This is a genomic window from Methylobacterium sp. Gmos1 (assembly GCF_053764715.1).
In genome coordinates, this window is the sequence record NZ_JBSNCC010000014.1 from 108,838 (window position 1) to 166,508 (window position 57,671).

The following is a 57,671-nucleotide window of genomic DNA, read 5'->3' on the forward strand; positions in this document are numbered from 1 at the left end:
TGAAGAGCAGGTCCGTCTCGGTGTCGCGGACGAATTCGGTGATCGCCTTGGCGAGGGCCGTATCGGGAATGGCGGCCTCGGACGGGATGGTCATGGCGCGTCTCCTTTGCGCTGAGCCTCCCGATGAGGTATCGGGCACCCAACATGGCATCAATCGCCGTGGCACGATGATTTCTGCCATCGTGCGCGCATCGTCAGCCACGGAATCCGCATGGCCCCCCGATCCGTCGCCGTTCTCGCCCTTCCTGGCGTCCAGCTCCTCGACGTGGCCGGGCCGCTCGACGTCTTCGCCGAGGCGAACGCCCAGAGCGGCCGGAACGTCTACGACCTGGCGGTCGTCGGGACGGAGCCCGGCCCCATCATCACGTCGTCCGGGCGTGGCCTTGTCGCGGATCTGGTCGCGCCCCGGACCGAACCGACGTGCTTCGACACGCTCCTCGTCGCGGGCGCGCCCCGGATCCAGGACCTTGAGGTCCGGACCGAGCTCCTGGATTGGCTCGTCCGGGCCGCGGCGCGTTGCCGGCGCTACGGTTCGATCTGCAGCGGCGCCTTCCTCCTCGGTCAGGCCGGCCTCTTGCGCCGCCGCCGGGTCACGACGCATTGGGCCGTGGCGAAGGCGCTGGCCGAGCGGGCCGGGATGAGCCCGCGCCATTTCGCGCGCCTGTTCCGGGCCGAGACGGGCCTCACGCCCGCCGCTTACGTGGAGACCGTCCGGATCGAGTCTGTCCGCCGCCTTCTCGAAACCGGGGATGCCGCCCTGAAGCAGGTCGCGGGCGCCTGCGGCTTCCGCGATGCGGACACGCTGCGGCGCGCGTTCATGCGCCGGGTCGGCACGACGCCGGCCGAGTACCGGCGCCGGCACGTACGGCCCTGACCTGGATTTCACCGGTCATCCGCAACGCACCTGTCGGCCAACACCTGTCGGCCAACACCTGTCGGCCAAGTCGCGCCACGCGTCCGAAGCAGCGTTCAGCCGTGCTCATCGTCGCGGACGGGCTCCCGGCGAAAGCCGTCGCGAGCCACGCCGCACCGGTGATCCAGCGCGCAAGCGCCTCGGAGCCCGCCCCAGCGTGGTGCTGATCGGCGAGCGTCCGGGCCTCGGCGTAGCCGACAGCCTTCGGCATCGACGTGACCTATGCGCCCCGTCGCTGACGGCGTGGTTCGTACGAGAGGCCCTGCGGCGCGGCCCCACCGGCGTCGGCCTGAAGGATGGGATCGAGGTAGCCGCCCCGGAGGGAATGCGGTGAAGACGGGGGGCTTTTGGCGTCGAACCCTCCCGTAGCCATCGCAACCGGTTCTCGCCTCAATCGCGCCGCTTGGGCTCCGCGGACGCGACGACCAGGAATGCGAGACCCGCCGCGGTCGCGTCCTCGGCAAAACCCCGTATGCGACCTGCCGCCGAACCCGAGTCTCCGCCCCGTGCGGCGCGCCCGATGAGAGTACCGGCGATCGCTCCCGCAACCCCGGCGAGGGCACCGTATTCGGGCGTGGCACGTCGCCCGGCCAAGGACCAACCACCCGCCGCGCCGACGGCCAGCCGAAAAGCGAAGGAGGGCGGGATGCGCCGATCAGGTGCGAACGGCATTTTGTCGCCGGCCATCTCGGCCGCCGCGGCTGCCGTCGCCAGGGCCCGAGCGGTCGTTCCGGCGGGGATGAGATCACCACGCGTTTTGCCCTGCGAGGCGGCCCAGGTCAGCGCAGCGCAGGCGGACATGCTGCGCATCCCGGCCACGAACCCAAGTCCGAAGGAGGCTCCGTATCCCTGCATGCTCGCCGCCTATCACCCGCGGACCTCGAACCCCTTGGCAAAGCGGCGCCACCTGCTCGTGTTCCCTGCGAGGTGATGTCGGGGAAGGGTCCAGCCGCGGAACATGCCCGGGCTGCGCACGGAAGCCAAAACGATTTCGAGCTACTAAATTGTGTCAAACTGATATACGTGGCCGCGTCCCGTCGTTCTCCCCCGTTCGGCGAGACGGCGGGTTGGGCCCCTTCCCCCGTAGGGGTTCAGCCCGCCACTTTCGTTCCCCTGCCCATCAGATCCCGTCCTGGCGCTCAACTCGGCCATCACCTCGTCCGCGAGCGGCCTCTTGAACCGTGCCGCCTCCTCCACCGGCGTCTCGAGCCACGTGCGCCACTCCGCGGCAGCGGTGAGCATCGCCTCGGGTGCACCGGCCCTGCCACGCCGTTTGCCTCGGTCGCCAGGAACGACGATGATCGGTGCTCCTCCGGCGCGGGCTTGTCTCTCTCAAGGCCGTGCACGCCGGTCCAGGGCCGCCAGCAGGGCGAAGCGACGTCGCGCACATCGGTGACCGGCGGCATGCCGAGTTTCGGCGGCGGGAAGCCCCGGCGCATCATCGTCAGCTCCCGCTCGCCCTCGGCGGTGTGGACGACGGGCGCCGGCTGGTCGGGGAAGATCCCGGGCAATTGCGGCAGGTTACCGGCTTCGTCGCGATCGAGCGCGAGAGTCGACCCGGCTCAGTTCCAGACCGCTCGACCTCACCTGCGTCGAATGTCACGTCCACGACGAATTTCCCACCCGAGACGGCTCGCCCGTTCCACCGGAGGCTCGCGCCGGCGCTCAGGATCTGACAAGCTCGGCGAAGGCTCTGTGCAGGTCTCCAGGATGCCGACGCGCGACACCCGTTCCTTTCCACTGCAGTCTGAGACACGCTTCGAGATCAGCTTCGCGGCTCACCTCGCGGTGGCGACGCGCTCCGCGCGGCTCCTGGGCCCGGCGATGTCGGCGGTCACGGCCGCTTGCCTGCGGTCGCTGCGCGGCGGCGGCAAGCTCCTGCTGTTCGGAAATGGCGGCAGCGCGGCGGATGCCCAGCACATCGCGAGCGAGCTGACGATCGGGTTCGAGCGTCCCCGGGGTGGGATCTCGGCCCTGGCACTCACGACCGACGCCTCGGCCCTGACGGCCGCCGGCAACGATCTCGGCTTCGAACAGGTCTTCGCCCGGCAGATCGAGGCGCTCGGGCGGGCCGGCGACATCGCCCTCGGGCTCACCACCTCGGGTCGAAGCCCCAACGTCCTCGCCGCTCTGCGAGCAGCCCGACGCGGCGGCCTGGCGACGATCGGCTGGACTGGGGAGACCGAGACCGAGCTGCACGACGTGTGCGACGTCGTCGTGGCGGTGCCGAGCCGCGAGACAGCGCGCATCCAGGAGGTCCACCTGCTCCTCGGCCACATCCTGTGCTCGGCGATCGAGCAAGAGCTCGACGCCGACCAGCCGCACTGAGGCGAGTTCGACGATGTCTGGTCCTTTGGTCTTTCTGGACCGCGACGGCACGCTGATCGTCGAGCGGCACTATCTCGGCGATCCGGCGGGCGTGAGGCTCGAGACCGGCGTGGTCGAAGGCCTGCACCACCTGCGCGGGGCCGGCGCCCGAATGGCCGTGCTCACGAACCAGTCCGGCGTTGCGCGGGGGTACTTCAGCCGGGCCGACGTCGCCGCGGTCAACGCCGAGATCGACCGGCAGCTCGCCCGTGAGGGCCTGTATCTCGATGGCTGGTACGTCTGCCCGCATGGGCCGCAGGATCGCTGCCGGTGCCGCAAGCCGGCCCCGGGCCTGATCGAGGCGGCCTGTCGCGATTTCGCGGCGCGCAATCTCGCCTGCGAGCCGGCGGGCTGTTTCGTCATCGGCGACAAGGCCTCGGACGTCGACCTCGCGACCTGCGTCGGCGGCACCGGCATTCTCGTGTCGGACACGGCCGAGGCCGCGCGGTCCGGCGGCCGCGTGGTGTCGTCCTTCCTGGACGCCGCCCGCACGGTAACGCGGCTCTGGCGGGAGCAGCGACACGCTGGCGGCGAGGTCGGGAGGCGCTGCACGTGAACCGTGAATCCGGAAACGCCGGCGACGGGCTCGCCGCGCTCCTCGGACGCCTGGCGGGCCGGCGCGTCGTCGTGCTCGGCGACGCGATGCTCGACCACCTCGTCGGCGGCGACGTCGCGCGGCTCTCGCCGGAGGCGCCGGTGCCGGTGCTCGCCGTACGCCGGACCCAGTCGGCCCTCGGCGGCGCCGCCAACGTAGCCCGCAACGTCGCGAGTCTCGGCGGCCAGGCCGTGCTGGTGAGCGTCATCGGCGACGACGCGGCCGGGCGGATGCTCGCCGAGTGCGTGCAGCGCGAGATCGGGACGGACAGCGCGCTGATGGTCGATCGCGGGCGCCGCACCACCGAGAAGACCCGCTTCGTCGCCGGGGCCCAGCACCTCCTGCGCGTCGACGCCGAGGACGCGCACCCGCTGCCGGATACGGTCGCGGCCGCACTCCTCGAGCGGCTCGACGCCGCGCTGTCGCGCGCCGACGTCCTGGTGCTCAGCGACTACGCCAAGGGCGTTCTGATCCCGGCCGTGATCCGCGGGGCCTGCGCCCTCGCCCGCCGCTGCGGCGTCGCGGTCCTCGCCGATCCCAAGCCTGCCACCCTCGCGCTCTATGCCGGCGTCGACCTGATCACCCCGAACGTGGCCGAGGCCGCGGCCGTCACCGGCCTGCCGATTAATAGCGACGCGGAGGTCGAGGCGGCGGCACGCGCGCTCGCGCGGCTCACCGGGGGGGCGGCGGTCGTGCTGACCCGCGGCGCGGCAGGCATGACGGTGCTCGACCGCTCCGGCCGCGCGACGCACCTGCCGACCGAGGCCCGTGAGGTCTACGACGTGTCGGGGGCCGGCGACACGGTGGTGGCCGTGCTGGCGCTCGCCGGAGACGACGACCTCGTCGTGGCGGCGCGCCTCGCCAACCAGGCAGCGGGCCTCGCGGTCTCACGGGTCGGAACGACGGCGGTCGGCGCGAACGCCCTGCGGCGGGCTCTTGCTCCGCGGTCCGCCACGGGAGGGCGGGTGATGGGGCTCGCCGAGGCCGCCGCCGCCGCGGAGGACTGGCGGGACGAAGGGGCGCGGGTCGTCCTGACCAACGGCTGCTTCGATCTCCTGCATCCCGGCCACCTGCACCTGATCGCGCAGGCGCGGGCACGGGGCGACCGACTGGTCGTGGCGGTGAACGACGACGCTTCGGTGCGCCGCCTCAAGGGCCCGGCGCGCCCGGTCCAGCCCGAGGCCGACCGGGCGCGCCTGCTCGCGGGCCTCGCAGGCGTCGACGCCGTCGTGCTGTTTCCCGAGGACACACCGCTCGCCGTGGTCGAGGCGATCCGGCCCGACATCTTGGTCAAGGGAGCCGATTACCGCCTCGAAGCCGTGGTCGGCGGCGACCTCGTGCGCGCCCGCGGCGGCGACGTCGTGCTGGTTCCGCTCCTCGAAGGCTTTTCGACGACGGCGACGCTCGGGCGGCTCGCCGGCCGGACCGGACCGGCGTGATCGCGATGCCGGACGACGCCGAGGCTTGGCTGCGCCGCGGCGTCGGCCTCGTCCGGGCCGGACGGCCTGGGGAGGCGGAAGACTGCTTTCGCTCCGCCCTGGCGCTCGCGCCCGGCCACGGGCGGGCGAGCGCGGCCCTCGCCGGGGCCCTCGCGGCGACCGGGCGCTTCGACGCGGCCGAGCCCCTGTTGCGTGCCGCTATCGCCCAGGCGCCCCTTGCGGCGCCGCTGCACGCGGAACTCGGTGCACTCCTCGTCCGGCTCGGGCGCCCGGACGAGGCGGCGCGCGCATTGCGGGAGGCCGTTCGGCTGCAACCGGACGTCGGCCGCACTCACGGGCAGCTCGGCGCCGCGCTGCAGGCGTGCGGGCGCAAGCCGGCTGCCGAGCGCAGCTACCGCCGGGCCCTCGCCCTCGCCCCGGGCGATCTCACCGCCCTCCTCGGCCTCGGCGGGCTGCTGATCGAGACGGGCCAGTTCGCGCCGGCCGCCGCGTGCTTTCGCGCGGCGATCGCGACAGCGCCCGCCGCCTCGGGGGCGCAGAGCGGGCTCGGGCTCGCGCTCTCGGGCCTCGGCGCGCGGGAAGAGGCTGTGCGACACCTCGAAGAGGCATTGCGCCTCGACCCTGCGGATGGGCGCGCCGCGCTCGAACTCGGCAGCCTGCACGCCGCCGGCGGCTCCCACGAGGCTGCCCTGGCGGCCTACGAGCGTGCGCGGGAAGCGGCGCCGGAGGCGCCCGAGGCGCGTCTCGGCGTCGGGATCGCTTGCGCGCTCCTCGGCCGGTTCGACGCCGCCGAAGCGGCCCTGCGCGAGGCCTTGCAGCTGCGGCCGGCCTTCGTCGAGGCGCTCTCCTCTCTCGGCGACGTGCTGCGCAACCGCGGCCGGCTCGCCGAGGCGGAAGCGACCTTGCGGTCGGCACTCGCGCTGCGGCCGCACGACGCCGACGCGGCGGTCCATCTCGGCTTCGTGCTGCTTCAGGCGGGCCGCTATGCCGAGGGCTGGCGCTACCACGAGGCACGCTGGGCCGCGAGCGCCTGGCGCGGCCGCCGACGCCCTCTCGTCTGCCCGCCCTGGCGCGGCGAGCCCCTGGCCGGGCGCCGGCTCCTGCTCCACGCCGAGCAGGGGCTCGGCGACACCATCCAGTTCGCCCGCTTCGCCCCGCTTCTCGCCGGCGCTGCCCGGGTCCGGCTGGCCGTGCCGGCGGCCCTGGCCGAACTCCTGCGCGGCTCGAACCTCGCGCAGCAGGGCCTTGAGGTGATCGGCCCCGACGCCGACGGGGCGACGGACGACGTCGCGCTTCCGCTCATGAGCCTGCCGGAACGCCTCGGCATCACCGAGACGACGATCCCGTCCGCCCCCTATCTGAGAGCCGACCCGGAGAAGACCGAGGCGTGGCGGCAGCGCCTTTCGGGCCCGGACGGCCTGCGGGTCGGACTGGTCTGGGCGGGCGATCCGGCAATGGCGGCGGATCCCCGCCGCTCGCTGCCCCTCGCGCGTCTCCGCCCCCTCGCCGCGGTGCCGGGCGTGCGCTTCGTGTCGCTGCAGATCGGGCCGGCAGCCCGGCAGATTGCGCAAGCCGGCATGCCGATTCTCGATATCGCCCCCGACCTCGCCGACCTCTCGGACACCGCCGCCGTGATCGCCGCCCTCGATCTTGTCATCGGGGTCGATACCGCCGTCATCCACCTCGCCGGAGCCCTCGGTCGCCCGACCTGGCTCCTCAACCGGTTCGACACCTGCTGGCGCTGGGGCGGCACCGAGGCGGCAACACCGTGGTACCCGTCGATGCGGATCTTCCGCCAGCCGGAGCCGGGCGATTGGGACTCGGTCATCACGGGGGTCGCCGCGGAACTCGAAAAGGTCGCCGCGGAGATGTGACGGCCGGTCGGTTTCCCGCCCGGCCGCCGGTCTCAGGTCACGCGGACAGGGTGTAGGACTGCTCGATCGCCCCGGCGAGATGCAGGGACGCCTCCGTGCTCTCGGCAATACCGATCGCGACATCGGCGCGCGAGGTCCCGCCGGCGAGCGCGAGGTTCCAGCCGACGGCGCCCGCCGTTTCCGGCGCGCGGCCGAGGGCGTCGTGGTAGAGCGCGTCGACGAAGGCACCGTTGCTCAGGCCCGGGGAGCGGGCTTGGTACTCTTCCGAGACCAGGAACCTGGCTGCGACGTCGGTAATCGAAGCGCCGCCCTCGACGTAGGAGGTCCAGCTTTCCAGCCCGCCCGCATCCGGCGCGCGGCCGAGCAGCCCATGATAGAGGCGCGCCACCGCGGCGGCATTCGCATCTGGCACGAACACCCCGGCGGCGAGCTCGGGCGCCAGCTGCGCTGCGTTCTCCGGCGAAACCGCAAAGCCTACTACAACGTCGCCGCGCGAGCCGCCGGCATCGAGGAACGCGACCCAGCCCGCCGCTCCCGCCGCCTCGGCCTCCCGGCCGAGACCGGTCTGGTAGAGCTTGTTCACGAAGGCGGCGTTGTCGAGCCCGCCGTAGAGCGTCTGGCCCTCTGGCGAGGCCAGAAGCGTGCTCGCCAGCGCCGCGAGCGAGGTGCCGCTACCGAGGGCGGCGGCGGCGCGCTCGAGCTCGAGGCCCGTCGCATCGCGGCCGAACAGGGCGTCGTAGGCCGCATAGGCCTGCCCGCCGGCACCCGAGAGGTCGCGCACGACGTCGCCGAAGGCCGCGGTGGACGACGCGAAGCGGATCGTCGATACGCCGTCCGCCTTGGCGGTGACCGATATCGGCACCGGGGCCGCCCCGTCGATCGTCATCCGGCGGGTCACGCCGTCGACGACGAAGCTGAGGGTGTTGCCGTCGAGGCTCGCGGAAGTCACCAGGCCCTGGACCTCGACCGTGTCGGTCCGGTCGAATTCCAGGATGGTGTCGCCGTCGAGGTCGGTCGCGGTGCCCCGATAGACGTCTGCCCCGGCTCCACCCGACAGGCGGTCTGCGCCGGCTCCGCCGACCAGCGTGTCGTTGCCGCCCCGGCCCAGCAGCAGGTTAGCGACCGCGTTGCCGGTGATGAGGTCGTCGCCGCCGCCGCCGGTGGCGTTCTCGATGACGACGCCGTTGGCGATGGTGTAGCCGCCGCCGATGAACGCTGCGTAGCTCAGGACGCCATAGCCGGTCGCACTCTGGTCGAGGGTCGCCGCGGTCAGGTCGAGGATGGCATTTCGGGTACCGTCATAGCGCATCTCATCGGTACCGCCGGTGTCCCAGATGCAGGACCAGAACGCCGTGTCGGGCTGGTAGACGATCGATTCAGGGACTCCCGCCTCGTTGGGCTCGCCCCGTACGAACGGCGCCGGGTCGTTGCTGTCGGGCAGGATGTAGACGTTGTCGCCGTTGGCGTAGGTGGTGTTGGCGCCATACAGGTACTGGATCGCCGCGATGTCGTAAGCCATCGGCGTGGCGGCGAAGCCGTGCTCCAGGAAGTAGTCGTCCGCGACCGGGCGCTGGCGGGTCGGCTGGACGTCGATATGGCCCTCGTCGTCGAACTCGTAGCCGTGCAGGTACGACATCACCGAGCCGAACATGTGGTTCAACTCGAGCACGCCGAGGCTGCGCTGGCGCTCGGCCGAGGTGTCGCTCGGATCGATACCCGGAAAGTAGTTGGGCGAGAACGCGCCCGAGCCGGAATCGTGCGGGTGTTTCAGGCCGAGGCCGTGCCCGGTCTCATGGATGAAGGTGCGGTAGAAGTTGCCGCCGGGCTCCAGGGTGTCTGGCGTCCATTGCCGAATATTGACCGCCTCGAAGTTGTAGGTGCCGAGGCTCTGCGCGGTGGTGCTGGCGCTCGGCAGGCTGTGCGAGGCCGAGACTGTGCCGCCGGCCGTAGCCTGGTTCTCCAGACGCTCGACGAACAGCGCGTTGCTCTGCGCCGAGACCTCGTTGAACTTGACGTTGGCGACGTGCTCCCAGCCCTGCACCGCCTCGCGATACGCGTCCTTTTCAATCGGCCGCCACGTATAACCGTAATTGCGGCCGTCGATTTCAGTGCCGGTCAGCTCACCAAAATAGTAATTTATATTAAATGGTCCGGTAACTCCCGCATTGTTGACGTAATGTCGTCCATTGTTAATGAAAGAGTCGACGAACTCGTTGCCGCTCTCGGGCGAAACAGCCGTCAGTGCCATTCGCGTTCTCCCGTGACGCCAGAACAGGACGCCGATGACTGTCGACGAGCCTCTGGCAAGCTTTCAAGGTAGTGGAATGCAAACGAGAATGTCCAGAATAATTGTCTAACGCCAGTTGTTATTTTTTGCAACGACACCGCGTGTATTATAAGAATAGCCTATAAATCATAATTTTTAGCCTCAAGCTCATCGGATATTGCTTCGCGCGCCTGCCGGAGCGTGATTTTGCGAAACAGTAAGTGTACGAGCTTCACTCCGTCCCCGAACGGGCAGCCCTCTGCTCGTGCCCTGCCGGCGGACTAGTTCATTGCCGCCAAGAACTACTCCTTATGGACTATGCCATTTGGACAGTGCCCGGCTCCCGAACGCCTCGGCGTGCGAGACTTGGACATATCGCGACGTCTCCCGCCGACTGAAGCGCAACGATTGAGAAATATTCTATCGTGAGAGCGCCGCCACCGGACGTTTATTGAGGGACGGTCGGTTACAAGGATTCGTGTCTCATCGTTGTCTGATTTTTTCCGGCAAGGCAGAGCTTTTCGCGGGCATGCGGGAGCTGCGACCGACCGGAGCGGGACAGCCGACAGCGGTGTGGACGTAGCGAGACCGACTTAGCCCTCGCCGAGGCCCTGCTCGATGATGGGCCCGCCAGCAATCGCCGGCTGTCTCTGGCACGCTACGGCGCATCAACGTGAACCTCCGTTGGATCGGGAGGGAGGAAAGGCTCGGGCAGGGAGCGGCTGCCCACGGTCCTGATCTCGGGCCGGTGCCGCTCGCCGATGCTTCGCGGTGCCTTCGAGGCATCGACGAGCAGGTGGCGGCGAGCCGCAACCTGCCTCGCCATCCACGACCCGGCCGCAGCTTGCCCCCTCGACCGCGTCGACCGTCAGTTCAAGGCTCCCCGGCCGAATGCCTTGCGAGTGAGCGACGTCACCGACGTGGCGACGTGGTCGGGCTTCGCCTCTGTGGCGTTCGTCATCGATGTTTTCGCCCGGCGCATCCCCCGGGTCCGGCTTCGCCGGCCCGAGGCCAGGCTCTGGCTGGCGGTCTCACAGAACGCCTCGGCTGGAAAAGTCTTGGTCGGATCCAAGCCCCTCAGCGCAGCGTGATGGCGGAGAGATCGATGGACACCACGAGCGGCTCGGGCATCGGCCAGCCGTCGGGCCGCCGCGGGAAGATCCGCCGCCTCGTCGGGACCTTGATCCCGGAGACGTCGACGTAATCCGAGACAAAATGCGCGCCCGGCGTGCTGCCGGCGATCTCGACGTCGTAGTCGTGCCGGGCGATCAGGTTGTCGGCATCGACGTAGAGCGTCTGGATCCGGCTGTGCGTCGCGATGCCGGGCGCGAAGGTCGCCCGCAATCGACGCCAGACCGTGTCCCCGTCGCGCCAGGGCTCGATCTCTCGCGTCTCCACGCCCGGATAGGCGAGCAGGAACGGCATGTTCAGGTAGGTCCACATCGCACAGCCGGCGAAGTAGGCGAGTTGCGGATCGCTCCAGGGCGTCTCCAGGGCGTGAGCCTGGAACGACGCGCGCGGATCGACGAGTTCCTCGATCGTCGACCCGGCCGCATTCTCGATCGAGACCCGATCGGGCGTGAAGCGGGAGCGGCGTCCGTCGCTCCCGAACGGCGCGTGGGACGCCCATTCGTCGCGAAGGCCCACCGTCACGTCGACCTCGTCGAGCAGCCCCGCCTTCCCCTTCAGGGCCCAGAGCGCGCCGCCTTGCGCGAGATGCGCCGTCATCGTCGAGAATTGGTTCCAGCGTGCGAGGCCGCCATGGGCGTCGAGCACGGTCGCGAGCAAGGTCGTCATGTCGTCAATCCGCTGTCTGGTGGTCGGCGAGGAGGCGGCCGATCCCGGCCGTGACGTCCGCCCTGCGTCCGGGGATCGAAGCTGGGCCCGAGACCGCGTCGAGGAGGGAGAACAGCCGCTGGTTCATGGAAGAGCCTCCGTCGCGTCCGGGATCAGGCTTCGGCCGAGGCCGCGAAGGCGTCGAGGGCGCGGGTGCCGTACACGATGGCCGCTCCCGCCCCGAGGCTCGCGGCGACCCCGAGCGCCTCGGCCAGCTCTGCTTGCGTCGCGGCGAGCTTGCGGGCCGCGTCGGCGTGGACGGTGATGCAGCCGTCGCAGCGCAGCGTCACCGCGACGGCGGCCGCGATCAGCTCGCGCACCCTGGCGTCGAGGTGATCGGTCTTCTGCCCCGCCGCGCTCAGTGCGCCGCTGCCCCTGATCGTCTCCGGGCTGAGCTTGGCGAACCCGCCGAAGCCGGCCGTCACCTGCTGCCTGTAGAGGCTCCAATCCATCACGTGCATATCGCTGTCCTCCCGGAGCGGAGCCGGCGGCTCCTCTATCGCCATCAGGGCTAAGCGGTCCGGCGGCTCCGGTCGTGAGAGGCGTCGTGAGACGTCGTGAGGGTGTGCGCGGCACGACTTCTTGCGCCTCACGAGCGCTCGCAGGTTCGAGGAATGCGGGGCGGATTCGATATCGGCGATCGGCCGGAAGGCCGCGTATCGGCGAGGACGGATCCAGCGGAGCTGCGACGTGGCAATCGTACTGGGCAGGCCGCCGCGTGCCGGCGCAGCCTCGTTGCGTCGCTGCTCCACGATGCGGCGTGTGTCGGGCGCAGGCCGGGCTGCGGCGCCCTCGTGCTACGGCCGGCGCGAGAGCATCGGCCGTGACGCCGACGGCAGGGATTCTTGCCGTCGGCGTATCGCCCGGGCGTCAGGTCCCGCTGTCGCTCAGGCGCCGGCGAGCTTGGTGTTGGCGACCGGCAGCGACCGGATCCGCTGCCCGGTCAGCGCCGCGATGGCGTTGAGGATCGCCGGTGGTACGCCCGGCAGGCCCGGCTCGCCGACGCCGCCCATCGGGGCGCCGCTCTCGACGATGCGGACATGGACCGCCGGCATGTGCTCGCGGCGCAGGATCGGGTAGGTGTCGAAGTTCTGCGACTGGCGCAGACCGTCGCGGTAGACGATCTGCTCGAACAGCACCGAGGAGGTGCCGAGCGCGGCCGCCGATTCGACCTGCGCCTTCACGATCGCCGGGTTGACGATCGAGCCCGGATCGAAGGCGATCCAGAGATTGTGCACCCGGGCCTCGCCGCCCTCGACCGAGACTTCCGCGATCGTCGCGGTCTCCGAGCCGAACGGCGAGGCGAGCGAGACGCCGCGCGCCCTCCGTCCGGCGCCGGCCGCGTAGGGGCCGCGCCGCCAGCCGCCGGCGAGGTCGGCGACCTCGCGCAGGAGCCGCTGGTGGCGCGGCTTGTCCTTCAGGAGCCTCATGCGGAGCTCGAACGGATCGTGCCCGCCGGCCTGCGCCACCTCGTCGAGGAAGCTCTCGTAGAAGGCGTCGTTCATCGAGTGGCCGACCGAGCGCCAGAACGCGATCGTCACCGGATGGGCGACTTTGGTGAAGGTCATCCGGCGGTTCGCGATCGCGTAGGGCTTCTCGACGATGCCCTCGACGGCGGAGGGGTCGATCGTCGTCTTCATCAGGGCGCCGAAATAGCGGCCGATCGGCCCCTCCCCGACCGTGCGCACCTCGATCGCCGTCGGGTTGCCGGCCGCATCGAGGGCGGCGCGAAAGCGGCTGAAGCTCAAGGGCCGGAGGCCGTCGCGGGCGAATTCCTCCTCGCGCGACCACAGCACCTTCACCGGCCGGCCGGTCGCCTTCGCGAGCAGGATCGCCTGCGGGAACGGGTTGCCGGACTCGTAGGGGAAGTGCCGGCCGAAGAAACCGCCGAGCATCGGCGAGTGGATGCGGACCTTGTCGGGCTCCACCCCCGCGATCTTGGCCGAGATGCCCTGGAACAGCTCCGGCATCTGGTTCGGCAGCCAGACGTCGAGGGTGCCGTCGGGGTTGAAGCGGGCGATCGACGAGGGCGGCTCGAGCTGGGCGTGAGCCAGGTAGGGCGCGGCGTACTCCGCCTCGACCACCTTGGCGGCACGGGCGAAGGCACCGGCGACGTCGCCCTCCGCTTCCGCCGCGTGGCCGGCCTCCGCCGAGCCTTTCAGCGCCGCGAGCAGCCCGTCGGAGGAGAAGTCGGCCGCGACCGTGTCGAGGCCGGTCGCCTTCGGGGCGCTCCAGCGCACGGTCAGCGCCTCGACGGCCTTGCGCGCCCGCCACCAGCTGTCGGCGGCGACCGCCACCGCCCCGGGCAGGCGGTGGACCGAGTGCACGCCCGGCATCGCGCGGACGGCCGCCTCGTTGTCGAGCCCGACCGGCTCGGTGCCGGGATGCGGCGCGTGCGCCACCGCGGCGTAGAGCATGCCCTCGACCTTCTGGTCGATGGCGTAGACGGCGCGGCCCGTCGCCTTGTCGCGCACGTCGATCCGGGCCACCGGCTTGCCGATGTAGCGGAAGGATTTGGGGTCGCGCAGGGCCGCGGCCTCGTTGGGCTTGAGCGCCATTGCGTCGGCGGCGAGGGCACCGTAGGGCAGCGTGCGGCCGGACGCGGCGTGGACCACGGTGCCGTCGCGGGTGGTGAGCTCGGCCGCCTGCACCTTGAGCCGCGCGGCCGCTGCGCGCACCAGCATGTCGCGGGCGGTGGCCCCGAGCTGGCGCATCAGCGGATAGCTCGAGCGCGTCGAGAAGCTGCCGCCGGTCATGCGGATGCCGTTGACCACCGCGTAATCCGGACCGGGCGGGGCGCACTCGACCACGAAGCGCGCCGGATCGACGTCGAGCTCCTCGCCGACGATCTGGGCCATGCCGGTGGCGATGCCCTGGCCGCCCTCGACGAAGGGCGAGAGGAAGCGCACCGTCCCGTCGGGGCGGATCTCCAGGAAGGCCGGGACGCGGGTGCCGGGCTTCGGCGCGATGGCGCCGGCGCCCTCGGCGGGTCCTTGCGCTTCGGCACGGACGCGGTCGGGCAGCGCGACGGCGAGCACCAGCGCGCCGGCCGCTGCGCCGAGGAGATGGCGGCGCGAGAGGTTCGCGGCGCCGGCAGGCGCGGTGCCCGTGTGGGCCCGGGAAGGCGTGCGCAGGATCTGGTCCATGGTCGCCTCCCGTCAGGCCGCGGCGTGCCGCACGGCGGCGGCGATGGCGTTGTAGGTGCCGCAGCGGCACAGGTTGGTCATCGCCCCGGCGATGTCCTCGTCGCTGGGCTTCGGCGTCTCGCGCAGGAGCGCGGTCGCGGCCATCACCTGGCCCGACTGGCAGTAGCCGCATTGCGGGACCTGGGCGGTGACCCAGGCCGCGACCACCTTGCGGCCGACCGGATCGCTCTCGACCGCCTCGATCGTCTCGACCTTGGCCGCGCCGACCGAGTCCACCGTGACCTGGCACGAGCGGGTCGCCTGGCCGTCCATCAGCACGGTGCAGGCGCCGCATTGCGCGATGCCGCAGCCGTACTTCGTGCCGGTCATGCCCAGCGTGTCGCGCAGGACCCAGAGCAGCGGCGTGTCGGGCTCGACATCGACGCGGTGGGACTGGCCGTTGATCGTCAGATCGAACATGGCGGATCTCTCCTGGATGGCGGGCTCGGATGGCGGCCGGGAGTCCGAGCGCCCGCGGCCTGCCGGGATCGTGCGCGTGGAGCCTGTCGTAGGCCCCGGGCCGCGCGGGTGTCGTGCGAGGCCTCGTGAGATTCCGTGAGCCGGCGGCTCCATCAGGCCTCGTCGCCGGCCTCGTCGCAGGCCGTCTCCGCCGGCCGGTCGGACGGACGGGTCGTCCGCCGGAAATCCTGGGGCGGGCGGCCGTAGAGCCGCAGGAAGGCGCGCCGCATCCGCTCGCGGTCGGCGAAGCCGACCCGGTCGGCCACGGCCTCGCACGAATGCCGGCCGTCGATCAGGAGCGCCCGGGCCGCCTCGGCGCGCAGCCGCTCGACGACCTTCGCGGGCGACTCGCCGAATTCGACGGCGCAGGCCCGCCCGAACTGGCGCGGCGAGAGGTTGGCGACCGCGGCCATCCGGGCCACGGAGAGGTCGTCGCGCAGGTGCCGCCGGACATGATCCAGGACCTTGCGGATCCGGTCGGTCCGCGGTTCGAGCTCCAGGAGCCCGGAGGCCTGCGGATCCGCTCCCGGCCGCCGGCGGTCGAGGATCATCCGGCGCGCGATGGTGCGGGCGACGTCGGTGCCGAGATCGGCCTCGACGAGGGCGAGCGTCATGTCGATCCCCGCCATCATCCCGGCCGAGGTCCAGATCGGGCCGTCGTTGACGAAGAGCCGATCAGCCTCGATCCGAATGTCGGGGAAGCGTGCCTGCAACTCGCGGGCGTGGCGCCAATGCGTCGTGGCACGGCGCTGCGACAGGAGGCCGGCCTGCGCCAGGGTGAAGGCCCCGGTGCACAGGGCGCCGACCCGGCGCGACGTCGCCGCGGCCTCCCGGGTGAAATCGACCAGGGTGGCGGGGGCCGGTTCCGTGCCGATGCGGGCCGCAACCAGCAGCGTGTCGTAGATCTCCGACTCCAGGGGGTGGCTCGCCACCGCGAAGCCGGCGGCGGTCGGGACCTCGCCGCCGCCCTCCGACACGAGGCGGGTCTCGTAGACGCGATCCTCCATCAGGACGTTGGCGGCCTGGAAGACCGCGAGCGCCGCGATCGACATGAGTTGCAGGCCCGGGGCGACCACAACTCCAACCTTCCGCATCGGCTCGCCTGCCTGCTGCCGGACCGGACGGGAGGCGGTCGGGCTTCGGCGCATGTTAGATCATCAAGCCGGTGAGGCAGCGGCGGATCCGGACGTTGACGTCACGATTCCGGACATTCTCGACCCATCGGACCGGACCTCCGTTTCGACCGCTCACAAGGTGACGGGGGAATCGGCCCCGATACGGATGCTGCGCGGCCCCGCACCGTAGGCCCGCAGGAACGCTCGGCGCATCCGCTCGCGGTTGGCGAAGCCCGTCTCGCGCGCGATCTCCTCGATCGGCAGGCGGCTCTGCTCCAGCATCAGCTTCGCCGCCTCCAGGCGGATGCGCTCCACCGCCTTGGCCGGCGAGGTTCCGGTCTCCGCCCGCAAGAGCCGTGTGAACTGGCGCGGGCTGAGGCAGGCCACCGCGGCCAGCGCCTCGGTCGTCAACGGCAGGTGGAGGTTGCGTCGCGCATAGGCCAGGACGGCCTGGATCCGGTCGGTGCGGGCGTCGAGATCGAGGAAGGCCGAGTGCTGCGCCTGGCCGCCGGCCCGACGGCGCTCCATCACGAGGCCGCGGGCCACGCTGACGGCGAGGTCCCGGCCGTGGTCGTGCTCGATCATGCCGACCGCGAGATCGAAGGCGGCCGACATGCCCGCCGAGGTCCAGATGGTGTCGTCGACGACGTAGATCTTGTCGATGTCGAGCCGGCAGGCCGGATAGCGCGCGCGGAACTGCGGCGCGAAATGCCAGTGGGTGGTCGCGCGCCGCCCGTCGAGCAGGCCGGCATCGCCCAGCATGAAGGCGCCCAGGCACAGCCCGGCGACCCGCCGCGTCGAGCGGGCGGCCGCGCGGAGATGGTCGGCGAGGACGGGGGAGGTCGTGGGCGGATTGATGCCGGCCGCGACGAGGAGCGTGTCGAAGGCCGCCGGGTCGCCGAGCGGCTCGGTGGCGAGGTCGGGGCCGAGGCCGGACCGGATCGGACCGCCGCGCTCCGACAGTAGGTGGACGTCGTATAGCGCCGCCCCGGCGTAGCGGTTCGCCACCACGAAGGGAGAGGTCGCGGCGAGGCCCATGAAGTCGAAGTCCGGGCCGATCACCAGCCCTATGCGGCGCATCGTCGTCATCGGCTGCGTTCCCTGTCTCGCGCCGCACCATCGGCCCGGGTCCCGGCCCTGGCAAGCGGGACGGCCGGAAACGAGGCTTGGCATTTCCCGTGCGGAAGGTGAGCGCTCCGGCGGTGGAATGTCCGTAAAGGTGGCATTTACGTCCGGGGACCCGGATGATCGGCGATACGGCTGCGCTATGGTGCGCCGGCCGGTTTCGCGCGCAGGGAGCGATCCCCGCAAGGGATGGAGCCGGCGGCGGCTCGGGCGATCGGCGTCGGGCAGGTGCGGGAGCGGTGGCATGACGAAGGCAAGCGACGCCACGGCGGGCTCGCCCGGCGCGGCGCGGCCGGAGATCGTGTTCGGCGTCTTCACGCTGCTGCCCGAGCACCGGCGCCTTCTGGCGGGGTCGTCCGTCGTCAAGCTCGGCAGCCGCGCCCTCGATCTCCTGATCCATCTCGCGTCGCGGCCCGGCGAGGTGATCAGCCACCGCGAGCTGACGGCGGCAGCCTGGGCAGGGGCGCAGGTCGAGGAGAGCAACCTCCGCTTCCAGATCGGGCAGCTGCGGAAGGCGCTCGCCGAGCACGCAGGAGGGGCCGAGCACGTGACGAGCGTGCCGGGCCGCGGCTATTGCTTCACCGCGACGGTGACGGCCGCCGCGCCGGCCCGGCCGGTGCCGATGGTCCGGCCGGTCGGCGCGCCGCTCCTGCCGCCCGAGCCGTCGAACCTGATCGGCCGGTCCGCCGATGTCGAGATCCTGCTCGGGCACTTGGCGCGCCATCGGCTGGTGACGGTGGTCGGCACGGGCGGCGTCGGCAAGACGACGCTCGCCGCCGCGGTCATGCATCGGATCGGCGGCCCTGCCGGGCCGTCGCCGTCCTTCGTCGACCTGACGACGCTGGACGATCCCGGCCTCGTGCCGAGCGCCGTCGCCACGGCCCTCGGCGTCCCGGTCGGATCGGCCAATCCCCTGCCGCAGGTCGTCAAGGTGCTGGCGGATGCGGACGCCCTTCTCGTCCTCGACAATTGCGAGCACGTCATCGATGCCGTCGCGCTCGCGGCCGAAGCCATCCTGCGCGGCGCGCCCGCCGCGCGCATCCTCGCGACGAGCCGCGAACCGCTCCGGCTGTCCGGCGAGGCCGTCCATCACCTCATGCCGCTGGCGGCGCCCGTCACCGACGCGGACGAGCCGCTCGCCTTCTCGGCAGTCAAGCTCTTCTGCGACCGGGCACGCCTGCAATCACCCGACCTCACCCTCGATCCGGCCCAGGCCCGGCTCGTCGGCGAGATCTGCCGGCAGGTCGACGGCCTTCCCCTGGCGATCGAACTGGTCGCGGCCCGCATGCGGACCCTGGGTCTCGCCGGCCTCGTCGAGCTTCTGCGCAACGGCGCCGAACTCGCCCACCGCAGCGCCGTCCCCCGCCACCGCAGCCTTCAGGCCACCTTCGACTGGAGCTACGCCCTCCTGTCGCAGGCCGAGGCCCGCGCGCTGCGCACCCTGTCGATCTTCACCGGCCACTTCTCGCTGAACGCGGCCCTGTCGGTGCTCGACGACGGCACGGACCGCTCCGATCACCTGGAGGTCCTCAGCGCGCTGGCCGACAAGTCCCATCTCGTGCTGGAAGCCGCACAGGGGCCTGAGGCCTCACAGGGCGGCGCCCGCTACCGCCTGCTACAGATGACGCGCCAATTCGCCCTCCGGAAGCTCCGGGCGGCGGGCGAGGAAGCGGATGCCGCCCGCCGGCACGTCGCCTGCTACGCAGGCCTGCTTGAGGGCGCGCGGGCGGCGAGCGGGACGCGGCACGGTGGCGACGGGGTGGCGGCCCTCGCCTTCGAGATCGGCAACGTCCGCGCCGCGCTGGTCTGGGCGTTCGGGCCGGGCGGCGACGCGCAAGCGGCAGTCCGGCTCGCGGCCTGTTCCGCACCCCTGTTCCTGCACCTGTCGCTCCTCGCCGAATGCGTCGAGTGGACCGGGCGGGCGCTCGGGTCAGGGGAGTTCGCCGCACTCGGACCGAAGCTGCGGCTCGAACTGAAGGCGGCACGAAGCGTCGCCCTGCGCTACACCCGGGGCAACGGCGAGGACGCGCGAGCCGCGCTCCACGAGGCGTTGGATCTCGCGGAGGCCGAGCGGGATCTCGCGTACCAGATCCGGCTGCTGGAGGGCCTGTACATCTTCGCGCTCCGCCTCGCGGACTTCAAGGCGGCGATGGCCTATGCGGAGCGCGGCCGCGCCGGAATCTGGCATTCGCTCACCGATACCGGCCTCGCGACCGGCGATTGGATGGTGGGCGTCCTCGATCACTTCATGGGGCGACAGGCCGAGGCGCGGCTGCGCTGCGGGCACGCCCTGCGCAACTTCCCGCTCCAGCGCCGGCCCGAAGTGGTCCGCTTCGGCATCGACCAGCGCATGCTGGCCCATTGCGCCATCGCCCGCGCGCTGTGGGTGCAGGGCCTTCCCGACCAGGCGGAAGCCGCCGTCGACGGAGTGGTGCGGAAGATCGAGGCGATCGGCCACCCCGTCTCGCTGTGCACGGCGTTGCTCTGGACGGCGCCGGTCGCCCTGTGGTCGGGCGATCTCGACCGGGCGGCGGAGGCGCTCGCCACGGGGCGGGTGCTGGCCTCCCGGCACTCGCTCGTGCCCTACGAGCTCCTCGCCCGGGCGCTGACCGGGCAGCTCCACGCGCTCCGCGGCGATCCGGAGAGCGGCGTCGCGCTCCTGTCCGAGGGCTTGGCAGGCCTCGTCGAGGTGTCGCACCTGACGATGAACTCGGCCCTGCAGCTCGCCCTCGCCGAGGCCCTGATCGAGGCGGGGCGGCCCGGCGAGGCTCTCGCCGAAGCCGGGCCCGCCATGGTCCGCATCGAGCGCGACGGGGAGCTGACCCTCCTCCCCGAGGCGTGGCGCATCAAGGGCCGGGCCCTCGCGGCCCGGGACACGGACCAGGACGCGGAGCGTGCGGAGGAGGCCTTCCGCCACGCCCTTCGGATCGCGCAGGATCAGGGAGCGTTGTCCTATCGCCTCAGGGCCGCGACGGATCTCGCCGAATACCTCTCCCGCCGCGGTCGTACCGGCGAGGCGGCATGCCTGCTCTCGCATGTCTGCGACGCGCTGACGGAGGGCCGTTCCACCCGGGACGTCCTGAGGGCGACGCGCCTACGCGAGCACCTGACTGCGTGACGGAGCCCGGGGGCGCCCGCGCGGCTCGATCCGTCCCGCCTCACGGGATCTCACAACCCCTCTCGGTACACCGTCTACCCTCGCCGGTATCACCGCGGGGGAGGCTTGCCGGGACAGTGGTCCGCCGGAGGGCGCCGCCGATGGACCGGGCCGGGAGCCGCGGGCCCTCGACCAACGGTCGAGCTAAGAGCTAACAGACGCGCGGCCGGGGCACGTCCCGGGCCCGGCGCGAGAGGACGAGGCGAGAGCATGACGGTATCGCACAAGCCGGCCTCCGGGCAGACCACGGCGCGCGTGCTCCTCGCCAGCCTGATCGGCACCACCGTCGAGTTCTACGACTTCTACATCTACGCCACCGCCGCGAGCCTGGTCTTCGGGCCGCTGTTCTTCCCTGCCACGCTGCAATCGGCCGAGCTGATCAGCGCCTATGCGAGCTTCGGCCTCGCCTTCGTGGCACGGCCGATCGGCGGCGCGGTGTTCGGGCATTTCGGCGACCGGGTCGGGCGCAAGGCGACGCTCGTCGCCTCGCTCCTGCTGATGGGACTCTCGACCTCGGCGATCGGCCTTCTGCCGACCTATGCGCTCGCCGGCTGGCTCGCGCCCGCCCTGCTCTGCCTCCTGCGCTTCGGGCAGGGCCTGGCGCTCGGCGGCGAGTGGAGCGGGGCGGCCCTGCTGGCGCTCGAGAACGCACCGCCGGGCTGGCGGGCGCGCTACGCGATGTTCGCGCCGCTCGGCGCACCGCTGGGCTTCTTCGTCGCCAACGGGCTGTTCCTGGTCCTCACCCTGGCCCTGACGCCGGAGCAATTCGCCGAGTGGGGCTGGCGGGTGCCGTTCCTGCTCAGCGTGCCGCTGGTCTGGCTCGGGCTGTGGGTGCGCACCCATCTCGCCGAGACCGAGGAATTCGCCGCCTCGCTGAAGGAGGCGAAGCCCCCGCGCGCGCCGCTCGTCGAGCTGATGCGCCTCCATGCCGGCCAGGTGGTCGCCGGGATCTTCGGGGTCGTGGCCTGCTTCTCGCTGTTCTGGACCGCGACCGCCTTCGCGCTCGGCTACGGCACGACCACGCTCGGGCACTCCCGGGCCTCGTTCCTCCTCGTCGAACTCGGCGCGATCCTGTTCATGGCCGCCGCGATCGTGACCGCGAGCTGGCTGTCCGACCGGGTCGACCCGACCCGCGTCCTCATCGTCGGCTGCGCAGGCACCATCGTCGCCGGTATCCTGCTGGCGCCGATGCTCGGCAGCGGATCGCTCGTCACCACCTTCGTGTTCCTCGCCTTCGCCCTCTGGGTGATGGGCTTCGTCAACGGGCCGCTCGGGGCCTGGCTGCCGAGCCTGTTTCCGCCGCGGGTGCGCTACTCGGGCACCTCGGTGGCCTTCAACGTCGGCGGCATCGTCGGCGGCGCGTTCTCGCCGATGATCGCGCAAGGTCTCGCCGAGCGCAGCGGCCTGACCGCGGTCGGCTTCTACCTCGCGCTGACCGGGGGGGTCAGCCTGATCGCCTTCGACGTGAGCGCCCGCCGGCGCGCCCTCGGGGCGCTTGCCCGAAGCGAGCGGCGCTATCGCGCCCTGTTCGAGCAGGCCCACGTCGCGCTCTGCGAGATCGACCTGTCCGCCGTGCAGGAGGCGGTGACGGCGTCGAGCGGCGCGCAAGGTCCCGGGTCCATCCCCCGCGAAGCCGTCGCGCGCCGCGATGCCTCGCCGGGCGTGACCCTGGTCGACGCGAACGAGGCGACGGTGCAGCTCCTCGGCGGCGCCTCGCGGGAGGCGGTGCTCGGCGCGATGACCCGCTTCCTGCCGCCGGGCAGCGACCTCCTCGCCATGCTCCTCGCGCGGCTCGGCCAGGGCGGCGGCCGGTTCGAGATGCAGGGGAAGCTCCTGCGCGCCGACGGCCGCGAGGTCACCGCGATCCTCGTCATGGCGCTGCCCGACGACGATTCGGGCTACGATCGGGTCGCTTGCGCGATGATCGACGTGACCGAGCGCGAGCGCGCCAAGGAGGCGCTGCTCGCCGCGCAGAGCGAACTCGCCCGGGCCGGCCGGGTCGCGACGGTGGGGGCGATCTCGGCCTCGATCGCCCACGAGGTCAACCAGCCGATCGGCGCCATGGTGATGAGCGCCGAGGCCTGCCTGCGCTGGCTGCGGCGCGAGACGCCCGACCTCGCGGCCGCCGAGCGCGCGGCCGAGCGGGCGGTGCGCGACGGCCTGCGGGCGAGCCAGATCGTCCAGCGGACCCGCGAGCAGCTCCGGCGCGACCGGCGCGCTCCTGAGATCGTCGACCTGCGCGACGTCCTCGCCGAAGCGGCCAACCTCCTCGACCGCGAGATCTCCGCCGCCTCGGCGAGCCTGCGCATGCGCGTCTCGGTGCCCGAGGCCCGGATCCTCGCCGACCGGGTCGAGCTGCAGCAGGTCGTCGTCAACCTTGTGATGAACGGCCTGCACGCGATGCGGACGGTGCCGGAGGCCCGGCGTCGGCTCGATATCGCGCTCTGCGCACCCACGCCGGATCGGGTCCGGCTGACGGTGAGCGATTGCGGCACCGGCATCGCGCCCGACCAGCTGCCGAAGCTCTTCAGCCCGTTCTTCACCACCAAGCGCGACGGGATGGGCATCGGCCTGTCGATCTGCAAGGCGATCGTCGAGGCCCATGGCGGGACGCTCGGAGGCCAGAACAACGAGGGCGTGGGCGCGACCTTCGCGGTCGAGCTGCCCCTGCACGAGGAGGCGGCCCGCGCCGCGGCGGCCGAGCCAGCCACCGCGGACGCCTGACACTCTTTCTGTTTGATCTGTTCGGAAAAGGCAGAGCGCGTCTCCCCCCTCTTCCGTGTGGGCTACCGGATTCACACTCCTCCTCCGGGAGCTAACCCTCCGCGAATGTGTGCGCTTTCCCCTCCCCCTTGTGGGGAGGGGTTAGGGGTGGGGGTGGTGCCGGAGAAAGCTCGCGCTCAACGCGGCACCACCCCCACCTCCAACTCCTCCCCACAAGGGGGAGGAGAGGCGCGCTACTTTGAAAGTGGATGAGCGCTCAAAGCGAGATGTGTGAACATGCTAGCCCGTGTGGGAGAGGGGATCCCGCGCCTATCATCTTTCGGAACAGATCAATCGGACTTCCTATGACAGCGTGCTCAGCGCGCCGGCACGGCCGCGAACAGAGCATTCAGCCCTTCCGCGGTCGTCGGATGGGCCAGGATCGCGTCGCGCAAAGCGGTGTAGGAGAGCCCTGCCAGCATCGCGACCTGCACTGCCGCCATGACCTCGCCGGCGTCGGCGCCGAGCATCGCGAAGCCGAGGATGCGGTCGTCCGGCCCGATCACCGCCTTCATGAATCCGTCGGTCTGGCCCGTGGTGCGGGTGCGCAGGACCGCCCGCATCGGCAGCCTGGCGACCCGGATCTCCGCGCCGCCCGCCCGTGCCTCCGTCTCGCTCGCGCCGACGCGGGCGAGCGGCGGGTCGGTGAACAGGCAGTAGGGCATCTGGCGACCGGCGGTGGAGCGCCCGCCGCCCTTGAGCGCGTCGCGCACCACCCGGTAATCGTCGGCCGAGGCGTGGGTGAAGGCCGGGCTGCCGGCGCATTCGCCGATCGCCCAGATGCCCGGCACCGTCGTGGCGAGGCGGTCGTCAACGCGGATCGTGCCGCGCTCCGTCACCGCGACGCCGGCGAGATCGAGCCCGATCCCGTCGGTGTTGGGCGTGCGCCCCGCCGCGACCAGGATGTGGCTGCCCGCCACCACGGCCTCGCCCTCGCTTGAGCGCACCACGACCTCGACGGCTTCACCCGAGCGGCCGCGCACGCCCACCACCGCGGTGCCGGTCCACAGCGCGATCCCCTCGGCGTCGAGAAGCCGTGCCAGCTCGTCGGCCACGTCCGGGTCCTCGCGGCCGGCGATCCGGTCGCCGCGCTCGATCACCGTGACGGCACTGCCGAACCGGCGATAGGCCTGCGCCAGCTCGAGGCCGACATAGCCGCCGCCCAGCACGATCAGGTGGTCGGGCAGCGCATCGAGTTCGAGCGCCTCGATGTTGGTCAGCGGCTCGGCCTCGCGCAGGCCCGGAACGTCCGGAAGCGCGGGACGCGTGCCGAGGTTCAGCACGATGGTGTCGGCAGTGAGCACCCGCTCCCCGCCCGCGTTCAACGCGACCGCGACCGTCTTCGGGCCCGTGAACCGCGCGCTGCCCATGACCAGCTCGGCGCCGCTGTCGCGGTACTTGTCGAGGTGCATCTCGACGAGGCCGGCCACCATCGCCCGCTTGCGCTCGACCACGCGGCGCATGTCGACCCGGACCGGGCCGGTCTCGACGCCGTAGCGGCCCGCGTTCCGGGCGAGATGGGCGATCTCGGCGCTCCAGATCTCGTTCTTGCTCGGCAGGCAGTTGGTGTTGGGGCAGGATCCGCCGATCCAGCGGCGCTCGACCACCGCGACCCGCTGCCCCGCCTTCGCCAGGTCCCAGGCCAGGAACTTGCCGCCCTCGCCGCTGCCGATCACCACGGCGTCGTATCGCTCGCTCATCGCGTGTCCTCCTCGAAGCGGCTTGTCGTGGGGCGGACCTTCCGCGGTTCGCCCCGGGTGGGTCTCAGACCGGGATCGGGTTGGCGACGAGGCCTGCGTTGAAGGCGTCGATCATCGCGTGCTCCTTGGCGCCGGGATTGTCGCGCACGGGGCGCACCGCTTCGACCACGACCTCCTCGACCTCGGTGCCGAGCCCGGCCATGGTCTCGGCGATGAAGGCGTCGAGGGGCATGGCGCGGGGATCGCCGCTCTTCTTGATCAGGTCGGTATCGACCCAGGGCGGCGCGATCTCCTGGACGGTGACGCGGGTGTTGCGCAGCATGAAGCGCTGCGAGAGCGTGTAGGCGTGCAGAGCCGCCTTGCTGGCCGAGTAGACCGCCGTGCTCGCCAGCGGCAGGAAGGCGAGGATCGAGGTGTTGTTGACGATCGTCGCCCGCGGCTGCGCCTTCAGGTGCTCGATCAACGCGGAGGTCATCCGGATCGGCCCGAGCAGGTTGGTGGTCAGGGTCGCCTGGGCGACCGCATCGTCGATGATTCCGGAGGCGTCGTCGAACGGCATGATGCCGGCATTGTTGAACAGCACGTTGAGCGCCGGGAACTCGGCCACGACTCGGGCGGCGGCCGTCTTGATCGCCTCCGGATCATTGATGTCGAGGGCGATCGAGGCCATCCCGGGATTGGCCCGTGTTACCTCGTCGAGGAGCGCTTGGCGGCGACCCGCGACGATCACCTGGTTGCCGAGCCGGTGAAAGGCCTCGGCGAAGCCGCGGCCGATACCGGAAGTACCGCCGGTGATGAGGATGGTGTTGCCGGTGAGCTGCATCGTTTCGTCTCCAAGGGCACGGGGCGGAAGGGTCTGGGCTGGACGACCGGAGGCGCGCCGCTCCGGGCGGCTCCCGCCGGATGAGGGGATCGGTCGTGTGGCAGGTTCGAGTAAGGCCGGCCCCGAGGATCGATGCCTCGGGGCCGGCGACGAGGATCAGCTTACCGGTTCGCCCCGGCCGCGATATCGACGGCTGGTCTGAGCGCGATCACACCTTGCGCATGCGTGATCATACGAAGGTGTCAGGCGACGATTCGCACGCGCTGATTGACGCTAGGATAGTTCTTGTCTTGTTCGGCTCGGTCCCGGCGGGCGCGGAACGCGGTGTCACCACGATGAGCAAGGATCGTCCACCGGAACGGGTCGAATAGCTTGACCGTCGCCTTGAGCCGGGCCGGTGCGTTGACTATGCCGGTGGGGCGAGGGAGCAGCGAGGCTCGCGAGGACCCGGCGATGACGGTGGCAGGCAACATCCGAAGCCCGGGCGCGAGCCCGCCCGCCGCGACGGCGACGGCCCCGCTCGTGGTCATCGTCGAGGACGACGAGGGGATTCGCGAGGGTCTCCAGGACCTGCTGCGATCGGTCGGCCTCGACGCGATCGCCTTCGGATCGACGACCGACCTGCTCGCGGCGAGCCTGCCGGACAGGCCGGGCTGCCTCGTCCTCGATGTCCGGTTGCCCGGCACGAGCGGGCTCGACCTGCAAGCGAAGCTCGCCGCGGCGGGCAGCCGCCTGCCGATCATCTTCATGACCGGCCACGGCGATATCCCGATGAGCGTCCGGGCGATGAAGGCGGGGGCGCTCGATTTCCTGACGAAACCCTTTCGCGATCAGGACATGCTCGATGCGATCGCACTGGCGATCGAGCGGGACCGGGCCCGGCGGACCGAGAGCGCGGGCGCGGCCGAACTCACGCGCCTCGCCGCGACCCTGACCGCCCGCGAGGCCGAGGTGATGCAGCACGTCGTCCAGGGACTGCTCAACAAGCAGATCGCCCACGCCCTCGGCATCAGCGAGATCACGGTGAAGATTCACCGCGGCAACGTCATGCGGAAGATGCAGGCGGGCTCGGTCGCCGACCTCGTGCGCAAGGCCGAGGCGCTGAAGGCCTCGGAGGGCTGACGGTCCTGGCCGCATTCCTCTCCCGGCGGTTTCGTCGATTGACGACGCCAAAGCGGCACGGGCGGCCGGGGACGATCCGGTCGCACCACACCATCGTATGATTCCGTCCGACCGGCGCCTGGCCCATCTCGGGCGGGGGCGAGCATCCCCACGGGACATCGGAAGGGACACCCCTTGTCGGTCGGAAAGGCAACGGTTGCGGTCGTCGACGACGACGAGGGGGTACTGGACGCAACATCCGGCTTCCTCGAGTCGCTGGGCTACGCGGCCGTGGCGTTCAGTTCGGGTGCGGCGTTCCTGGCGTCCGACGCGTTCCTGGGCGCCGAGGCGTCGGGCCGCCTCGCGGGGCAACTGGCTTGCCTCCTCACGGACGTGGACATGCCGGGCATCAACGGCCTGGAACTGCAGGAGCGCGTGCGGCGGACCCGGCCCGAGCTGCCGATCATCATGATGACGGGGTTCTACGACGATGCGATCCGCCGGCGCGCCCTGGCCGGCGGGGCGCGGGACCTCCTACGCAAGCCCCTCGCCGCCGACGCGCTGATCCGCTGCCTCGAGAATACCGTCCGGTCCTGACCGCGGCCCTTCCGTGGGATGCACCGCAACGCCGCGCGGACGCACCGGCCGGAGGCTGCGAGCCTTCGGTAGGCGAGCCCGCGCGGCTCGAACCCGCTCCTGGGCGTCGGCTCTCGCGACGTCCCTCGGGCGGGTCCACCGGACCAATGTCCGGCGGACCCGTCTCCTCGTTTCACTCCGGGATCAGGGCGTCGGCGGGCCCGCCGGCATGGCTGCCCGGGTAGCGGTAGGCCGGGTCCGTCGCCCGGCGCGCCGCCGGAACGGGCGTGCCTGCCGGCACCAGCGCGTCGGCCGGCCCGCCCGCATGGGTGCCGGAATAGCGATAGGCCGGATCGACCGGGCGATGCACCACCGGAGCCGGTGCTCCTTCGGGGATGAGCGCGCCGGCGGGCCCCCCGGAATGCTGGCCCGAGTACCGGTAAGCGGACGGGGCGTCTTGCGCGGCCGCGCCACCGGTGGAGGCCGAGAGGACCAGCGCGCAGAGCAGGTACCGTGTCATCATGGTCTCTTCCTCGTCTCGATCGATGAACCATCGTCTCCGCTCGGAGACGAGATCAATCTAGCCGAGGCCGTACAGCGCAGCAGTCAGATCAACGTCTGCCGACATCGTGACGAGAGGTGATAGTCTCATACCGCAGTATAGGTCCGCGGGGTGGCGTCAGTGGTGAGGGCAACATGACGGGCGGCCGGGGCAAACCTCCGTATGATTTCATGCCTCACGGCCAAGATGCATGGTCCGGATCATGGATGCGCCGTCCCGGGTTGGGATTGATCGAGGAGGTAGCGATGGGGATGATGGTGCCGATGCCGGCCGGCGGCGATGCTCTCACCCGTGCCGAGGCCGCCCGCAGTGCGATGTCCCGGCTCCTCGCCGTCGCCGGGCACGATCTCAAGCAGCCGCTTCAGGTCGCCCTTATGGCCATTGAGCGCGCTGTCTCCGACGGCGTCGCGCCGCGCGCCGCCGCGCGGCTTGGTCTGGCCAGCGATGCCCTGGTACGCCTCGGCCGCGAGCTCGACGACATCGCCCGCACGTCACAGGTCGGCGGTGCGCCACCGCGCCTCGGCCCCGTGCCACTCGGCCCCCTCCTCGCCGCGGTCGCGGCCGAATGGCAACCCTATGCCGAGGCGGTCGGGGTCCGGCTGCACTTGCGCGGCTCGGACCTGTGGGCGGAGAGCGAGGCCGCAATGCTCTCGACGATCCTGCGCAACCTCGTCGGCAACGCCGTCAAGTATGCAGGCCGGAGCGGACGGGTCGTCATCGGGTGCCGACGGCGGGGAGGACGGATCGCGATCGAGGTCCACGACGACGGGCCCGGCATTCCGCCGGAGCGCCTCGCCGGCATCTTCGATGCCTTCGATCGGGCCGGCCGCCGCGACGGAGCCGGGCTCGGCCTCGGCCTCCACATCGTGCGCCAGACCGCTCAGGCCCTCGGCCATCCGATCAGCGTACAATCCCGTTGCGGCCGAGGATCGGTCTTCGGCGTGATCGTGGAGCGGTCCGGCGCCCCGGCACCGAAGGCAGGCAAGTCACGCGGATGAGGCGGCCCCGATGGTGCGGGACGGCTCATCCTGCCGAGCAAGCGGCATATCCTCGATCGATCTCATATTTTTTCATGGATCCACCAAATAAATGCATGCATGCCTCACATGCTAAACGACAATGATATATAGGAAAAAGGCTTGTATTACAGACATTTACCATGCATTGCGGCTGGCTTAATTTCGGAGATGCACAGATGGTGTGCCGCCTGACCTTCGCGTCGACCGCCCGTGCCACGATCGCGGCAGCGCCTTCGCGCGAAAGACGCACCTGATCGATGTACGTGGTCGATCATTTCGGCCGCATCGATCCCGCCCTCTGCCTCGCCGCCCTCGGCCTGCTCCCGAGCCGCCCGGCGGAGGCGCCCATCCTCGGCGGCGAGGAAAGGGTCTGGCTGACGAGCCGCCTCGACGTCGGTCGCCGGGCCGGCGAGGCCGGACAATCGCAAGCGCACGGCCTCGTCGCGGTGTTCAAGATCGTCTGGGGCCTGCGGGCGGACCGCAGCGGCGAGCGCATCTGGAGCACGGCGCTGCCCCTCGGGCTGACCTCGGTGAGCTTCGCCCTGACGCTGCCGACCGGCTCTCTCCGGGTCACGCTGGTGCTCCTGTCGCTGGTCCTGCTCGGCAACGACGCCATCAAGGGGCCCTTCTTCGCCCTGGCGACCGAGACCTTTTCGTCGGCCCAGGCGGCGGGCATTGCGGCGATCAATACCCTGGCGCAACTCGGAACCGGCGCGATCACCTCGCTGATCGGCGTTTTGCGCGAGCAGACGGGCAGCTTCCTGGTCGCCCTCCTGCCGCTCTGCCTCCTCACCGGTGCCGGCTGCGGCCTGGTCTTCTGGGTCGGCCGCCGCCGTGCCCGGTCGGGCGGCGCCGGCTCCGCCACGTCCGTCGCGCGGGCGTGACGCCGTTCGACCGGCGCTTCAAGTGTGGAGCTTGCGACCCGCACGGGCGCCCTGTACGCCTCCGCGGCATCGGCCGTCGCCGCCGGGCCGAATGCCGGCCCGGCGGGGCTCCCGTCGGCGGACACGACCGCCGACCGGCCGGAAGGACGGGCCATCGATGACGGAAATTCCTGGACTGAACACGCTGGCTGCCGTCGGTGCAGCCCTCGTCTTCATCAACGCCGGAGGCTGCAGGATGGCGAGAGCGGACGAGGGTGACATCGCGGGTCGTGTCGCACCGACGGGGACGCTGCGGGCCGCGATCAATTACGGCAACATCGTCCTCGCCCAGAAGGGGCCGGACGGGGAGCCGGCCGGGATCTCGGCCGATCTGGCGCGCGAGCTCGGCCGCCGGCTGAAAGTTCCGGTATCGTTCACGACCTACGACACGGCCGGCAAGGTCGTCGATGCGCTGGACGGCCCGCAGACCTGGGACGTGGCCTTCCTCGCCATCGATCCGAAGCGGGCCCAGACGATCGGTTTCACCCCGCCCTACGTGATCATCGAGGGGGCCTACATGGTCCCGAAGGAATCCGCGCTCACGCGGAACGATGAGGTCGACCGGCCCGGAACGCGGATCGCGGTCGGCCGGAACACGGCCTACGACCTGTATCTCGCGCGCGCCCTCACGTCGGCCGAGCGCGTCTTCGCTCCGACCTCGCAGGCCGCCCTGGACCTGTTCCTCCGGGATCGCCTGGACGTGGTCGCCTCCGTTAGGCAGCCGCTGGAGGTCTACGCGCGCGATCACGCGGATGTGCGCGTCCTCCCCGGGCGGTTCATGGTGATCGAGCAGGCCATGGCGGCCCCGAGGGGACGCGACGAGGCCCTGGCCTATCTGAGCCGCTTCATCGAAGAGATGAAAGCGTCGGGCTTCGTGGCGGCCGCCCTCGCCCGCAGCGGCCAGCACGATGCCGCCGTCGCGCCGAAATCGGACGTTCCGTAGCGGCCGATCGCGCTCGGGACCACACGACCCGCGGCGTACGGCCGGCGCGGGCCGTTCGCGTGTGCGGCAAGAATTCTTGCAATGCCAATCATATTATCTACAAATGATACGGTTTCCACTTGATTAGACCAGCCTGAGTTTTGTCTTGGCGGTTTTGGGCAGCCAGCGGAAGCTTGTGCGTGAGCGGATGACGTCGGGCTGGTCGCTCAAGGTCACGCAGCGCTGCTCGACCGCGCGTTCGAGCTCGTCCAGGTTGGCGATGTGCCGATTGACCACCGGCTCATCGACCAGCGGCCACAACGTCTCGGCCGGCTGCAGTTCGGGCGTGTAGGGCGGTGTGCACCCGATAGCATGATCAAGCCTCGCGCCTCGGAAGACGTGGAGAAGCTTGGAATGCCGTTGGGTCGGCATCCGCAACGCGGGATCGGCGGCGAGCGGTACTCTCAGGTCCTGCGCTCGTCGAGGAGCAGGCGCATCGCGTCGAGCGCCACCCCGTAGCCACTCGGACCGAGGCCGGCGATGACGGCCGTGGCGGCTCGCGAGACGAGTGAGCGGTGGTAGATCTCCTCGCGTCGATGGATGTTCGAGATGTGCAACTCGATTTTCGGGCCGTCGAACATCTTGAGCGAGTCGAGCAACGCGATCGAGGTGAAGCTGTAGCCGGCCGGGTTGATGATGATCCCGGCGGCGCGTTTGCGGGCCTCGTGCACGCTCTCGATGAGCACGCCTTCGAGGTTGGTCTGGCGGAACTCGACGGCGAGACCCTGCGTCGCGGCCCGCGCGCGGCACGCCGTCTCGATCTCGGCGAGCGTCGTCTGGCCATAGATCGCCGGCTCGCGCTCGCCGAGCAGGTTGAGGTTCGGCCCATTCAGCACGAAGATGATCGGCTCGCCCATGATAATTCCCTCCCCCGCAGCGTCCTTGCGGGTCAGTGATGCGCCAGGATCTCGCCGAGGAAGGTGCGCGCCCGCGGGTGCTGCGGGCTGCGGAAGAAGGCGTCGGGGGCGGCCTCCTCCAGGATCGCGCCGTCGGCCATGAAGATCACCCGGTCGGCGACCTGGCGGGCGAAACCCATCTCGTGGGTGACGCACACCATCGTCATGCCGTCGCGGGCGAGCCCGATCATGGTGTCGAGCACCTCCTTGACCATTTCCGGGTCGAGGGCCGAGGTCGGCTCGTCGAACAGCATGACCTTGGGCTCCATGCAGAGCGCCCGGGCGATCGCCACGCGCTGCTGCTGGCCGCCCGAAAGCTGCGCCGGGTACTTGCCCGCCTGCTCGCCGATGCGCACCCGCTCCAGGTAGCGGCGCGCGATCGCCTCGGCCTCGGCCTTCTTCGTGCCGCGCACCCGCATCGGCGCCAGGGTGCAGTTCTCCAGCACGGTCATGTGCGGAAAGAGGTTGAAGCTCTGGAACACCATTCCGACCTCGCGGCGCACCGCGTCGACGGCTCGCGCCGAATCGTCGAGGGCGATGCCGTCGACCACGATCCGCCCCTTCTGGATCGTCTCGAGATGGTTGATGCAGCGGATCAGCGTCGACTTGCCCGAGCCGGAAGGCCCGCACAGGACGATCTTCTCGCCCCGGCGGACCTCCAGGGTCACACCCTTGAGGGCGTGGAAGTCACCGTACCACTTGTCCACGCCGTGCATCGCGATGAGGGGGCCGGTCGCCGGGTTCGGTGACACGCTCATGTCCTCGCGCTCAGCTGGCGGTGAAGGGGACGCCCTCGATGCGCTCGGGCATCGGCGGCTGCTCGGCCTTCATCCACTTGTCGGTGATCTTCTTCAACTCGCCATTCGCCTTGATCTTGTCGATGAAGGTGTTGATGAACGCATTCATCTCCTTCTCGCCGAGCCGCGTGCAGGCACCGTTGTAGATGCTCGTGAAGGTGAGCTTCTGCTCGAACACGCCGGGCTTCGCCTCGTCGAGGCGGCGGATGTAGAAGATGTTGCCGCCGACCGCCTGCGCCTGGCCGGAGACCACGGCCTGGATCGAGGCGGCGTCGCCATCGAGCCGCAGGATGTTGGTGCCGGGCGGCGCGTTGCGCGTCACCTCGGTGTCCTGGGCCGCGCCGCGGGCCACCGCGATGGTGAGCCTGCCCATGTCGGCGTTCGACTTCACCGTGACCGTCTTGGGTGCGAGCAGCACGATCTGGTTGGCGACGTAGGGCTTCGAGAACTGCACCGCCTTGGCGCGGTCGGGGAACATCGCCATCGTGGCGAACAGCACGTCGCAGCGGCCCGAAGTCAGGGCCGGGATGCGGTTCGCCACTTCGAGCGGCATGAACTGGACCGCCACGCCGAGTTCCTTGCCGAAGAGCTCGCCGATATCGGCGTCGATGCCCTCCTGCTTGCCCGTGCTGTTGACGAAGCCCCAGGGCGGGTTGTCGCCCTGGATGCCGATGATGACGCGGCCCCGCTTCTTGATCTGATCGGGCGTGACGGCGAAGGCCCGGCCGGTCATCAGCGCCGGCAGGGCGAGCGCGGCGCCTGCTCCCGCGACGAGGCTGCGACGGCTGATGCTGTGGCGTTCCATGATGTCCTCCCCTTCTTGGTGTTCGAGATCCCGGCTGGAGCGCTTCACGATCGCGGTGCGATCGCGAAGCTCTCCAAGTCTTTGTTCGGGCGCATTTTCTTCGACGAACCGGTGTCCACTTCGTCGGAAAAGGCTCTAGCGCGAGGGCGCTGCGAGGCGCCGCTCCATCCAGGAGCCGTAGAGCGACAAGGGCCAGCAGAGCGCGAAGTACATCGCCCCGACGATGCCGAAGACGAGCAGCGGCTTGAAGATCTGGTTCGAGACCATGTTGCCGGCCCGCGCGAGCTCGGTGAAGCCAACGATCGAGGCGAGCGAGGTGCCCTTGATGAGCTGGACCAGGAACCCGATCGTCGCCGGCAGGGAGACGCGCAGGGCCTGCGGCAGGATCACGTCCTTCATCCGCGAGACGTAGCCGAGGCTGAGCGCCCGGGCCGCCTCCGTCTGCCCGCGCGGCACGGCCTCGATCCCGCCGCGCCAGATGTCGCCGAGATAGGCGCTGGCATGCAGCGTGAAGCCGAGAGCCACCGCCTCCCAGGGGGCGAGGTCGAGCCCGACGAGGGCGAGGCCGAAATAGACCACAAAGAGCTGCATCAGCAGCGGCGTGCCCTGGAACAGGCTGACATAGGCCGCCGTCGCGCGCTCCAGCATCGGTCTCCCTGAGGTCCGGGCGAGCGCGACCGCGAGGCCGGCCACGCCGCCGCCAAGGAAGCCGATCGCCGAGAGCGCGATCGTCCACTTCATGCCCTCACACAGGAACAGGAATTCGGGCCAGCCCATCGTCGTGCCCTACTTCACGGGGTAGCTGAAGTACCGGCGCGAGACGAGCCCGAAGGCGCGCATCATCAGCCAGGACATGAGGAAGTACAGGATCGTGATCGTGCCGTAGACCTCGAAGCTGCGGAACGATTCGTTCTCGATCAGCTTGGCGACCGAGGTGAGCTCGTAGGCGGCGATCGCCGAGGCGATGCTGGTGGTCAGGGTCAGCATGACGAACTGGCCGGTCAGCGAGGGATAGACGGCGCGGAGCGCCGGGCGCAGGACGATGAAGCGGAAGACGTCGCTCTTGTGCAGTCCGAGGGCGAAGCCGGCCTCGACCTGGCCCTTGTGGATCGACTGCACGCCGCCGCGGATGATCTCGATCGCATAGGCGCCGCCGTTCAGCCCGAGCGCGATGATCGCGGTTGGCGTCGGCGCGAGACGGATGCCGATGAGCGGCAGGGCGAAGAACACGAAGTAGATCTGGACCAGGAACGGTGTGTTCCGGATCAGCTCGACGAAGGCGATCACGGCCCAGCGCAGCGGGCGCAGGGGCGACTCGCGCAGCATGACGCCGACGACGCCGATCACAAGGGCGATCGCCATTCCGGAGATCGCGAGGACCAGCGTGCCGACGCAGCCCTTCAGGAGGTCGGGCAGGCCCGCGACGACCGGCCCGAAATCGAGCGTGTAGTTCACCTGGTCGCTTCCCCCGGTGCGGCGCGATCGGTAGAGCCTCGCCGCGTATCGAAGCATCCTGGCTGTTTCCAGCCGGTGCTCCTATAATCGAATGATTATGCGATCATCCAATGATAGGCAATGCCTCATACGTTGCGCTGCGCGTTTCGTGGTGCCAAAGAGATCGCCATGGTTGCTTCCTCAGACATCGCTGTCGGCGCTGCCGGCGAGACGGTCGGCGACGTCGTCCACGCCCGGATCCGGTCCGACATCCTGTTCGGCCAGCTCGCGCCCGGCGAGCGGCTGCGGCTCGACGAGGCGAGCCGGCGCTACGGCGTCAGTATCGGCACGATGCGCGAGCTCCTGAACCGCCTCGCCTCCGAGGGGCTGGTCGTGGCGGAGGCGCAGCGCGGCTTCGAGGTCGCGCCGGCCTCGGCGACCGAGTTCCGGGAGATCGCGGCCTTGCGCCTGCTCCTCGAGGGTCACGCGCTCGCCCTCTCCTTCGCGGCGGGCGACCTCGACTGGGAGGCGCGGGTCGTGGCCGCCCACCACAAGCTCGCGGTCACCGAGCACCGCATGCTCGCGGGGACCGACGCCGATCCGACCCTGGTCCGGCAATGCGACCGCGCCTTCCACCAGGCGCTGACCTCGGCCTGCGGCTCGCGGGTGCTGGCGGAGACCCTCGGTTCCATCCACGACCGCTACCTGCGCTACCTGTCGCTGGCGGCCATCTTCCGCGGCGACCGGTCGATCCAGGAGCACGCCGACCTGCTCGCCTGCGCGCTGGCCCGCGACGCCGAGGGGGCGGCCCGGATCCTGAAGGTCCACATCGACAGCTGCCTGGACTACGCCCTGGCCGACGGACCGCCGGCCTGGGCGTGCGGGCTCACCATGCCTGACCACGCCCCTCCGGCACGGGATGTCGCCGTGCGCCCGAAATCCGTCCGGGCGACGCGACGCCGTTGACCGCCGCGAAGGCGGCCGTCGATCAGGTCTCGGACGAGTCCTCGTTCTGCATGACTGCTTCGGATGTTGCGCCACGATAGGCCGCCTCGCCCGACGGCCATGTGGCGGCGGATGCCGAGTGTCCCGCAGGCGAACCGAACGCCCGGGAGGCGCACCGAGCCGAACGGTCACGGAACGTCGCCGGCCGTGGACACTGGACGCCTCAGCGCTCGGTCGCGAGTTCGGGCGAGAGACGATTGACGACACTGTAGTTCACCGCGGTCCAGAATTCAGACTCGTCGGGATCGGTGAACTCGATCTCCGCCGCCTCGATGGCAGCGTGGTCGGCGCTGACGAGGTAGTCCTCGACGTCGTTCAGCGAGGCGAAGGACAGGACCGAGATGCCGTCGATCTTCGAGCCCTCCGGGTCCTCCTGCGTCGAGCCGAACGGATGCAGCTGGGCGTAGCGCCGGACGTACTCCGCCGTCGCCGCCTTGCCGGCTACGAGGTCGGCATGCTCCGTGAGCCAGCGTGCCTGGAACGCCTCGCGCGAGAGTCCCGCCCGGCGGCGATGGATCTTCACCAGGCTGACCGGGTCGCGATGGCGTGCGCTCGGGATGACGATGTATTCGCGTGCGACCTCGCGGGTAACCATCCGGAATGCGGTGCGCTCGTCCGCGATGATGCGTTTCGCATACTGCTCCTGTCCGAGCACCGCCCCGATGTCCTCCTCGGAGCCGTAGGCGATGTAGGCAAACCCGTCCCAGGCCGGGCGCCGGTAGGTCGGGACGCGGCCGGCCGGATCGTCCACCAGCCTGCCGTCCGCATCGATCAGCGCCCGGTAGGGCGGCCTGAACGCCGATGAGGGGCCCGAGGCGATCCGGTGCACCTGGTCGTAGCGTAACACCTTGTCGTTCCGGGCACCCGGTTCCTCGTAGGCGAATTTCGGCCCGTGCACCTTGCGCCAATACTCGTCCCAGTGCTCGAAGGCACGGTTCTGGTCCGGCTCCAGGGCGATCGCGCCCGGGTGCCGGTCCGGATGGGCGACCTCCCGGCCCGCACGGTCGACGCCGGAGCCGATATCGTGCGGGCGCTCGTCCTCGGGCGTCGCGTCGGTGCGCGAGACGAAGGTCGGCGTCACGATCAGCGGCCTGGTGGTCGAGCCGACGACTCGCCCGTGCGGCGGGCGCTGCAGCAGGTCCGAGCGGGCAAGGTCGGGCGCGACGGTCTGGATGGTCATGCGGGCTCCTTCGAGGAGGACGAGGGATTCGACGAGGATGGGTTCACGGGATGACGCGGGAGGCCCTGAGGCGTTCGAACAGGTCGAAGAAGGAATCGTCGGTCGCCTGGTAGTCGAGGAAGCCGAGGCGGCGGCTCTTTCCCATGTCGGTCACCACCTCGATGGGCCGGCCGAGGTCCGCGTCCGTGTGCCAAGCCGAAGCGAGGCGGCCGAGGTCGGGTTCGACCAGCCCGTGCCGGGCCGCGATCTCGGCCCAGAGCGGAGCATCGTCGGCCATCTGCGCCTGCAGCGGCCGGACCGTGCCGTCGAAGGGCGCGGGCTCCAGGCCGAACCAGGCCGCGATGCGGCCCCACATCCAGTTCCAGCGAAAGACGTCGCCATTGACGACATTGAACGCCTCGTCGCGCGCGGCCGGCGTCCTGGCGGCCCAGGCGAGATGGCGGGCGAGCTGCCGCGCATCCGTCATGTCGGTCAGACCGTTCCACTGCGCGGGCGAGCCGGGGAAGCGGAACGGGCGTCCGGTTTCGCGGCAGAGCGTGGCGTAGACCGCGAGTGTCACGCCCATGTTCATCGCGTTGCCCAGGGCGTAGCCGATGACGGTGTGCGGCCGGTGCACGCTCCAGCCAAAGCCGTCCCGCCCGGCGGCGGCGAAGACCTCGTCCTCCTGGGCGTAGTAGAAGTTCTCGATGTCGAGCCGTCCCTGCTCCTCCCGGAACGGCGTCGCGGGCAGGTTGCCCTTCCCGTAGGCTTCGAACGGCCCGAGATAGTGCTTCAGGCCGGTGACCAGCGCGACGTGGCGCACGCTGCCTGCCGGCCGCAAGCCGTCGAGAAGGTTGCGGACCATCGCGGCGTTGACCCGGATGTTCTCGGCTTCGGTCTCCTGGCGCAGCCAGGTGGTGATGAAGACGTGCGTCGGCGCTCGTGCGGCGAGTGCCTGCCGCAGGCTCCCGGGGTCGAGCAGGTCGGCCGTGACGGGTTCGACGCCGGCAAGGTCGGCGGGCGGACGCCGCGCGAGGCCTTGTACCGTCCAGCCCCCCCTGACGAGGTGCCGGGCCAGGTTGTTGCCGACGATGCCGCTCACGCCAGCGATCAGTGCCGTTCCGCTCATGATGCTCTCCGAACTGGTTCGCTCGGAGCTAGCCACGCTCACGGCCTGCCGCTAGACGGCACCGTTTGGGGCCATAGGCACCATGAGGTAACCACCATGAAGCCGGGCAGCGCGGACGAGGACTGGCGCGAGGATTGTGCGCCACGACGGGTGTTGGAGCTGTTCGCGACCAAGTGGACGAGCATGGTCCTGCACACGCTGCATGCGCGCCACGGTGGCCAGGCGCGGACGGGCGTGCTCCACCGGAGCCTGCCCGGCATCTCGAAGAAGATGCTCACCCAGACCCTGCGCGAGATGGAGAGCAGCGGTCTCCTGACCCGGCACGTGGCCGGCACGGTTCCGCCGGCGGTCGAGTACCGTCTCACTGCGCTCGGGACCCGCTTCGTCGAGCCGGTCGAGCTTCTCTACGCCTGGGGTCGAGCGAACGCGGACGCGCTCGACGGCCTTGAAGCCCGGCCGACATCCCGCCGGCAGGCATGACGGCATATCACCACGCGCCGACCAACTGCGGCCATTCGCGCGAATTGATCGGTCCGGCAGCCCCAATTTTCTGAGGTCCGGGTGAAGGGCAGGGTGCGAGATGCTGGCCGGGACCGAATGCCTTTGGGCAAGCGAGGCCGATGGGAGGGCGGCCGAGCCGAGCCGGACCAACACGGCGATGCAGCCGAAGGCCACGTCGAACCGGCGGCAGAGGACAATAGCAGGCTCCAGCGGCTCGGCGCGGGGCGGCAGATGCACCTATCCGATAGCCTCGTGCCCTGACAAAGGCCATCGCAGCCAGTGAGGTTGACAGCAACTCCCCGGTACAGCCTGCCCGTCACCGGCGCGCCGTAAGATCTTCTCTCCCCACCGGGCGACCGCTCCGACCTGGCGATGGCGGCAAGGCACGTCCTTGATTCGGCGATGAGGAGGAAGACCCAGGGCGTAGGCGGCGAACAGCGAGCCCGTCAGAAAGGTGGTCGGAGAGCCGAGGGCACCCCAGAGCCCGCCCGCCATGACGTCCGCTGCCAGCAACCCAGCCCAGGCGGCAGGTCGAAGTTGCCGAAGGCGGGCCCTCAGAGGCCCGAGGTGATCGTGCCTGCGACGATCACCTCGGATAGGCCTTTCAAGCCCATGTGCAGGCCTCGTCGCGCCATACCTATACCGGAGGCCGCGACGTGAAGCGAAGGTCGGCTCAGGTCGGCCGGCACAAGCAGGACGAGGCCGACACGCAGCAGCATCGCCCGTCCCCTCTGATCTGAGAGCACGCCGGCGTGTAGCGGAAGCGCTTCCTCGAAGCTTACGGGCATTAGCCTACCGCAGATTGCACGGTCCAGGATAAGGTAAACGAATGCGAGAGGGGACGATGGCCTTGACGTACCGAAACGGTACCGCGCCATTACCACGCCCTACCCCAGGGTGATCTTGCGCGTCGCGATACTCCCCCCTACTAGCACCAGTCGCCGCCTGTAAGAGGGCCAACAATCAGCACCGTGCCCCGCCGGGTCGCAACGGCGAAGGTTGGCTGGGTCGTTCCTCGGTGCGGTCAGTTTTTGTCGCCCGCAGGTGTGTCCGCATGACGCCAGTGCCCTCGCAGCTCGAACCGAAGCTTCTCCTCAAGAGCCTCCGGGCCTTCCGGCGAGGCGATTTCTCGACCCGCCTGCCCCTCGACCTGACCGGGATCGACGGCGAGATCGCCGAGGCGTTCAACGACATCGTCGAGCTCAATCAGGGGCTCGCGCGCGAGCTCGACCGCGTGGCCCGCACGGTCGGCAAGGACGGGCGGATCGGCGAGCGCGGCAAGCTGCCGGCGGCGACGGGCGGCTGGGTCGAGTGCGTCGACTCGGTCAACGCCATGATCGGCGATCTGGTCCAGCCGACCACGGAGGTCGCGCGGGTGATCGGCGCGGTGGCCAAGGGCGATCTCGGCCAGACCATGCAGCTCGAGATCGAGGGCCGGCCGCTCCGGGGCGAATTTTTGCGGATCGGCAAGGTCGTCAACACGATGGTCGATCAGCTCAACTCCTTCGCCTCGGAGGTGACGCGCGTGGCCCGCGAGGTCGGCTCGGAGGGCAAGCTCGGCGGCCAGGCCCAGGTCAAGGGCGTCGGCGGCACCTGGAAGGACCTCACCGACAACGTGAACCTGATGGCCGCCAACCTCACCGGCCAGGTGCGCAACATCGCCGACGTCACCACGGCAGTGGCCCGCGGCGACCTTTCGAAGAAGATCACCGTCGACGTCAAGGGCGAGATCCTGGAGTTGAAGAACACCATCAACACGATGGTGGACCAGCTCAACTCCTTCGCGAGCGAGGTGACCCGCGTCGCCAAAGAGGTCGGCACCGAAGGCAAGCTCGGCGGCCAGGCCCAGGTCAAGGGCGTCGGCGGCGTCTGGGCCGACCTGACCGACAACGTCAACATGATGGCCGAGAACCTGACCGGCCAGGTGCGCAACATCGCCGAGGTCACGACGGCCGTCGCCCGCGGCGACCTGTCGAAGAAGATCACCGTCGATGTGAAGGGCGAGATCCTGGCCCTCAAGCTGACCATCAACACGATGGTGGACCAGCTGAACTCCTTCGCCTCGGAGGTCACCCGCGTCGCCCGCGAGGTCGGCACCGAAGGCAAGCTCGGCGGCCAGGCCCAGGTCGACGGCGTCGGAGGAACCTGGGCCGACCTGACGAACAACGTGAACCTGATGGCCGCGAACCTGACCGGCCAGGTGCGCAACATCGCCGACGTGACCACCGCTGTCGCCAACGGCGACCTGTCGAAGAAGATCACCGTCGACGTCAAAGGCGAGATCCTGGAATTGAAGAACACCATCAACACGATGGTGGACCAGCTCAACTCCTTCGCCTCGGAGGTCACCCGCGTCGCCAAGGAGGTCGGCTCGGAGGGCAAGCTCGGCGGCCAGGCCCAGGTCAAGGGCGTGGCCGGCACCTGGGCCGACCTCACCGACAACGTGAACCTGATGGCCGCGAACCTGACCGGTCAGGTGCGCAACATCGCCGAGGTCACCACGGCGGTTGCCAACGGCGATTTGTCGAAGAAGATCACCGTCGACGTCAAGGGCGAGATCCTGGAGTTGAAGAACACCATCAACACGATGGTGGACCAGCTCAATTCGTTCGCGAGCGAGGTCACCCGCGTCGCCAAGGAGGTCGGCTCGGAGGGCAAGCTCGGCGGTCAGGCCCGCGTCGAGGGCGTGGCCGGCACCTGGGCCGACCTGACGAACAACGTGAACCTGATGGCGGCGAACCTGACGGGTCAGGTGCGCAACATCGCCGATGTGACCACCGCTGTCGCCAACGGCGACCTCTCGAAGAAGATCACGGTCGACGTACGGGGCGAGATCCTGGAGCTCAAATCCACCATCAACACGATGGTGGACCAGCTGAACTCCTTCGCCTCCGAGGTGACGCGGGTTGCCCGCGAGGTGGGGACCGAGGGCAAGCTCGGCGGTCAGGCCCAGGTGAAGGGCGTCGGCGGCGTCTGGAAGGGGCTGACCGACAACGTCAACATGATGGCGGCGAACCTGACCGGCCAGGTGCGCAACATCGCCGAGGTGACGACCGCGGTCGCCAACGGCGATTTGTCGAAGAAGATCACCGTCGCGGTCGAGGGCGAGATCCTGGAATTGAAGTCCACCATCAACACGATGGTGGATCAGCTCAACTCCTTCGCCTCGGAGGTGACGCGCGTGGCCCGCGAGGTCGGCATCGAGGGCAAGCTCGGCGGCCAGGCTCAGGTGAAAGGCGTCGGCGGCACCTGGAAGGATCTGACCGACAACGTCAACATGATGGCCGAGAACCTGACCGGCCAGGTGCGCAACATCGCCGAGGTCACGACCGCGGTCGCCAACGGCGACCTCTCGAAGAAGATCACCGTCGACGTGCGCGGCGAGATCCTGGAGCTCAAATCCACCATCAACACGATGGTGGATCAGCTGAACTCCTTCGCCTCGGAAGTCACGCGGGTTGCCCGCGAGGTGGGGACCGAGGGCAAGCTCGGTGGTCAGGCGCAGGTCAAGGGCGTCGGTGGCACCTGGAAGGACCTCACCGACAACGTGAACATGATGGCGGCCAACCTCACCGGCCAGGTGCGCGGCATCGCCAGCGTCGTGACGGCGGTGGCGCAGGGCGACCTCAAGCGCAAGCTCTCGGTCGATGCCAAGGGCGAGATCGCGGCGCTCGCCAACACCGTCAACGAGATGATCGAGACGCTGGCGACCTTCGCCGACCAGGTCACGAACGTCGCCCGCGAGGTCGGCGTCGAGGGCAAGCTCGGCGGCCAGGCGCGGGTGCCGGGCGCCGCCGGCCTGTGGCGCGACCTCACCGACAACGTGAACCAGCTGGCGGCCAACCTGACGACCCAGGTACGCGCCATCGCGGAGGTCGCGACCGCGGTGACCAAGGGCGACCTCGCCCGCTCGATCGCCGTCGAGGCCTCGGGCGAGGTCGCGGCGTTGAAGGACACGATCAACGAGATGATCCGCAACCTGCGGGACACGACGTTGAAGAACGCCGAGCAGGACTGGCTGAAGACCAACCTCGCCAAGTTCACCCGGATGCTGCAGGGCGAGCGCGACCTCGCCACCGTCTCGAACCTGATCCTGTCCGAGATCGCACCGCTGGTGAACGCCCAGCGCGGGGTGTTCTACATGGTCGAGGACGAGGCCGGCGAGCCGATCCTCGACCTCGTGGCGAGCTACGCCTTCACCGAGCGCAAGAACCTCTCGAACCGCTACCGCCTGCGCCAGGGGCTCGTCGGGCAGTGCGCCTACGAGAAGAAGCGCATCCTGCTCACCAACGTGCCGGGCGACTACGTCACCATCGGCTCGGCGCTCGGCGAGGCGACGCCGCTCAACATCATCGTGCTGCCGGTGCTGTTCGAGCAGGAGGTGCGCGCGGTGATCGAGCTCGCCTCGTTCAACCGGTTCAGCGAGACGCACCAGTCCTTCCTCGATCAGCTCACCGAGTCGATCGGCATCGTGCTGAACACGATCGCGGCGAACATGCGCACGGAAGGCCTCCTCAAGCAGTCGCAGCTGCTGACCGGCGAATTGCAGAGCCGCCAGGAGGAGCTCAAGAAGACCAACGACAGGCTCGAGCTCCAGGCCGCCTCGCTCCAGCAATCCGAGGACCTGCTGAAGAACCAGCGCGAGCGGCTGCAGCAGACCAACGAGGAGCTGGAGGAGAAGGCCCGCCTGCTCGAGATCCAGAAGCGCGAGGTCGAGGGCAAGAACCGCGAGGTCTCGGTCGCCAAGACGGCGCTCGAGGAGAAGGCCGAGCAGCTGAGCCTGACCTCGCGCTACAAGTCGCAGTTCCTGGCGAACATGAGCCACGAGCTGCGCACACCGCTCAACAGCCTGCTGATCCTCTCGAAGCTCCTGTCCGAGAACCGCGACGGCAACCTGACCGACAAGCAGCGCGAATTCGCCAAGACCATCAACGCCGCCGGCACCGATCTCCTGTCGCTCATCAACGACATCCTCGACCTGTCGAAGATCGAATCCGGCACGGTATCGCTCGAGATCGGCGACCTCGCCCTGCCCGACCTCGTCGAGAACCTCGACCGGACCTTCCGGCAGGTCGCCGAGGAGCGTCACCTCGCCTTCGAGATCGCGGTCGAGCCGGGCCTGCCGCGCTCCGTGCGCACCGACTCGAAGCGGCTGCAGCAGGTCCTGCGCAACCTGCTCTCCAACGCCTTCAAGTTCACCGAGAAGGGGGGCGTCTCCCTGAAGATCGGCTCGGCGGAGGGCTCGCCGCTGCGGGCTGGAAGCCGGTGGATGGCGATGTCGGTGACCGACACCGGGATCGGCATCGCGGAGGACAAGCAGCGCATCATCTTCGAGGCGTTCCAGCAGGCCGACGGGACCACGAGCCGCAAGTATGGCGGCACCGGCCTCGGCCTCGCGATCAGCCGCGAGATCGCGCGCCTGCTCGGCGGCGAGATCGTGGTGGAGAGCCGCGTCGGCACGGGCAGCACCTTCACCCTGTTCCTGCCTTGCGAGCCGCCGGTGCAGGCGGTCGCGGCCCGCGTGGCGGACGGATCCGAGGCGAACGGGGCCTCGGCCCCGATGGGGCGCCAGCCCAACGCCGCGATGGCGCTCTCGGCCTCGGCGGACGACCGTCACGCGATCCACGCGGGCGATCACACCGTGCTCATCGTCGAGGACGACGCGATGTTCGCCTCGGTGCTGCTGGAGCTGGCGCGCGAGCGCGGGTTCAAGGGCCTGATCGCCCAGGACGGCGCAGGCGCGCTGAGCCTCGCCCATCGCTTCAAGCCGCACGCGATCACCCTCGATATCGGCCTGCCCGACATGGACGGCTGGGCGCTCCTCGACCTCCTCAAGAACGATCCGCGGACCCGGCACATCCCGATCCACGTCATCTCCGTCAACGACGAGAAGAAGCGGGGATTACGCGCGGGCGCCTTCGGCTTCCTGGAGAAGCCGGTCGACCGGGAGGGCCTGATGCGCGCCCTCGAACGGTCGAAGGACTTCATCACCCGGCCGGTGCGCAACCTCCTGCTCGTCGAGGACGACGAGAACCAGCGCGCGAGCATCACGGCGCTGCTGGCCGAGGAGGACGTCAGGATCTTCGCCGTCGGCACCGCCGCGGCCGCCTTGGAGGCGGTGACGGGCGGGCGCTTCGACTGCGCGATCGTCGACCTCGGCCTGCCCGATCTCGGTGGCTCCGAGCTGATCGAGCAGATCCGCGCCTCGCAGGACGGCGAGGAGCTGCCGATCATCGTCTATACCGGCCGGGAGCTGACGGCGGCCGAGGAGCAGCAGCTCCGGACCACCGCCTCGACGATCATCCTGAAGGACACCCGCTCGTCCGAGCGCCTCCTCGACGAGACCGCCCTCTTCCTGCACCGGGCGATCGGCCATGCGCGGCCGGAGGACCAGATCATCGTCGAGGGCGCGGACACCGCGACCCTGCAGGGCTGCCAGGTCATCCTGGTCGATGACGACATGCGCAACATCTTCTCGCTGACGAGCGCGCTGGAGGAGCACGGGCTCAAGGTGCTGTTCGCCGAGAACGGGCAGGACGGCATCGATCTCCTCACGGCCAACCCGACCGTCGACGCGATGCTGATCGACATCATGATGCCGGGGATGGACGGTTACGAGACGATCCGGGCCATCCGGGCGATGCCCGCCTTCCGCCGCCTGCCGCTCATCGCGGTGACCGCGAAGGCGATGAAGGGCGATCGCGAGAAGTGCCTCGAGGCCGGCGCCTCCGACTACGTCTCGAAGCCCGTCGATATCGACCAGCTCCTCGCCGCGCTCCGGGTCCAGCTGGCGCGGCGGATCGGCGGCAAGAACGGCGCGGCCGTGATCAGGGAGGGCGCGCGGGCACCGGCGCAGAAGCCGCTGTGACGTCGCCGCCGGACACCCCGACCCCGATGGACGCCGATACCGGGCACTGCACGGGGAGCGCGGCCCCCGAGCAGCTCCCGATCCGGGCCAAGATCCTGATCGTCGACGACGATCGGCGCAACCTGCTCGCCGCGTCCGAGATCCTCGCCGATCCGGCGCTCGACCTCGTGCTGGCGGACTCGCCCGAGGAGGCCCTGCGCCGGACCCTGCGGGAGGAGTTCGCCCTGATCCTGCTCGACGTGCAGATGCCGCGCATGGACGGCTACGAGGTCGCCACCCTGATCCGCAGCCGTCCGCGCACCTCCTGCGTCCCGATCCTGTTCCTCACCGCGCACAACAAGGAGGACATGCACATCTTCCGCGGCTACTCCGCCGGCGCGGTGGACTACGTGTTCAAGCCGATCCAGCCCCTGGTGCTGAAGTCGAAGGTCGACGTCTTCGTCGATCTCTACCGCAAGACCGAGGAGATCAAGCGCAAGGCGGCTGCCGAGAAGCAGCTCCTGCTCGAGAACCTGCGCGTGCGCGGCGAGAAGCTGGAAGCCGAGCGGGCCCTGCGCCGGCGCGAGGAGCACCAGGCGGCCGTGCTGCGGGGGCTGCCGATCGCGCTCTACACCTCCCAGGTCGGGGTCGAGGAGAGGCGGCTGCACTTCACCAACGACAGCATCGAGCGCATCACCGGCTTCTCACGCAGCGCCTTCGCCACGTCCGGACTCTGGGAATCGCGGCTCGACCCCGAGGACAGCGAACGCATCCTCCGGGATCTGCATGATCTCACGGAGAGCGGCGCGGCCACCCTCGAATACCGCTGGCGCAATGCCGACGGCACGGAGCGGCACATCCTCGATCAGATCGTGGTCAAGAGCGGCGAGGACGGTGCGGCGGCCGAGCTGTTCGGGATGTGGTTCGACGTCACGGAGCGCAAGGAGCTCGAGCTCAGCCTGCAGCACGCCTCGAAGCTCGAGGCGGTCGGCCGCCTGACGGGTGGCATCGCGCACGACTTCAACAACATGCTGAGCATCGTGATCGGCAACCTCGATCTCGCGAAAGGATCGCTGCAGGACAACGAGAAAGCCCTCCGGCGGGTCGAGAACGCCATCGAGGGCGCGCATCGCTGCGCCGAGCTGACCGGCCGGCTGCTCGCCTTCTCGCGCCGCTCGCCCCTGCAGCCCCGTGCGCTCGATTTCGCCAGCTTCATCCCCGGCCTGACCAAGCTCCTCGCGCGCACGCTCGGCGAGCGGATCACCATCACGGCGGAGCTCGACGGCCAGCTTCCGGAGATCTGCGTCGACCACGCCCAGTTCGAGGCGGCCCTCATCAACCTCGCGGTCAATGCGCGGGACGCCATGCCGGACGGCGGCGCGCTCTGCATTCGCGTCCAGGGTCGCGAGGTTCCTGCACCGGGCGAGGCCGCGAGCCCGCGATGCGTCGACATCACGGTTGCCGACACGGGGACCGGAATGCCGCCCGCCATCCTCGCCCGGGTGTTCGAGCCGTTCTTCACCACGAAGGAGGCCGGCAAGGGAACCGGTCTCGGCCTCAGCATGGTGCACGGCTTCGTGCAGCAGAGCGGGGGAACCATCGCGGTCGACAGCACCCCGGGCCAGGGCACGCGCTTCGTCGTCACGCTGCCCGCGCTCGACCGACGCAGCATCCCGCCGGAGGTCGCCGAGCAGCCTGCCGCCGCCGCGGATGCCGTGGACGGGGCCGGCAAGGTCGTCCTCGTCGTCGAGGACGACGCCGATGTCCGCTCGACCATCATCTCGACGCTCGAGGCCCTCGCGTTCACGGTGCTGAGTGCGCAGGACGGCAGCCAGGCTCTCCGCATCCTGGAGCGTGAGCGCGATATCGCTCTCGTCTTCAGCGACGTGAACATGCCGGGCACGATGACCGGCATCGATCTCGGTCGCGTCATCCGCCGGCAATGGCCGCAGATGCCGATCCTGTTGACTTCAGGATATCTTCAGGAAAATCAAGATACCAGCGGTTTTGATTTACTATTTAAACCGTATCGCGTTGACGAGTTGGTAGAAAATTTGAGAACATTGCTGCAAGGCATTCACCGGAATGACGCCGATCGGATGCCGCCGTGATCCACGACACGCGTCCGTCACGCCCTGCACACTGCTTGTCTTTCAACGTAGCGAAGGCGCCGGGTCTGGCTGTGCGATAGGGGGCATTCGCCGAAAATAGCGTGTTATTGTGCCTCGGAGAGAAGGCCAGGATGTCGGTGCCTACCTTACTGATCACTTCCTTGGGCGCCGAGGAGTGGAACGAGGTTTTCGGTCAGTGAATCGTATTTGAGGCTGCCGCTTCCAGCGGGGCTGCGACCGCCGATTTTCCTGGACGGGATGAGAATGCAACCATTGATGCCGTCGGCAGCGTTGCATCTCATCGCGGATCTAACAGGTGCGCCGATCCGACGCCGCCTCGGGCGCGACAGCCCTGCGACAGGAGTAGAGGCGAGGATGGACCTGGCCGCGGCTGGCTGGGTTTGTCGTCGGATGTTGGACCCTGATTAGGTCCTGATGCTCTCGAAATCGCGTACGGAGATTTCGGCCGGGTCGCCCTCCTCGACATGAATCGCGGGCTGGTTCGCCACAGTCGGTCGAGCGCGTCGAGGACGCCGCTCTGCTGTCCGGACGCGGACGCTACATCGACGATCTCGGGCACAAGCCCGGCACGCTGCACGCGGCGATCCTGCGCTCCCCTCATGCGCACGCCGACATCCTCGGCATCGACGCCGGCTCGGCCCGCGCTCCCGGGCGTGGTCGCGGTGCTCAGCGGACGCGATCTCGCCGACGTCGCCGGTCCCCTCGTCCCGGCGCGCCGCGCCGCCGTGGACGCACGGGCGATCGCCGTCGACAGGGTTGCGCTACATCGGCGAGCCGGTCGCCGTGGTCGTGGCGCAGGACCGCTACGTCGCCGAGGACGGCTGCGACCTGATCGAGGTCGAGTACCGCGCCCGGCCGGCGGTGCTCGATCCCTTGGTGGCGCTGGCCGAGGACGCGCCCGTCCTGCACGAGGCCGTCGGGCGCAACCTCTTCAGCGACCGCGCCTTCCGGTATGGCGACCCGGAAGCCGCCTTCGCGAAGCCCCCCACACCCTCTCGGTGACGGTCCGCTATCCCCGGAAACACCGGCTCGCCGATGGAGACCTACGGGGTCGTCGCCGAGTACGACCCGGGTGACGATTAAGTGTCTCTCACAAAACTTCCGGTCACCGACGTCGCTCGATGGGGCGGCGCCAGCGCAGCGGGAGTTTCGTGAGGTGCACCAAGACGCCGACCGGCCTCGTGCGCGGCTTCGGCGGTCCGCAGGCCTGCTACCCCCACGAGCGCCTGATGCAGCGCAACGCCGCGACGCTCGGGCTGGACCCGCTCGACGTGATCCGGCGCAACCTGATCCCGGCGGAAGCCTTCCCGCACCGCACCGCACCGCACCGCGACTGGGGCGCTCTACGATTCGGGCGATTACCAGCGCGCCCTCGACGAGGCCGTCCGCGATGGTCATCTCGACGCTCTGCGCCGCCGCCGCGAGGCGGCACGGGCGGAGGGCGGTCGCACCGGCATCGGCTTCACCGCCGCGGTCGAGCCTAGCGTCTCGAACATGGGCTACATCACGACGGTGACCACCGCCGCGGAGCGCGAAGGCCGGCCCGACGAACGGCGCGCAGGCGCACCATCGCGACGAGATCCTCCTCGTGCCCGGCCTTCCGCACGGGGGCGGGTCAACGTCCCAGGAGAGACGCACGTAGAAGCCCGACGCCCGCATGCACGCGACGCGCTCCTCGAACGAGCGGGTACGGTCGCGGTCGTGCGGCAGCGTAGAGCAGGCGCGGCTCGACGCCTCCCGCCGGATCTCCTCGATTCTCGTCCGCCGCTCGGATTCGAGGCCCGGGATCTGCACGCTCGCTGCGCACCAATCGTAGACGGTGTGGTGGAGCCACCGGTGCACACCACAGGCGTCCGGGTTCATGGCCACACTGCGCCGGCTTGGAAGTAGAGGGCCTCGATCCGGGCAATCTCGGGTCAGCCGAACGCTCCTCCGAAAATGGCCTGCACATCGATAACGTCGACCATGCCAGGCCCGCCGCGGGCCATCTCCATGGCTCCCGCGAGCATGGCGCAAACTAAGATCATGCCGAGTCTGTCTATCGGCTTATGGAAGCTGCCAGGGACCGGAAATCCGGCATCACCGAGATCGCTGTACCAGGCGCCCAATCAGTCATCATGATGCTAACTCTGCGCGCCTTCGATCACATGACGATTGATTTAATTGTTATCGTCGGCTATAACCGCAAAAACAAGAATCTCCATCTCTTAATTCGTCAGCATAATGCTGCTCTTCCCTGTCGATCACAGGGACATACTTGGCGAGCGCGGATTGCCTCGACCTTAACGTTTCGCTGCCCCTCCCCCCGCCGCAAAGGCGGCGGGGTTAACCATCCGTCAGCGTTCGCCGGGGCGAGGGGCGTGGCCTGGATCGGGACATATCGGGCAAGGTAGGCTCCCAGATCGGCGCGTCCGGACCTGGAATCCGGATGCGGGACCAGCAAGCGTGCAGCAGAATCCGCCCGAGCAGCAGAAAGCCCCGGACGGGAGGTCCAGGGCTCCAAAACTTAAGTGGCTGACCCTATGAGGGAAAAGCCCGAATCTGATGGTAGCGGAGGAGGGATTTGAACCCCCGACACAAGGATTATGATCTGAGCTGAAAGCCCCCTACCCCACTGACCGGGATGAGCTTTTTTCTCGCTGCGCTAGGAGCGCGCTAGAATGCCCTCAGAGGCTTCAAGGCGATGCTGCTGCCCAAAGAGCTGGCCCAGCGTGTCCGCCGCTGGCCGTTTTCCGTTAAACGGAAGCGCCGCTAATTGATGATGGAGGAGCCGGGGTCACTGGCCAAATTTCGATGCCGGCTTTGCATTAAGGGCCGCCATCAGGTCGGCAGGTGCGGAACCGCCGCTCCCGACCCTTCTCGGTCCTTCGGAAGGTCCGCTTGCCGGCATTCTGATCGATTCCGAACGACGGAGCCTGGCCTTAAGCAGAATGGCCGCTTTCGAACACCTAGCTCTCAATAGATTGCAGCTTTGACTCCGCCCAGCAGGGTCGGAACCTCCCTCCGAGATTGCGTGCAGAGTTCCAGCTCTAGGACGTCTTATCAAAGCACTCGATGAGCATCTGAGTGAGGATCCGCACCGTTCGCACAGGATGCTGACCAGGAGGCCGAACGACGAATAATCCTGCCGGCGGGATCGGGTAGCGGCTCATGACGGGGACGAGCGCTCCGGACGCGAGTTGCTGCTCGATGAGCCTCTCCGGAAGATAAGCAATCCCGAGCCCGGCCGTCGCCGCGGCGACGAGTGCCGTCCCGTTGTCGGCCTTGAATCTTCCCTGCGGACGGATGGTGATGGTCTTTCGGCCATCCATGAACTGCCAGGCTTCGGTGCCCTGCATGAGAGCTTGGTGGTCGAGCAATTCACCGGGTGTCTCGGGCGCGCCGTGGGCGCTGATATAGTCCGGACTGGCGACAAGCTTACCGTAGATGGGACCAACGCGCCGAGCGATCAGGTTTGAGTTTTCAAGATGACCAAGCCTCACCCCGCAATCGAAGCCTTCGGCGACGAGATCTGCGAAGCGGTCGCTGTAGCAGACTTGAAGTTGGAGATGCGGGTGACGACGAGCCATATCCGCGAAGACGGCCGCCAGGTGGGTCGGGCCGAAGGAGAGCGGCGCGGCGACCCGTAGCCGACCACGAACGTCCCCGGCAGGCAGGATCGCCTCCTTAGCACTATCGATCTCGGCGCAGACTTTGGCTGCATGATCCCGGAACGTCGCTCCCGCTTCCGTAAGCGCAGCGCCCCGGGTGGTCCGCGCGAGCAACTGCACGCCCAGGTCGGACTCGAGACGCGCTAGCCGACGGCTCACGATCGATTTGGAGACACCGAGGCGCCGTGCCGCGGGTGTTACGCCTCCAGCATCCGCAATCTCCACAAAGGTTCTCAGCTCTTCGATGTCCAATGCGGCGTTCCCGATTTCGCGACACAGTGTGTCCTCAATCGACGCTATCGTAGCGCGAAACGCAAGGGCACTGTCGGTCCGGCATCGCCTCAGGCGGCGCATGTCTCTCCGAACTCGATCTTATTCGACGGCAGCAAAGGATCGTCATGACCGTTCGCAATGGCCTTGCATCGCTTATTCGCCCAAAAGACTCGATCCTCGTCCTGATCGACCACCAGCCCTACCAGCTCGCAGGCCTGAACAGCCACGATCCGCACATGGTGGTCAACAACACGACGGCTCTGGCGAAAGCCGCGAAGGTGTTTGGCGTTCCTACAATCCTGACAAGCGTGCTTGCCGACCGGGGCGGAGTCGTTTTTCCACAGGTGACCGAAGTCTTTGCGGGCCAGGAGGTGATCGACAGAACGCTCATCAACACTTGGGAGGATGAGAAGGTCGTGGACGCGGTCAAGGCGACGGGTCGCAAGCAGCTGATTATCGCGGGGCTTTGGACCGAAGTCTGTGTCGCGATGCCGGCAATCCAGGCGGCCGGCGAAGGGTGGGACGTCACGGTGGTCGCCGACGCCTGCGGCGGTGTCTCGATCGAGGCCCACGAGGTCGCCATTCACCGCATGATCCACGCCGGCGTGAACATGATGACCTGGCTGGCGGTGATGGCCGAATGGCAGCGCGACTGGGCCCGGCTGGACACGGCAGTCGGGGTCACCGAAGTCCTTAAGCAACACGCTGCGGGCTGCGGGATCGCATATCTTTGGGAGCAACAGCTGCTCAACACGCCGGTCCCGAGCGCTGCAAGCTGATCCGAGCACGAGAACCCTTGGCGCAGGCGGGCCTGATCCGGTGACTGCGCGGCGCTGGACTCGCTACCGCGATGAGGTCTCGGGTCCTCGCTCAACGGCGGACGACCGATACCGCAGCTCACCGATTTCGGCCACGGCGTGCGGCGTTCCGGAACCAGCGACACAGCCCCGATGCGACTCGGAACAACTCTGTTAACATAAATTCGAAATTACAGTCTTGTATCGGAGAGGAATGCAAATCTATGAAGAAGCTAGCAAGCTCGGCAATCAGGAACGCAGATGCCGCATCAGTCCAAACCGACATCGAGAACGTACTTCTCGCCTATGAGACGGCGCTGAACGCCTCGGACCTTGACAAAGTGCTGAGCGTATTCGCGCCCGACGGCGTCTTCATGGCTCCCAATAGCCCTTCGACGGTCGGCGCCGATGCGATACGGGCTGCCTACAACGGCATTTTTCAGACGATCACCTTCGATACCGAGTTAACGGTCGAGGAGGTCGTGCAGGTCGCTCCGGACTGGGCTTTTGCTCGCACCAGCTCGAACGGACACGTAACTGTCAACGCAATCAAACAGCGCGTTCCCGACGCCAACCACGAGCTGTTCATTCTGCACAAGGGCTATGGCGACGCGTGGAAGATTGCACGTTATTCGTTCGCAACAACGAATCCGCCGCCCCAATAATCGAGGGTCTGCAACGTCTATCAAATCAAGGAGGCGCGTGCGGTGGACTGGACCGCGATCTTGCCCGTCAGCAATTCCGTCCAGTCCATTGTGGTCGTGATTAGGCGTGGTAGGTGATCCTTGATGAGGTCCTGGCAAGGGCGCCTGACGATCGTCGCCGTCCTCTCGGCGTTCTCGACAGCATCGCACGCGCAGAACTCCTCACCCGACGTCGGCGGTTTCTCACTCAGCCGCGAGATCGACCAGCGTCTGAACACGATCCGCGATCGGTCGGATGATCTGTTCGTGGCCGTGGCTAACGTCCCCGAAGCGACTGGCCGAGCTGCGGAGATGCTCGTCGCCGATGAGCGCATGACGCCGAGAGGGCTCGTTACTCGGCTCAGCCTACTCTGGCTGGGTGGGTGGCTCGCCGAGCGGCTGTTCTGGCGCTGGTCCGCTGTCTGGATGCGGCGGATCGCCGATAGCCCCCTCGCGACACCGCGCCAGAGGGCCGCCGCACAGGCACAGCGCCTCCTGTTCGCTCAGAGTCTCGTCGTCTGCTTCGCGGCCGGTTCCTGCCTTTCCTACCTCGTCGCCGCCCCCCCGGGCGCGGCAGGCGTCATGGCCCTCAACGCGCTCCTGGCCATCCTCGCGGTGCGCAGCGCCCGCGTGGTCGGCCGCTTCCTGCTCGCCCCCGGCGGTGCACGGCTTCGCCTCGTCGCCCTGTCGACGGTCGCGGCGTGGCGCGCGCAGCGGGGCGCAACAGCCATAGCCTTCGTCGCGGCTGCGGGCCTCCTATGGTCGGCCATGCTGCGATTGGGTGGCGACGACGCGACCGTTGCCGATGCCGTCGCGCATGCGACGCTGCTGCTCACCGCATTGCTGGTGCCCTTCGCGATCGGTGCGGTCGTCCTGTCCTCACGAGGGCCGGACGGGCGCTCGCCACGGCCGGCAGCTGTTGCCATGGCGCTTGTTCCGGCGATCTCGTGGTTGCTGTCGCAGGCCGGTCTTTCCGGAGCCGCCTGGGCTGTCCTGGTGCTGGGCCTCGCGCCGGCTCTGTCCCTCGTGCTGGGCGATGCAGCCCGGACGATCGCGTTCGGCCCGAATCGCTCCGGCACGTTCAGCCGTGAGGAACGCATCGTTGCGCGCGCGGCGCGCAATATTGCCTTCATCGCGGCCCTGCTCCTCTTGGTCGAAGGCCGTCCCGGTGCGGAGGGGGCTTTGGGCTTACCGATGACGGCCGAGATCGGGTCGGCTTTGCTGATCCTGCTCGGGACGGATCTCGCGTGGCAAATCATCAGCAGCCTGATCGACCGCGGTCTCGCTCGCGTAGGGAAAGACCGGCGTGCGGATCGCCTCGCCACGGTCCTGCCGGCCTTCCGAACAGGGGTGCTCGTCGCCCTAGCGGCCACGGCAGCCCTGAGTATGGCCTCGACCTTCGGCTTGCGGATCGGGCCGCTCCTCGCGGGCGCAGGCGTCGTTGGCCTAACCATCGGTTTCGGCGCGCAGGCCCTGGTGCGCGACGTCATCGCCGGATTATTTCTGTTGCTGGATGACGCGTTCCGTGTCGGCGAGACCATCGAGAGTGGCAGCCTGCAAGGCCAAGTCGAGGCGTTCTCGTTGCGCTCTGTGCGGCTGCGCGATGACAACGGGCACATGCACACCGTCGCGTTCGGCGAACTCAAGGCGGTCACGAACTTCTCGCGGGATTGGGCCGGTCTGGAAGTGCCGGTCTACGTGTCGCCCGGCGTGTCCTACGAGGCGGCTGCCGACGTCATCAGAGCCGCGATCGACGAGGTCGAAGCGGATGCAGACCTCGTATCATTGCTGATGGCGACACCGCGTTTTCTGGGGGCGACGGCACTGTCGGAGACCTCTGTCCGGTTCGCGGTGTCGATCCGCACGGTGCCCGGCAGCCAGGCACGTGTGAGATCGGAACTGCTGCGCCATGTCCTGTCGAATGCCGCCGCAGCGAATGTCGCGTTGGGCACCAGCCGGCCAGCCGCTTGACCGTATCGGAGAGGCAGACATCAGAAGCCTGGTGCCGAACTCGTTTGCGACCAGCGCCCGTCGCGCCCCACGCTACGGCCGACCTCGTAGAGCTGTGACATGTATCGACGGTCAAAGTTTCCGTCTGCCACCCCGTTGAAGCTCTCGGGTATTGCGCTGTAATGGAAACGCGTGCGACTCGCGCGCGCGGCTCGTGCTAAGTTGCCGAGATCTGCGAGGCTCTGCCCCTTGATGAGAGCGGCGATGGACCGCGTCGCGATCGAAAGCGTCTTCTCTTCCGAGGTTTGATACTCCGGCCCCAGCTTGCCGTTCCGGACGACATACAGCGTGCGTGCACGGGTGTGCCCGAACATTTGCAGCTCGATGTCCTCAAGCCGCATCTGAGGCGGAGCGAAAAAGACCTGGGAAGAAACGCCGCCGTCCACGTGCAGTTCGTCGTAGTCGCGACTGTCTCCGGCAGTCACCCGGATGCGCTGCGGCGGGAACACCGCGGGGATGGCGGAGGAAGCCAGGAGAAGCCGTACGAACAGCTCGCGGCGAGCGCTCCGATCGCCGGCAGCGATCGCCGTGAGGTCCCAGATGACCGGGCGTTGCGCGTCGAGGTTGGTCGTTTGCACCAGCAGGCGTCGTCCAAGCCGTCCCTCAGCCGCGATGCGGTCGAGGAAGTCATCCGTGACGTAGCGCTCGATAAGGCGGCGCAACGGCGCCGTATCGTTCATGGACGCGCCGAGAAGGCCGAGCGGACCGTTGCTGCGGTAGAGATCGTCATCGCCGTAGGCCGTGTAGATCTCGGCGAGGCTATCGTCGTAGGCCGGACCAAGGAACGCGAAGGGCGCGGCGAGCGCGCCGGTTGAGACGCCGGTCACGACCTCGAAGACGGGCCGCGTACCTCGCTCGGTCCATCCCTTGAGCAGGCCGGCCGCGTAGGCCCCATCGCCTCCACCCCCGGAGATAGCTAGGAAATCGGCCCGCGTCGCGACGGTCGGCTGGTTCGCTAGTGCGGTGTTGCGCAGCTGCCCGTACTGCCGCGTGAGCCCGGCTCGCAGATCAGGCGTCACCGCGTCTCCCCAAAATCGAATGCTGTTGGGGAAGCCTTCCGGGCGCGCGCCGACCGAGAGGGCGGACGGAAGCGGCTGCCGCGGCTCCATGGCGACGCAACCCTGCAATACAATGAAGCAGGCCGCAAACACGGCCATTCGCAGACCTAATTTCTCATTCACGGAGGCGTCTTCCTAGCGGATAGCGCCTACCGTGCCTGAACTGGTCACTAAGGCCAAGCTTGTCCGAGCGACCTGCGAAGCGAGCATGTGAGATGTCGTCCAAGCTTGATGGTTGATTGATCGAGCTGACGGAGCAGATCTAAGGCTCTGTGTCGGAAGGTGAAAATCTCTCGCGGAAGACGGTCGGCCACGGCATTCGAGCAGCCGCTTGCCGCGTCACGTTCCTGATCGCGCGACACCATTTCACCAAATGAGGAACGAGGCGCCGTCGCTTGTGCTGATCGGAGAGCGCCCGACGGAAGCGCCGCGTGGTCTATGGTCGCCGAACCTGATCTGCTGCGTGAGCGAGAGGATGAAGGATTGTAGAACCGATCTTAGAAATAAATGGCGTAAAGTCATCTGAGATATTTCTGGGCTTCCCGGTCGCCAACCTGCCACTCGCGCGACAGTAATCTGTGCCACCGTCGCGTCGATGTCCGATTCAGAGAAGCCTGCACCGGCTGAGGAACAATCTGGATGGGCGCCAAGCCGAATGTCAGCTTTCGTCCTCCTGGCCAAGGACGGCTCCCCACCCCCAGCAGACCTTCGATCTGTGAACGTTCCGATAATGCACACACCGTAGGAAGAAGCGGACCTAAGACGGCGGCTACTGTCGTTACGGCCTGCGATGCGTCAGGATCGCCCCGGAGCTCGCATGAGCCTCCGATGCGCCAACACTCCTACCCGAGGTGTCTTGATGTCGTTCGAAACGATGGGGGACCAGCGGCGAGGCACATGCCAGGTGCTCGGTCGGATCGACCATCGAGCCCGGCTGGTCATCGAACGACGGATCAACGGCGCCGGCTCTCACCCGACGCAAGCCTACCCCTGCAACGAACTCATCGTGATGCTGGGCGGGCACGCGGTCGTACGGCGGAGCGGTGACGGCAAGAACGAGAAGTGCCTCGCCAAGGCCGGAACGGCCTGGACCGGACCCGTCGGCTTCATGGAGAAGGCGGAGCTTTCTAAAGCGATCTCGTGTCTCCACGTGTGCCTGCCGCCGGCATTGATCGAGCATAGCGCCCTTGCGGATTACGGCATCGATGCCTCCCTGATCGAGCTGGCCTTCGTCGGGGGCTTGGCTGACCCACTCCTCGTTACCTTCGCGCGAGCCTTCGAGGGCTTGCTGGACAAGCCGCCAATGCCGACGAACCGCTTGTTCGTCGACGGTCTGACGACCGCGCTGGCCGCCTACATGATCGCCAATTACACGGTCGACCGCTGGAAGCCGTCTACGGCGGCGCAGAAGCTCGACGAGCGCCGGCTCAAACGCGTGACCGACTACGTCGACGCTCACTACGCCGAACCCATCCCGCTCGAACGACTTGCAGCCGAGGCCTACCTCAGTCCCTTCCACTTCTCGCGCCTGTTTCGCGAGGCGACCGGTCTGACCCCACATCGCTACGTGACCGAACGGCGCGTCCGTGCGGCCCAGGAGGCGTTGGCGCTCGACCGGGCCACGCTCCTCGAGGTCGCGGTCGACCATGGCTTTGGCTCCCAGGACAACTTCACGCGGGTCTTCCGGAGGAGCACCGGCCTGACGCCCGGGCAAT

The 57,671-nt window shown here is 69.0% G+C and carries 45 protein-coding genes and 2 pseudogenes (2 of these 47 only partly in view); 22 read left to right on the forward strand and 25 right to left on the reverse strand.

Annotation, left to right across the window (positions count from 1 at the left end):
* Positions 1 to 94, reverse strand: the 5' end (the start) of a protein-coding gene (locus tag ACS5PV_RS23295; RefSeq protein ID WP_455397722.1) for an HD domain-containing protein. 584 nt of this gene lie to the left of the window's left edge; only the first 94 of its 678 coding nucleotides appear in the window; it begins with the start codon at positions 92 to 94; its stop codon lies beyond the left edge, outside the window.
* Between the two features lie 117 nt (positions 95 to 211).
* Here ACS5PV_RS23295 and ACS5PV_RS23300 point away from each other — a divergent pair, with 117 nt between their 5' ends.
* Positions 212 to 874 carry a GlxA family transcriptional regulator gene (locus ACS5PV_RS23300; protein WP_455397723.1) on the forward strand — a complete coding sequence of 221 codons (663 nt, stop codon included), beginning with the start codon at positions 212 to 214 and terminating at the stop codon, positions 872 to 874.
* Positions 875 to 1,303: 429 nt separating this feature from the next.
* Here the strand turns inward: ACS5PV_RS23300 and ACS5PV_RS23305 are convergent, their stop codons facing one another.
* Complete coding sequence (locus ACS5PV_RS23305) at positions 1,304 to 1,768, reverse strand: hypothetical protein (protein WP_455397724.1); 465 nt, start codon at positions 1,766 to 1,768, stop codon at positions 1,304 to 1,306.
* Positions 1,769 to 2,701: 933 nt separating this feature from the next.
* Between ACS5PV_RS23305 and ACS5PV_RS23310 the strand changes: the two genes are divergently transcribed.
* The 4 genes from ACS5PV_RS23310 to ACS5PV_RS23325 are packed head-to-tail and all read left to right on the forward strand — an operon-like array spanning position 2,702 to position 7,188.
* On the forward strand, positions 2,702 to 3,241 hold the full coding sequence (locus ACS5PV_RS23310; RefSeq protein ID WP_455397725.1) for a D-sedoheptulose-7-phosphate isomerase: 540 nt from the start codon (positions 2,702 to 2,704) through the stop codon (positions 3,239 to 3,241).
* Between the two features lie 25 nt (positions 3,242 to 3,266).
* A complete protein-coding gene (locus tag ACS5PV_RS23315; protein ID WP_455397726.1) occupies positions 3,267 to 3,836 on the forward strand; it encodes a D-glycero-alpha-D-manno-heptose-1,7-bisphosphate 7-phosphatase in 570 nt (189 codons plus the stop codon).
* Complete coding sequence (rfaE2, locus tag ACS5PV_RS23320; RefSeq protein ID WP_455397727.1) at positions 3,833 to 5,314, forward strand: D-glycero-beta-D-manno-heptose 1-phosphate adenylyltransferase; 1,482 nt, start codon at positions 3,833 to 3,835, stop codon at positions 5,312 to 5,314. The genes ACS5PV_RS23315 and rfaE2 overlap by 4 nt, the downstream gene beginning before the upstream one ends.
* Before the next feature lie 5 nt (positions 5,315 to 5,319).
* Positions 5,320 to 7,188, forward strand: a complete 1,869-nt coding sequence (locus ACS5PV_RS23325) for a tetratricopeptide repeat protein (protein WP_455397774.1) — start codon at positions 5,320 to 5,322, stop codon at positions 7,186 to 7,188.
* Between the two features lie 37 nt (positions 7,189 to 7,225).
* Here ACS5PV_RS23325 and ACS5PV_RS23330 read toward each other — a convergent pair whose 3' ends face one another.
* Positions 7,226 to 9,436, reverse strand: a complete 2,211-nt coding sequence (locus ACS5PV_RS23330; protein ID WP_455397728.1) for a DUF4214 domain-containing protein — start codon at positions 9,434 to 9,436, stop codon at positions 7,226 to 7,228.
* Between the two features lie 848 nt (positions 9,437 to 10,284).
* On the opposite strand from ACS5PV_RS23330, the pseudogene ACS5PV_RS23335 reads away from it, so the two are divergent.
* Positions 10,285 to 10,437: pseudogene (locus ACS5PV_RS23335) on the forward strand (IS3 family transposase); the annotation flags it as partial.
* Positions 10,438 to 10,531: 94 nt separating this feature from the next.
* Here ACS5PV_RS23335 and ACS5PV_RS23340 read toward each other — a convergent pair.
* The 7 genes from ACS5PV_RS23340 to ACS5PV_RS23370 form a co-directional block, all read right to left on the reverse strand.
* Positions 10,532 to 11,251 carry a hypothetical protein gene (locus ACS5PV_RS23340; RefSeq protein WP_455397729.1) on the reverse strand — a complete coding sequence of 240 codons (720 nt, stop codon included), beginning with the start codon at positions 11,249 to 11,251 and terminating at the stop codon, positions 10,532 to 10,534.
* Between the two features lie 4 nt (positions 11,252 to 11,255).
* Entirely contained in the window at positions 11,256 to 11,378 is a 123-nt protein-coding gene (locus tag ACS5PV_RS23345) for a hypothetical protein (protein WP_455397730.1), read from the reverse strand.
* A gap of 25 nt (positions 11,379 to 11,403) precedes the next feature.
* Positions 11,404 to 11,751, reverse strand: coding sequence for a carboxymuconolactone decarboxylase family protein (locus tag ACS5PV_RS23350; RefSeq protein WP_455397731.1), 348 nt, complete (start codon positions 11,749 to 11,751; stop codon positions 11,404 to 11,406).
* 426 nt (positions 11,752 to 12,177) lie between these two features.
* A complete protein-coding gene (locus ACS5PV_RS23355) occupies positions 12,178 to 14,436 on the reverse strand; it encodes a molybdopterin cofactor-binding domain-containing protein (protein ID WP_455397732.1) in 2,259 nt (752 codons plus the stop codon).
* 12 nt (positions 14,437 to 14,448) lie between these two features.
* Complete coding sequence (locus ACS5PV_RS23360) at positions 14,449 to 14,895, reverse strand: (2Fe-2S)-binding protein (RefSeq protein WP_455397733.1); 447 nt, start codon at positions 14,893 to 14,895, stop codon at positions 14,449 to 14,451.
* 152 nt (positions 14,896 to 15,047) lie between these two features.
* Positions 15,048 to 16,028 (reverse strand): GlxA family transcriptional regulator, encoded by a 981-nt coding sequence (locus ACS5PV_RS23365; protein WP_455397734.1) that lies wholly within the window; start codon positions 16,026 to 16,028, stop codon positions 15,048 to 15,050.
* Between the two features lie 153 nt (positions 16,029 to 16,181).
* Entirely contained in the window at positions 16,182 to 17,129 is a 948-nt protein-coding gene (locus ACS5PV_RS23370) for a GlxA family transcriptional regulator (protein WP_455397775.1), read from the reverse strand.
* Positions 17,130 to 17,418: 289 nt separating this feature from the next.
* Between ACS5PV_RS23370 and ACS5PV_RS23375 the strand changes: the two genes are divergently transcribed.
* Both ACS5PV_RS23375 and ACS5PV_RS23380 read left to right on the forward strand, forming a co-directional pair.
* On the forward strand, positions 17,419 to 20,292 hold the full coding sequence (locus ACS5PV_RS23375; protein WP_455397735.1) for an ATP-binding protein: 2,874 nt from the start codon (positions 17,419 to 17,421) through the stop codon (positions 20,290 to 20,292).
* Positions 20,293 to 20,541: 249 nt separating this feature from the next.
* The gene (locus ACS5PV_RS23380) at positions 20,542 to 23,055 is read left to right on the forward strand and encodes an MFS transporter (RefSeq protein WP_455397736.1); all 2,514 of its coding nucleotides are present in this window, start codon (positions 20,542 to 20,544) and stop codon (positions 23,053 to 23,055) included.
* 356 nt (positions 23,056 to 23,411) lie between these two features.
* Here the strand turns inward: ACS5PV_RS23380 and ACS5PV_RS23385 are convergent, their stop codons facing one another.
* Together ACS5PV_RS23385 and ACS5PV_RS23390 are read right to left on the reverse strand one after the other, a co-directional pair.
* A complete protein-coding gene (locus ACS5PV_RS23385) occupies positions 23,412 to 24,794 on the reverse strand; it encodes a mercuric reductase (RefSeq protein ID WP_455397737.1) in 1,383 nt (460 codons plus the stop codon).
* A 64-nt stretch (positions 24,795 to 24,858) separates the two neighbouring features.
* Positions 24,859 to 25,617, reverse strand: coding sequence for an SDR family oxidoreductase (locus ACS5PV_RS23390; RefSeq protein ID WP_455397738.1), 759 nt, complete (start codon positions 25,615 to 25,617; stop codon positions 24,859 to 24,861).
* 453 nt (positions 25,618 to 26,070) lie between these two features.
* On the opposite strand from ACS5PV_RS23390, the gene ACS5PV_RS23395 reads away from it, so the two are divergent.
* Entirely contained in the window at positions 26,071 to 26,739 is a 669-nt protein-coding gene (locus ACS5PV_RS23395) for a response regulator transcription factor (protein WP_455397739.1), read from the forward strand.
* A 174-nt stretch (positions 26,740 to 26,913) separates the two neighbouring features.
* Positions 26,914 to 27,315 carry a response regulator transcription factor gene (locus tag ACS5PV_RS23400; protein ID WP_455397740.1) on the forward strand — a complete coding sequence of 134 codons (402 nt, stop codon included), beginning with the start codon at positions 26,914 to 26,916 and terminating at the stop codon, positions 27,313 to 27,315.
* A gap of 172 nt (positions 27,316 to 27,487) precedes the next feature.
* On the opposite strand, the gene ACS5PV_RS23405 is transcribed toward ACS5PV_RS23400, so the two are convergent.
* Positions 27,488 to 27,817: a hypothetical protein gene (locus tag ACS5PV_RS23405; RefSeq protein WP_455397741.1), complete on the reverse strand. Its 330-nt coding sequence runs from the start codon at positions 27,815 to 27,817 to the stop codon at positions 27,488 to 27,490.
* A 284-nt stretch (positions 27,818 to 28,101) separates the two neighbouring features.
* Here ACS5PV_RS23405 and ACS5PV_RS23410 point away from each other — a divergent pair, with 284 nt between their 5' ends.
* The 3 genes from ACS5PV_RS23410 (at position 28,102) to ACS5PV_RS23420 (ending at position 30,741) form a co-directional block, all read left to right on the forward strand.
* Complete coding sequence (locus ACS5PV_RS23410; RefSeq protein ID WP_455397742.1) at positions 28,102 to 28,854, forward strand: sensor histidine kinase; 753 nt, start codon at positions 28,102 to 28,104, stop codon at positions 28,852 to 28,854.
* Between the two features lie 278 nt (positions 28,855 to 29,132).
* On the forward strand, positions 29,133 to 29,759 hold the full coding sequence (locus ACS5PV_RS23415) for a hypothetical protein (RefSeq protein ID WP_455397743.1): 627 nt from the start codon (positions 29,133 to 29,135) through the stop codon (positions 29,757 to 29,759).
* A 157-nt stretch (positions 29,760 to 29,916) separates the two neighbouring features.
* Positions 29,917 to 30,741: an ABC transporter substrate-binding protein gene (locus ACS5PV_RS23420; protein ID WP_455397744.1), complete on the forward strand. Its 825-nt coding sequence runs from the start codon at positions 29,917 to 29,919 to the stop codon at positions 30,739 to 30,741.
* Between the two features lie 123 nt (positions 30,742 to 30,864).
* On the opposite strand, the gene ACS5PV_RS23425 is transcribed toward ACS5PV_RS23420, so the two are convergent.
* From ACS5PV_RS23425 to ACS5PV_RS23450, 6 genes are all read right to left on the reverse strand, one after another.
* Positions 30,865 to 31,152, reverse strand: a complete 288-nt coding sequence (locus tag ACS5PV_RS23425) for a hypothetical protein (protein ID WP_455397745.1) — start codon at positions 31,150 to 31,152, stop codon at positions 30,865 to 30,867.
* Positions 31,153 to 31,184: 32 nt separating this feature from the next.
* Positions 31,185 to 31,637 (reverse strand): type II 3-dehydroquinate dehydratase, encoded by a 453-nt coding sequence (locus ACS5PV_RS23430; RefSeq protein ID WP_455397746.1) that lies wholly within the window; start codon positions 31,635 to 31,637, stop codon positions 31,185 to 31,187.
* Positions 31,638 to 31,669: 32 nt separating this feature from the next.
* Positions 31,670 to 32,434 carry an amino acid ABC transporter ATP-binding protein gene (locus tag ACS5PV_RS23435; protein ID WP_455397747.1) on the reverse strand — a complete coding sequence of 255 codons (765 nt, stop codon included), beginning with the start codon at positions 32,432 to 32,434 and terminating at the stop codon, positions 31,670 to 31,672.
* A 10-nt stretch (positions 32,435 to 32,444) separates the two neighbouring features.
* A complete protein-coding gene (locus ACS5PV_RS23440; RefSeq protein ID WP_455397748.1) occupies positions 32,445 to 33,278 on the reverse strand; it encodes a transporter substrate-binding domain-containing protein in 834 nt (277 codons plus the stop codon).
* 135 nt (positions 33,279 to 33,413) lie between these two features.
* Positions 33,414 to 34,055, reverse strand: a complete 642-nt coding sequence (locus ACS5PV_RS23445) for an amino acid ABC transporter permease (RefSeq protein ID WP_455397749.1) — start codon at positions 34,053 to 34,055, stop codon at positions 33,414 to 33,416.
* Positions 34,056 to 34,064: 9 nt separating this feature from the next.
* The gene (locus ACS5PV_RS23450) at positions 34,065 to 34,733 is read right to left on the reverse strand and encodes an amino acid ABC transporter permease (protein ID WP_455397750.1); all 669 of its coding nucleotides are present in this window, start codon (positions 34,731 to 34,733) and stop codon (positions 34,065 to 34,067) included.
* A gap of 168 nt (positions 34,734 to 34,901) precedes the next feature.
* Here ACS5PV_RS23450 and ACS5PV_RS23455 point away from each other — a divergent pair, with 168 nt between their 5' ends.
* Positions 34,902 to 35,678: a GntR family transcriptional regulator gene (locus ACS5PV_RS23455; RefSeq protein ID WP_455397751.1), complete on the forward strand. Its 777-nt coding sequence runs from the start codon at positions 34,902 to 34,904 to the stop codon at positions 35,676 to 35,678.
* A gap of 202 nt (positions 35,679 to 35,880) precedes the next feature.
* On the opposite strand, the gene ACS5PV_RS23460 is transcribed toward ACS5PV_RS23455, so the two are convergent.
* Positions 35,881 to 36,897, reverse strand: coding sequence for an EthD domain-containing protein (locus tag ACS5PV_RS23460; RefSeq protein ID WP_455397752.1), 1,017 nt, complete (start codon positions 36,895 to 36,897; stop codon positions 35,881 to 35,883).
* A gap of 43 nt (positions 36,898 to 36,940) precedes the next feature.
* On the reverse strand, positions 36,941 to 38,005 hold the full coding sequence (locus ACS5PV_RS23465; protein ID WP_455397753.1) for an SDR family oxidoreductase: 1,065 nt from the start codon (positions 38,003 to 38,005) through the stop codon (positions 36,941 to 36,943).
* Between the two features lie 96 nt (positions 38,006 to 38,101).
* Between ACS5PV_RS23465 and ACS5PV_RS23470 the strand changes: the two genes are divergently transcribed.
* Positions 38,102 to 38,485, forward strand: coding sequence for a winged helix-turn-helix transcriptional regulator (locus ACS5PV_RS23470; RefSeq protein WP_455397754.1), 384 nt, complete (start codon positions 38,102 to 38,104; stop codon positions 38,483 to 38,485).
* Between the two features lie 575 nt (positions 38,486 to 39,060).
* Here ACS5PV_RS23470 and ACS5PV_RS23475 read toward each other — a convergent pair.
* Complete coding sequence (locus ACS5PV_RS23475; protein ID WP_455397755.1) at positions 39,061 to 39,225, reverse strand: hypothetical protein; 165 nt, start codon at positions 39,223 to 39,225, stop codon at positions 39,061 to 39,063.
* A gap of 335 nt (positions 39,226 to 39,560) precedes the next feature.
* Between ACS5PV_RS23475 and ACS5PV_RS23480 the strand changes: the two genes are divergently transcribed.
* From ACS5PV_RS23480 to ACS5PV_RS23490, 3 genes and pseudogenes are all read left to right on the forward strand, one after another.
* Positions 39,561 to 45,374, forward strand: coding sequence for a HAMP domain-containing protein (locus tag ACS5PV_RS23480; RefSeq protein WP_455397756.1), 5,814 nt, complete (start codon positions 39,561 to 39,563; stop codon positions 45,372 to 45,374).
* Positions 45,375 to 45,400: 26 nt separating this feature from the next.
* The gene (locus ACS5PV_RS23485; RefSeq protein ID WP_455397776.1) at positions 45,401 to 47,464 is read left to right on the forward strand and encodes a response regulator; all 2,064 of its coding nucleotides are present in this window, start codon (positions 45,401 to 45,403) and stop codon (positions 47,462 to 47,464) included.
* A 538-nt stretch (positions 47,465 to 48,002) separates the two neighbouring features.
* Positions 48,003 to 49,049, forward strand: a pseudogene (locus ACS5PV_RS23490) (xanthine dehydrogenase family protein molybdopterin-binding subunit); the annotation flags it as partial.
* A 352-nt stretch (positions 49,050 to 49,401) separates the two neighbouring features.
* Here ACS5PV_RS23490 and ACS5PV_RS23495 read toward each other — a convergent pair.
* Both ACS5PV_RS23495 and ACS5PV_RS23500 read right to left on the reverse strand, forming a co-directional pair.
* Entirely contained in the window at positions 49,402 to 49,593 is a 192-nt protein-coding gene (locus ACS5PV_RS23495; protein ID WP_455397757.1) for a hypothetical protein, read from the reverse strand.
* A 921-nt stretch (positions 49,594 to 50,514) separates the two neighbouring features.
* Positions 50,515 to 51,387: a LysR family transcriptional regulator gene (locus tag ACS5PV_RS23500; RefSeq protein ID WP_455397758.1), complete on the reverse strand. Its 873-nt coding sequence runs from the start codon at positions 51,385 to 51,387 to the stop codon at positions 50,515 to 50,517.
* A 146-nt stretch (positions 51,388 to 51,533) separates the two neighbouring features.
* Between ACS5PV_RS23500 and ACS5PV_RS23505 the strand changes: the two genes are divergently transcribed.
* From ACS5PV_RS23505 to ACS5PV_RS23515, 3 genes are all read left to right on the forward strand, one after another.
* Positions 51,534 to 52,187 (forward strand): hydrolase, encoded by a 654-nt coding sequence (locus ACS5PV_RS23505; protein ID WP_455397759.1) that lies wholly within the window; start codon positions 51,534 to 51,536, stop codon positions 52,185 to 52,187.
* 242 nt (positions 52,188 to 52,429) lie between these two features.
* Positions 52,430 to 52,870, forward strand: coding sequence for a YybH family protein (locus ACS5PV_RS23510; RefSeq protein WP_455397760.1), 441 nt, complete (start codon positions 52,430 to 52,432; stop codon positions 52,868 to 52,870).
* A gap of 123 nt (positions 52,871 to 52,993) precedes the next feature.
* Positions 52,994 to 54,859, forward strand: a complete 1,866-nt coding sequence (locus ACS5PV_RS23515) for a mechanosensitive ion channel family protein (protein WP_455397761.1) — start codon at positions 52,994 to 52,996, stop codon at positions 54,857 to 54,859.
* A 20-nt stretch (positions 54,860 to 54,879) separates the two neighbouring features.
* On the opposite strand, the gene ACS5PV_RS23520 is transcribed toward ACS5PV_RS23515, so the two are convergent.
* Positions 54,880 to 56,079: a patatin-like phospholipase family protein gene (locus ACS5PV_RS23520; protein WP_455397762.1), complete on the reverse strand. Its 1,200-nt coding sequence runs from the start codon at positions 56,077 to 56,079 to the stop codon at positions 54,880 to 54,882.
* A 736-nt stretch (positions 56,080 to 56,815) separates the two neighbouring features.
* Here ACS5PV_RS23520 and ACS5PV_RS23525 point away from each other — a divergent pair.
* Positions 56,816 to 57,671, forward strand: the 5' portion of a protein-coding gene (locus ACS5PV_RS23525; RefSeq protein WP_455397763.1) for a helix-turn-helix domain-containing protein. Its footprint extends 23 nt past the window's final position; only the first 856 of its 879 coding nucleotides appear in the window; the start codon lies at positions 56,816 to 56,818; its stop codon lies beyond the right edge, outside the window.

Coding starts and splice junctions, on each gene's coding strand:
- ACS5PV_RS23415 (WP_455397743.1), top strand. CDS start 29,133: ATGTACGTGGTCGATCATTTCGGCCGCATCGATCCCGCCCTCTGCCTC.
- ACS5PV_RS23425 (WP_455397745.1), bottom strand. CDS start 31,152: ATGCCGACCCAACGGCATTCCAAGCTTCTCCACGTCTTCCGAGGCGCG.
- ACS5PV_RS23410 (WP_455397742.1), top strand. CDS start 28,102: ATGGGGATGATGGTGCCGATGCCGGCCGGCGGCGATGCTCTCACCCGT.
- ACS5PV_RS23515 (WP_455397761.1), top strand. CDS start 52,994: ATGAGGTCCTGGCAAGGGCGCCTGACGATCGTCGCCGTCCTCTCGGCG.
- ACS5PV_RS23465 (WP_455397753.1), bottom strand. CDS start 38,005: ATGAGCGGAACGGCACTGATCGCTGGCGTGAGCGGCATCGTCGGCAAC.
- ACS5PV_RS23300 (WP_455397723.1), top strand. CDS start 212: ATGGCCCCCCGATCCGTCGCCGTTCTCGCCCTTCCTGGCGTCCAGCTC.
- ACS5PV_RS23475 (WP_455397755.1), bottom strand. CDS start 39,225: ATGCTGCTGCGTGTCGGCCTCGTCCTGCTTGTGCCGGCCGACCTGAGC.
- ACS5PV_RS23370 (WP_455397775.1), bottom strand. CDS start 17,129: ATGCGCCGCATAGGGCTGGTGATCGGCCCGGACTTCGACTTCATGGGC.
- ACS5PV_RS23460 (WP_455397752.1), bottom strand. CDS start 36,897: ATGACCATCCAGACCGTCGCGCCCGACCTTGCCCGCTCGGACCTGCTG.
- ACS5PV_RS23385 (WP_455397737.1), bottom strand. CDS start 24,794: ATGAGCGAGCGATACGACGCCGTGGTGATCGGCAGCGGCGAGGGCGGC.
- ACS5PV_RS23305 (WP_455397724.1), bottom strand. CDS start 1,768: ATGCAGGGATACGGAGCCTCCTTCGGACTTGGGTTCGTGGCCGGGATG.
- ACS5PV_RS23325 (WP_455397774.1), top strand. CDS start 5,320: ATGCCGGACGACGCCGAGGCTTGGCTGCGCCGCGGCGTCGGCCTCGTC.
- ACS5PV_RS23375 (WP_455397735.1), top strand. CDS start 17,419: ATGACGAAGGCAAGCGACGCCACGGCGGGCTCGCCCGGCGCGGCGCGG.
- ACS5PV_RS23405 (WP_455397741.1), bottom strand. CDS start 27,817: ATGATGACACGGTACCTGCTCTGCGCGCTGGTCCTCTCGGCCTCCACC.
- ACS5PV_RS23380 (WP_455397736.1), top strand. CDS start 20,542: ATGACGGTATCGCACAAGCCGGCCTCCGGGCAGACCACGGCGCGCGTG.
- ACS5PV_RS23505 (WP_455397759.1), top strand. CDS start 51,534: ATGACCGTTCGCAATGGCCTTGCATCGCTTATTCGCCCAAAAGACTCG.
- ACS5PV_RS23330 (WP_455397728.1), bottom strand. CDS start 9,436: ATGGCACTGACGGCTGTTTCGCCCGAGAGCGGCAACGAGTTCGTCGAC.
- ACS5PV_RS23420 (WP_455397744.1), top strand. CDS start 29,917: ATGACGGAAATTCCTGGACTGAACACGCTGGCTGCCGTCGGTGCAGCC.
- ACS5PV_RS23440 (WP_455397748.1), bottom strand. CDS start 33,278: ATGGAACGCCACAGCATCAGCCGTCGCAGCCTCGTCGCGGGAGCAGGC.
- ACS5PV_RS23360 (WP_455397733.1), bottom strand. CDS start 14,895: ATGTTCGATCTGACGATCAACGGCCAGTCCCACCGCGTCGATGTCGAG.
- ACS5PV_RS23395 (WP_455397739.1), top strand. CDS start 26,071: ATGACGGTGGCAGGCAACATCCGAAGCCCGGGCGCGAGCCCGCCCGCC.
- ACS5PV_RS23340 (WP_455397729.1), bottom strand. CDS start 11,251: ATGACGACCTTGCTCGCGACCGTGCTCGACGCCCATGGCGGCCTCGCA.
- ACS5PV_RS23510 (WP_455397760.1), top strand. CDS start 52,430: ATGAAGAAGCTAGCAAGCTCGGCAATCAGGAACGCAGATGCCGCATCA.
- ACS5PV_RS23455 (WP_455397751.1), top strand. CDS start 34,902: ATGGTTGCTTCCTCAGACATCGCTGTCGGCGCTGCCGGCGAGACGGTC.
- ACS5PV_RS23445 (WP_455397749.1), bottom strand. CDS start 34,055: ATGGGCTGGCCCGAATTCCTGTTCCTGTGTGAGGGCATGAAGTGGACG.
- ACS5PV_RS23365 (WP_455397734.1), bottom strand. CDS start 16,028: ATGCGGAAGGTTGGAGTTGTGGTCGCCCCGGGCCTGCAACTCATGTCG.
- ACS5PV_RS23390 (WP_455397738.1), bottom strand. CDS start 25,617: ATGCAGCTCACCGGCAACACCATCCTCATCACCGGCGGTACTTCCGGT.
- ACS5PV_RS23350 (WP_455397731.1), bottom strand. CDS start 11,751: ATGCACGTGATGGATTGGAGCCTCTACAGGCAGCAGGTGACGGCCGGC.
- ACS5PV_RS23480 (WP_455397756.1), top strand. CDS start 39,561: ATGACGCCAGTGCCCTCGCAGCTCGAACCGAAGCTTCTCCTCAAGAGC.
- ACS5PV_RS23470 (WP_455397754.1), top strand. CDS start 38,102: ATGAAGCCGGGCAGCGCGGACGAGGACTGGCGCGAGGATTGTGCGCCA.
- ACS5PV_RS23430 (WP_455397746.1), bottom strand. CDS start 31,637: ATGGGCGAGCCGATCATCTTCGTGCTGAATGGGCCGAACCTCAACCTG.
- ACS5PV_RS23485 (WP_455397776.1), top strand. CDS start 45,401: ATGGACGCCGATACCGGGCACTGCACGGGGAGCGCGGCCCCCGAGCAG.
- ACS5PV_RS23435 (WP_455397747.1), bottom strand. CDS start 32,434: ATGAGCGTGTCACCGAACCCGGCGACCGGCCCCCTCATCGCGATGCAC.
- ACS5PV_RS23345 (WP_455397730.1), bottom strand. CDS start 11,378: ATGAACCAGCGGCTGTTCTCCCTCCTCGACGCGGTCTCGGGCCCAGCT.
- ACS5PV_RS23355 (WP_455397732.1), bottom strand. CDS start 14,436: ATGGACCAGATCCTGCGCACGCCTTCCCGGGCCCACACGGGCACCGCG.